Source organism: Belnapia sp. AC561, from assembly GCF_979252845.1.
The window spans coordinates 221,099-264,034 of the sequence record NZ_CEEDBP010000003.1 but is presented as its reverse complement, the minus strand read 5'-3'; the positions used below and the strand labels follow the sequence as shown (position 1 = coordinate 264,034).

Sequence of the window (42,936 nt, the reverse complement as noted above, 5' to 3'; positions counted from 1 at the left end):
CCCGCACCCCCATCACCCTGCGCCACCTGCTCACCCACACCTCCGGCTCCAGCTACAACACCTGGAACGCCGATATCCTCCGCTACATGCAGCAGGCCGGCACCCCCGCCATCGCCACCTGCCGCCGCGCCGCCCTCGCCACACCCCTCATCGCCGAGCCCGGCACCGCCTGGAACTACGGCATCGGCATCGACTGGGCTGGCCTGGCGGTGGAGGCCGTGACCGGCCAGACCCTCGCCCAGGTGATCGAGCAGAACATCACCGCCCCCCTCGGCATGGCCGATACCGGCTTCCGCCTCACGCCCGGCCAGCGCAGCCGCCTCGCCGCCATGCATGTCCGCACCGCGGAGGGCGGCCTGAAGCCCATCCCCTTCGAGATCCCCCAGGACCCCGAATTCCACATGGGCGGCGGCGGGTTGTACTCCACCGCGCCGGACTACCTCCGCTTCTGCCGGATGATTCTGGCCGGCGGCACCCTGGACGGCGCCCGCATCCTCTCGCCCGAAACCACCGCCGCCCTGGCCCGCCCCCAGATGGGCGCCCTCAAGGTCAAGCCGCTCCGCACCGTCCTCCCCAACGCCTCGCACGACGCCGAATTCTTCCCCGGCCAGCCCAAATCCTGGTCCTGCGCCTTCATGCTGAACCAGGAAGCCCATCCGGGGGGAGGCCGCAGCCCCGGCAGCATGGCCTGGGCCGGCCTCGGCAATACCTATTTCTGGATCGACCCGGTGCGGGACCTCGCCGGCGTGCTGGTGACGCAGAACCTGCCCTTTGCCGACCCGCGGATCCTCGAGGTCTTCGCCGCCTTCGAACGTGCCGCCTACGCGACTTAACCAGCCCCGCAGCGTTGTCGCCCCGAAGCCGGCCCGCCCCGGGCCGCCGGGAGACGCAAGTCACATGAGCAAGCCCACCAATACCTGGTATGTTGTCGCCGATGGCCGCCAGGCCCGCATCCTGACCAAGACCGACGACGGCATGCGGACGCTGCGCAGCTTCGACGCCTCCGGCAAGGGCAACGACGTCGAGAATGCCGATAGCGGCACCAGCCAGCTCAAGGCCCCCAAGGCCGATCCCAAGGACCAGGCCGAGGCCCATTTCGCCAAGGCCATCGCCGAGCACCTGAACGAGGCCATCCGCCGCCACCAGACCGACAGCCTGGTGGTCGCCGCCTCGCCCCAGGTCCTGCACGGCATCCGCGAGGGCCTGAGCAAGGAAGCCACCGCCAAGCTCGAGACGACGATGAGCAAGGACTACACCAACCTGCCCGACGCCGAGCTCGCCGCCCACTTCGCCTGAGCCTTGCGGTGACGGGCTGAAAGGACTATAAACCTACCGCCGGCCGGCGCGATTCGCCCGGCTGGCGGTACGGCCCGAAACCCCCGTGGCTACCGACCAGAATGCAGCAAAATCAATGCTTTGACCGACAAAATTTTTACCAGTTTGAGCCGAATTTCACGGAATTGAGCCGAATTGAGCCAATTTTAGCAGGATTGAGCAGGCTTTATTTCCGCTCGCTCCGCGGGTCCAGCGCATCCCGCAGCCCATCCCCCATCAGGTTGAAGGCCAGCACCACCAGGAAGATCGCCAGCCCCGGAAACACCGCCAGCCACGGCGCCTGGGTCAGGAAGCGCTGCGCCGAGTTCAGCATGGACCCCCAGCTCGGCGCCGGCGGCTGCTGCCCGAGACCGAGGAAGCTCAGCGACGCCTCCGCGATGATCGCCTCCGCGATGCTCAAGGTCGCCTGCACCAGCAACGGCGGGACGATGTTCGGCAGCACATGCAGCAGCCCCAGCCGCCAGGGCGGATTGCCGAGCGCCCGCGCCGCCTCCACCCAATCCGTCGCCTTGACCTCCAGCGTCATCCCCCGCGCCAGCCTGACGAACACCGGCGACGCGGTGATGGCGATCGCCAGCATCGCATTCTCCAGCGCCGGCCCGAGGAAGGCCGCCAAGGCAATGGCCAGAATCAGGAAGGGCACCGACAGCATCGCATCCGCAATGCGCGAAATGAGCGTATCGACCCATCCCCCCGCCAGCCCTGCCAGCAGCCCGATCGGCACTCCGATCAGCAGCGCCACGGTGACCGAGATCACCCCCGCCGCCATCGAGGCCCGCGCCCCCCACAGCACACGGGAGAGCACGTCCCGCCCGTTCTCATCCGTCCCGAACCAATGCGCTGCGGAGGGCGCCTTGCGGATGGCCGACCACGATGTCTGCAACGGATCCGCCGGTGCGATCCAGGGCGCCAGCAGCGCGGCCAGGATGAACGCCACCACCACCACCAGCCCAAACACCGCCAGCCGATGCCGCAGGAAGCGCCGCAGCGCCCGCCGCGCCGGGCTCTCCGCGTCCCTCATGCCGTCCGCAGCCGCGGATTGACCGCCATGTAGAGCACGTCCGCGACGAGGGAGAGCGTCACGAAGATCAGCGCCGTCGCCATCACCACGCCCTGCACCACCGGATAGTCCCGGTTGAATACCGCATCCACGATCAGCTTGCCGAAGCCCGGGATGGTGAAGATCTGCTCCGTCAGCACCGCCCCCGCCAGCAACCGCCCGAACTCGATGGTCCCGAGCGTCACCACCGGGATCAGCGCATTGCGCAGCGCATGCTTCACCACCACCGCCCGCTCGCCCAACCCCTTGGCCCGCGCCGTCCGCACGTAATCCTGCCCCAGCGCGCCGAGCATCGCCGCCCGCGTATGCCGCATCAGCACCCCCGCGATGCCGGATCCCAGCACGAAGGCCGGCATGATCGTCGTCGCCAGGGACTGCCACGGATCCTCGCTCAACGGCACATAGCCCGAGGGCGGCAGCCAGCCGAGCTCCACGCTGAACAGCAGGATCATCATGATCCCCAGCCAGAAATTCGGCGTGGAGATGCCGAACAGCGCCACGCCATTGGTCGCCCAATCCACCGGCGTGTCCCGCTTCACCGCGGAGAGGATGCCCGCCGGCACGCCGATGACGACCGCAATGAGGAAGGCCATCACCGCGAGCTGGAAGGTCACCGGCAGCTTGGTCAGGATCAGCGATGCCACCGGCTCCCGGATGCGCCAGGAGAAGCCGAAGTCGCCCTGCACGACGCGGCTGATCCAGCGGAGATACTGTTCCGGCAGCGGCCGGTCGAGGAACAGCTCGGCCCGGATCTGCGCCAGCACCACCGGGTCGCCGCGCTCCTCCCCGGCCAGGATCAGCGCCGGGTCGCCCGGCATCAGCTGCTGCAGCCCGAAGATCAGCACCGAAAGGATGAGCAGGGTCGGGATGATCTGCCCGAGCCGCCGCAGGAACCAGAGTGCCATGCTAGTTGAGCCTGAGGTCCTGCGGCCGGATCAGCCCATCGGCCACCGGGACGAAGCCGCTCAGCCGCGCGCTATGCGCCACGATGTTCTTGCGGTGCCACAGGTACATGCGGTGCCGGTCCTGCCGCAGCGCGATCTCCCAGACCTTGGCATAGATCTCCCGCCGCGCCGCGACATCGGTCACCGCCCGCGCCTCGTCCAGCAGCCGGTCCACCTCGGGGTTGCTGTACTTGCCGTCGTTCTGCCCGCCGCCGCTATGGCTGAAGGTCCAGATGTTGCCATCGGGGTCCACCCGCCCCGACCAAGCCACCAGATAGGTCTCGAAATCCCCGCGGTTCGCCGCCTGCAGGCTGCTGGCGAATTCCATCGCGTTCAGCCGCAGGTCGAAGCCGGCCTCCTTCACCATGGCCTGGATCACCTCGCCGACCTGGCGCAGGTCCGGGTTGTTCGGGATGGTCATCTCGACCTGCACCGGCCCGGTCACCCCCGCCTCCCGCAGCAGCGCGCGGGCGCGCGCCACGTCGCGCCCCTCCGGCCGGAAGCCGGGAACATGGAAGGGATTGCCCGGCGGCACCGGCTGCGCCGTCGGCACGTAGAAGCCCTCGTAGACCACCTGGTTCACCGCCTGGCGGTCGATCGCCAGCTCGAAGGCGGCGCGGATGCGCGGGTCCCGCCCGAAGGGCGTGTTCGCGCGGGGACCGTTGCCGAGGTTGTAGCTGATGCTCTGGTAGCCGAGCTCGTCGTAGCTGACGACCTTCAGGCGGCGGTTGCGCTCCACCGTCTTGACGTCGTCCGGCTCGATGGTCTGCACCATCTCCAGCGCGCCGGACTGCAGGTTGGCGAGCCGCACCGTGTTGTCCGGGATCGGCTGGAAGACGATGCGCGGGATATGGATGCGCGCCGCATCCCAGTAGCCGGCGAAGCGCTCGACCACGATGCGGTCCTGCGCCACCCGCTCGACGAAGCGATAGGGCCCGGCGCAGACTGGCGCATTGCCGAAGTTGCGCCCCGCCGCCTCGGCCGCCTTGGGGCTGACGATCATGCCCGCACGGTCGGTGAGTTGCGACAGGAAGGGGGAGGAGGCCGACTTCAGCCGGATGCGGATGGTCCGGGGATCGACCACCTCCACCGCTTCGGCGATGCCGATCTCGCCGCGGCGGAAGCTGCCGGACAGCGTCAGGTGGCGGTTCAGCGAATAGCGCACGGCTTCCGCATCCATCGGCTCCCCGTCATGGAAGCGTACGCCCTCCCGCAGGGTGATCCGCAAGGTCTTCGGATCCTCCCAGGCATAGCCGGTGGCGAGCTGCGGGACGATCTCCAGCTTGTCGTTGATGTCGAAAAGCTTGTCGCAGAGCGAGGCGAAGACGATCCGCCCGACGAAGGTCCGCGCCAGGGTCGGGTCGAGGATGTCGGGATCCTCGCGCAGGCCGATGCGAAGCGTCTGGTTCGGCGCCTGGGCTTGTGCCGCCGCCGTCAGCGAAAGCGCGGCGAGCGCGGCGAAGACTGTCCTGCGGATCATGCGGGGGCCCCGGTCGGTGTGAAGAAGGCTTGCAGCCGTCGCAGCCGCTCGCCGCCCGCATCGGTCTCGTGCAGGGCAGGGGCGGGGGGCAGGCGGTCCTGCAGGTGGCAGGCGGCGCGATGCGCGAAGCCCGCCAGCAGCGGCACCTGCTCCCGGCAGATCGCCTCGGCATGCGGGCAGCGGGTATGGAAGCGGCAGCCCGGCGGCGGGGCGATCGGGCTCGGCACGTCGCCCTCGATCGGCGGCGTCTTGGACCCGGTGCCAGGCACCGCGGCGAGCAGGGCGCGGGTATAGAGATGCCGCGGCGTGGCGAAGACCCGCTCCGCCGGCCCTTCCTCGACGATCTGCCCGAGGTACATCACCGCCACCCGGTCGGCGATGTGCCGCACCACGCCGAGGTCGTGGCTGATCAGCACGAAGGTCAGGCCGAGGTCGCGGATCAGGTCGCCCAGCAGGTTCACCACCTGCGCCTGCACCGAGACGTCGAGGGCGCTCACCGGCTCGTCGCCGATGATCAGCTTCGGCCCGCTGGCCAGCGCCCGGGCGATGGCGATGCGCTGCCGCTGCCCGCCGGAGAATTCATGCGGCCAGCGCCGCGCGCTCTCGGGCCGCAGCCCGACGCGCTCCAGCAGTTCGGCGACCCGCGCCCGTTCCCCGGCGCGCGGCACGATGCGATGCAGCCGCAGCGGCTCGGCGATCGCCGCCTCCACCGTCATGCGCGGATCGAGGCTGGCGAAGGGGTCCTGGAAGATGAGTTGCATCTCCCGCCGCCGTGCCCGCAGCGCGGCAGCCGACAGCGCCCGCAGGTCCTCGCCCTCGAAGCGGATGCTGCCCGCATCCGGCTCGATCAGCCGCAGCGCCAGCCGGCCGAGCGTCGACTTGCCGCAGCCGCTCTCGCCGACGATGGCGAGCACGCTGCCGCGCGCCACGCTGAGCGAGACGCCATCCACCGCCCGCACCGCACCGCGCGCGCGCCCCAGCATGTCCCGCACCGGGAAGTGCTTGCGCAGCCCTTCCAGCTCCAGCAGCGCCTCGCTCACGCCGCCAGCACCTGGTCGAGCGGCGCGCGCCAGCAGGCGCTGGCATGGCCCGGCGCCACCGTCGCCAGCGGCGGCTGCCGGGCGCAGTCGGCGGCGCGGAAGGGGCAGCGCGGGGCGAAGCGGCAGCCCTCGGGCGGATGCAGCAGGTCGGGCACCGTGCCTTCGATGCTCGCCAGCCGTCCGGCGCCACCCTCGATCCGCGGCGCCGCGCCGAGCAGGCCGACGGTATAGGGATGCTCCGGCCGGGCAAACAGGGTCGCCGCCTTCGCGCTTTCGGCGACCCGCCCGGCATACATCACCACCACGTCGTCGGCATGGTCGGCGACCACGCCGAGGTCGTGGGTGATCAGCACGATCGCCGTCCCGGTCTCCCGCTTCAGCTCATCGAGCAGGGCCAGGATCTGGGCCTGCACCGTCACGTCGAGCGCCGTCGTCGGCTCGTCGGCGATCAGCAGCTTCGGCTTGCAGGCCAGCGCCATGGCGATCATCACCCGTTGCCGCATGCCGCCCGAGAGCTGGTGCGGATACTGCCGGGCGCGCCGTGCCGCCTCCGGGATGCGGACGCGGTCGAGCAGGGCGACGGCGGCATCGAAGGCGGCGCGCTCGCCCATCCCCTCGTGCAGCCGCAGCACCTCGGCCACCTGCTCGCCGGCGGTGAAGGCGGGGTTGAGGCTGGTCATCGGTTCCTGGAAGACCATCGCCAGCTCGCGCCCGCGGCGGCCGCGCCATTCCTCCGGCGCCAGGGTCGACATCTCCCGCCCGCGCAGGCGGATGGAGCCGGAGAGCCGCGCCGCGGTGGGCAGCAGCCCCATGATGGCCAGCGCCGTCACCGACTTGCCGCAGCCGCTCTCGCCCACCACCGCGAGGGTCTTGCCCGCCTCGACCGAGAAGGAGATGCCATCCACCGCGCGCAGCGGCCCGCGGTCCGTGGCGAAGGTCACCGCGAGGTCGCGGACATCGAGCACCATCAGGAGGTCGGTCCCGCCAATGCCGTCTCGATCACCACCCGGTCGAAGACGCCGGGATGGTCGCGCCCGGCAAGGAAGCGGCGGAAGCCGGCATAGCGCTGGCGGGAGACCGCGTGCAGCCGGCGCAGCTCGGCCAAGGGGTCCGGGTGGTCGTCGACGCGGATGTCGAGGTCGGGGTAGGGGTCCCGGCTGGCGACCTGCAGCGCCGCCGATTGCTTGCCGCGCTTGTCGCCGCCGGCGGCCTCGCCGGCCTCGAGCGCGGTCAGCAGGCGCTCGGCCATGGGCTGTCCCGCCGCGGCCAGCCAGGCATCCCGCGTCGCCTCCACCACCTGCGGCCCGGCCAGCATGTTGCCGGCGACCGAGACATCCGGCCCGGCCACATGGCCGCACCAGTCGACGCAGGCGGTGCCGGTGTGCTGGACGATGGTGCCGTCGGCGGCGAGGAGATGGAACTGGCGTTGGTCCCGCCCGGCATCGGCGGCGAGCAGCGCCTCCAGCAGCGCGGCCGGGGCCTCGCCGGCGCGCAGCCGGTCCATGCCGAGGATGCCGAGCATCGGATTGACCAGGGCCTGGGTGGCCAGGGCGCCGAGCCCGCCCTCGATACGGGGGCAGACGGCGCCGACGGCGAAGAACCGCGTGGCGACCGCCACGCCCAACTCACCGGTCTCGGGATCTCGCGCCAGGATCGACCATGTCATCCCGCAGTACTGCCATGCCGGCAGCGCGGCGCAAATCCCCTTGGCGGGTCAGCGTTGGCGGGGCTGGTAGCTCACTGCCCGCGCCGTGGTCATCGGCGACACGCCCTGCAGCGAATAGCCGCGCGGGGAGGCAGCCTCCGGCGCATCGGCCACCTGCTCGTAGCGGGCGCTGCGGCGCAGCGGCAGGCCGGCGAAGGCGGTGCCGCTGGTCGCGGCGTCATCCGGGCGGTTGTAGATGAAGCCATAGGTCGGATAGGTGCGGCCGAAGGCCTCCGCATTGTAGCCCGACTGGACCTTCACCGCGGACCAGTCGTTGCGGTCGGAAACATCGACCACGCTGATATTCTGCATGACGCTGCCGCGGCGGATGCCGGGGCCGCCCCAATTGGCATGGTCGATCCGCACTTCGCGGGAATTCAGCACCTGCCGCACCACGGCGACATGGCCGCGGGACATGCCGGGATTGGCGCGGAAGGCCATGACCGCGCCGGGCTCCGGCCGCTGGCCACGGTCATAGAGGCCGGCGGCATTGCCCCACCAGTCGCCGCCATTGCCGGTGACCTGCATGCCGGTGACGGCACGGGCATAGGGAACGCAGGAGATGCCGCCCTCGCCGCCGGTGCTGGCATAGGGTCGGCTGCGGCGATGGCTGCCGCCGATGCGGCCACGGCCGGTCGCGGCGACTTGGCGGATGCCGTGGTTGCGGGCCTGAAGACGCCCCGAGGCCTGGGCCGTTGCGCCCGGCAGGCGGACCGCATTCTGACCGGGCCGGGCGGCATTCGACTGATCCCGCTGCGCCGCCTCTGCGTCACCAGACGCCGCGAAAGCACCGAGCAGTGCAGCCACCATCCAACCCGTCCGATGCATCCGCATACCAATCCCCCTGTACGCGCCGACCGCATGTTCGCGAGGCCGTGTAACCCAACGACACGGTTTGGTTATCCGGGGGATGCCGGCGGGGGCAACCGCTGGCGGTGTAACACGCCGAAATCTGCGGTGATTCGTTTGTTGACGGAGGTGTTACCCGTCTCTGAACGGAGAATTGTCCTAAGGTTTGTCGAAAAAATGATCCGTGCCACAGTGTGGTGGCAAGATTGCAACAGATACGGAAAAGGCGGCGCCCGGAAGCGCCGCCTTCAGAATCGATTCACTTTCGCCTAAATTCAGGGCAAAGCGCTGCCGTCTAGGGCGATTCCGTCAACTGAATCGCCGATCTGCCTCAACGGCAGGCGTTGACCATGATTTCGACGAGGTGGCGCGGGTCGGCCATGTTGGCCTCGACGCAGGCGCGGGCCGGGCGGCCGGCATCGCCGAGCCATTCCACCCAGACCTTGTTCATGGCGTCGCGGTCGCGGATGTCCTTCAGCCAGATCTGGGCATTCAGCAGCCGGGTATTGTCGGTGCCATTGGCCTCGAGCGCGGCGGTGATCTTGGCCACGACCTGCTTGGTCTGCCCGGTGATGTCGAGCGAAAGGTCGTCGGCGGTCATGCCGGCGAGGAAGACGAAGTTGTGGTACTCGACGGCGGACGACAGGATGGCATTGCTGCCCTGGCGGGTGATCTTGGACATGGGCGGGACCCCTCCGTTGCGGATGAGGGGTTCTAGCCCGCCGGCACCCCGGGTGGAAACCCGGGGCTTCGTTCGTCAGGGCACCGAATAGGTGCTGCCGGAGGCCGCGGCGCCGATCATCGTCTCGAAGACCGAAACGCCATGGATGGCCTGGTCCAGCGGCAGCGGATAGGCCGGACCGCCGGCGACCGCCGCGGCGAAGGCTTCCAGCTCCGCCGCCTCGATATCGAATTTCGGGAAATCGCGGGTCCAGCCCTCGCCCTGGACCGGGGTATAGACGAGTTGCTGCTGCCCGCGCATCTCGAGCGAAGCCTTGGTGCCGAACAGCGCCACCCGCCAGGCCTGCGGCGCCAGGGACAGGGTGGCGAAGGTGCAGGTGGCGCCCGAGGCGAAGCGGGCCAGCATCGCCGTGGTGTCGTCCACATGCGGCGAGACGCGGGGGAAGGACTGCACCGTCACGGAGGCGAAGGGCCCCATCAGGTTCACCAGCATGTCGACCATGTGGATGCCCATGCCGCCCATGCCGCCGAGCGGGCTCTCCTCCCGGTCGGCCCGCCACATGCCATCCTTCCAGTTGGCCGCGGCGGGGCCGCTGATATGGCCCTCGGCGTGGAGGATTGTGCCGAGCGCACCCTCGGCCAGCATCTGCTTCATGACAGCCGTCGCCGGCAGGAAGCGGCGGTTGTGGCCGAGGGCGAGCACCACCCCGGCCTTGGCGCAGGCGGCGACCGCGGCCTCGGCGCTGGCCTTCGACAGGGTGAAGGGCTTCTCGCAGAAGACATGCTTGCCGACCGCGGCGGCGGCGATGACCTGCGCGGCATGCTGCTTGTGCGGGGTGGCCAGCGCCACCGCCTGCACCTCGGGGTCGGCCAGCACCGCCTCGTAGCTCGGGTGCAGGCGGATGCCCTGCTCGGCGGCCCAGTCGGCGGCCTTGGCCGGGGTGCCGGTGCTGCCGGCGACGAAGCGGAGGCCCGCATCGTTCTTCCGCTGCACGCTCTCGACCAGCACGCGGCCCCAGCGGCCCATGCCCACGACGGCTGTCTTCAACATGTCTCGGAGTCCTGAAGGGGATCGGCGGGCAGCCTATCCGCCGCTCCGTCCTTCAGGAAGCCCAGGGCCAAAGGCCTCAGAGGATGAAGTCGCTCGCCACCAGCGCCTCGACGTTCTTCACGGTGATCATCAGGTCGGCCCGGCCATCGCCATCCACGTCGCCATGCACCCGGATGTCGCCATCGACCTGCAGCAGCAGCAATTCGCCGGCCTTGCCGCTGAAGGCCTCGACGATCCGGAAGGCCTGGTTGCCGGTCGCCGGGCCGGCGTCGATCTGGCTGAGGTCGATCAGGTCGCCCTCGGCATGGCTGAAGTCGAGGATGCGATCGATCCCGCCGGCCCGCGACGACTCCGCGACGCTGTTGTAGATGAAGCGATCCGCGCCGGCGCCGCCGAGCAGGGCATCCGCCCCGAGGCCGCCGACCAGGTCGTCATTGCCGGCATCGCCGTAGAGCCGGTCGTTGCCCAGGCCGCCGCTGACGTAGTCGTCGTCGCCGCGGCCATGCAGCGTATCGGCCTCCGCCCCGCCGCGCAGCGCATCGCGGTAGTCGCCGCCTTCCAGCCTATCTGCCGCATCGGTGCCGACGACGACATCCTGCTCGACGGTCGAGGTGCGGGAATAGGGGATGGCGGTATAGGGATGCACCGTCAGGCTGATGGAAAGATCATCGACCATCTCGCCCAGCCGGTAGTCGCTGCCATAGGGCGTCGGGATCGCCTCGGCCAGCAGGGCGCCGACCAGCTTGCGGTTCAGGATTTCCCAGAAATCGGTCTCGTTGGGATAGGAGACAATGAAATCATTGATGAAATTCGCGATGGGAACGAAATTCGGATACTCGAAGGGATTGGTCAGGCCGAGGCCGGGCCGGTAGTCGTAGGAAATATCCAGGTCGATGACATGGATGCCCTGGTGTTGGACCGCGTAGTCATCCAGCGAAAAATTCCAGCTTTCCCTCGGAACCGTCGACATCCCGCTCTCCCGCGCCATCGGCATTAGTCCAGGCGCGGCCCCCGGAGGGGAGGCCGAAACCTGCGCGGGATTATCCTCTCGCATACTTCGTAATTTTGTATACGAGATTCTGAAGACGTTGCCGATCCGGTGTATTCTTCAGGCGGATAGGAATTCCAGCAGCAGCCGGCTGACCTCGGCCGGCTGTTCCTGCTGCACCCAGTGCCCGGCGCCGGGGATCAGGTGGCAGGCGGTCATCCGCGTGCAGGTCTCCTCCCGCATCCGCTCCAGCGCGCCCGGGGTCTGGTAGACGCCCCAGTCGCTGGCGCCCGAGATGAAGGCGGCGGGGACACCGATGCTGCGGCCGGCGAAGACCTGCTGCTCGGCCTCGAACCGCCCGGAGGTGCGGCAGCGGTACCATTGCAGCCCGCCCTGGAAGCCGGTGCGGGCATATTCGCCGGCATAGACCGCCATCTCGGCCTCCGGCAGCCAGGCATTGGCGGCGATCTCGGCCGGGGACGGCATGTCGGGCGCGACCTGCTCGCCCATGCCCTTCGCCAGGTCCATGATGTAGTAGCCCGGCAGCTCGGCGAGCGATTCCGCGTCCCAGCCCGGCAGGCGGTGCGGCCGGTTCACCGCCCAGTCGGCGCTCTTCACGTGGTAGTAGGCGCGGAGGAAGGCATGCAGCCCCTGCGGCGCATGCTGCATCTCCGCATTGGCCGGGCGGGTGCTGTAGTACCACTGGTAGTGCTTGCGCGGCCGCGGCAGCGCCGCCAGCGCGGCATGGATATCGGGGCGCGGCGCCGGCCTTGCCTCGCCGAGCGGCAGGGCGGGGACGCCGGTGAAGGGCGCGCTCATCAGCGCCAGCCGAGGGAAGATGTCGGGCCGCAGCAGCGCCGCCCAGCCGGCGACCGAGGCGCCGAAATCATGCCCGACCACCGCATGCACCCGGCGCAGCCCGAGCGCCGCCAGCAGCCCCATCGCGTCCCGCACCAGGTTCTGCATGCGGAAGGGGGCGAGGTCGCCGTCGTAGTCGTCGCTCCAGCCGGTGGTGCGGCCATAGCCGCGCTGGTCGGGGGCGATGACATGGTAGCCGGCGGCGGCCAGCACCGGCATCACCTTGCGCCAGGAATAGGCCAGCTCCGGGAAGCCGTGCAGCAGCAGCAGGCAGGGCCGGCCCGGGGTGCCGGCTTCCAGCAGATGCATCCGCAAGCCGTTGATGCCTTCGACATGGCGGGCACGGATGCCGGGCGGCAGCAGGGCCTGATCGATTGGGGCCAATTCGGCCATGGGGTTTCCTCCTTGGATGGTCAGCAGGGCCGCGGATGGCGGCCGGCAGGCGTCGCCATCAGCGGCGTTCCTCCAGCACCGCGACCATGACCGGCAGCTTCTTCAGCCCCCAGGCCACGACCAGCAGCGACAGCAGCATGGCGAGGATGGTCGGCAGCCTGAGGCCGAAGAATTCGCCGGCGGTGCCGAGCGCCAGCGCGCCGCTGGCCGGGCAGGCGCGGGTGATCATGCCCCAGAGGCTCAGCACCCGGCCGCGCATCGCCGGGTCGGCGGCATTCTGCACCAGGGTCTGGGTCGAGATGCCATGCACCGAGCCGGCGGCGCCCATCAGCATGGCGCAGGCCAGCGCCAGCGGGAAATACGGCGTGGCGACGAAGCCGATGGTGAAGAGCGCCTGCGCCCCCACCGCGCCGACCGCCAGCGCCACCGCCCCGGTCAGCCGGCCGCGGCTGGCGACCCAGAGCCCGGAAAACAGCGCGCCGATGCCGATGCTGGCGGTCAGCAGCGCCAGCCCATCGGGGCCGCGCAGGAACAGCCGCTCGACGAAAGGCGGCAGGATCTCCTGCACCCCGCGCATGAGGATGGAGGCGACGGCGGCGAAGCCGAGCAGCGGCCCGATCCCCGGATGGGTGCCGGCATAGCGGAAGCCTGCCGCGGCATCGGCCCAGAGGCTGCGGTCCGGCGCATGGCCGCGCCGCGCCTCGGCCGCCACCCGCAGCATGGGCATGGTGAAGGTGGCGATGAGGTAGGCGGCGCTGTTGAGGAAGACCGCCGGCGCCACCCCGGCGAAGGCGATCAGCGGGCCGGCGATGGCCGGGCCGATGAAGCGGGCGACGTTGAAGCAGAGCGAATTGGCAGCGACCGCCGCCGGCAGGTCGGTGCGCGGCACCAGCCCCGGCATCAGCGACTGCCGCGCCGGCTGGGCGAAGGAGGAGGCGATGCCGCTGCACATCTCGAGCGTCAGCAGCAGGCCGATGGTGAGGTGGCCGGTGGCGATCAGCAGCCCGACCGTCGCCGCCTCCGTGGCGATCACCGCCTGGGAAGCCATGGTGAGCTTCACCCGGTCCATCCGGTCCGCGACGGCGCCGGCGATGGGGCTGAAGATGACCGCGGGGGCGAGGTCGCAGAAGGCGACCATGCCGACCCAGAAGGCGCTTTTCGTCATCTCCCAGGCCAGCCAGGTCACCGCGATGCGGTGGACCCAGAGCCCGGTCCAGGAGGTGAGGGAGGCGGTGAAGAAGAGCCGCGCATCCCGGTGCGACAGCGCCCGCCCCAGCGCGCCGAAGGCGGCCGGGCCGCGAAACGCCATCGCCGGGCAGCCCGCTCAGCGCTGGCGCGGCGGCAGCTGGGTATTCTGCTGGACGCAGTCGGCGGCGATCCGGTCGCGCTCGAAGATCCGGCCGAGCCGGTCGGTCTCGCTGCGCTGGGCATAGATGCTGGCCTCGGTGCCGACCCGGGCGTCGCGCTCGTCCTCCCGCATCAGCTGGCCGCGGTCGCGCATGGTGACGATGCGGTCGGCGTCGCTGCGGCAGCCGGCGGCGATGGCGGCCTGCTCGCGCACCACCGGGCTCGGCGGCGGCGCGGTGATGACCTGGCCGGGGGCGGGGCCACGATAGGGGGTGGAGGCCACGGGCAGCGGCTCCGGCCGCGTGGTGCAGCCGACGAGGCCGGTGGCCAGCAGACCGAGCAGGATCAGGCGGTTCATGGGGGGTCTCGTCATGCGGTGCGGCCCAAACTGGCGCGGTGGGGAAGGCCACCCGAGGGCAGCGGACGGGACAATAGCCTGTGCAGCCCGGATTCGTCGAACCGCGCCGCGCCATCGAGCGGCATGGCCGCCGCAGCCTGCAGCAGGCTGGGATGCAGCTCGATCCCCATGGGCGTCACGCTGAACAATTCGGCCAGCCAGCGGGCCCGGCCCAGCACCTCGACCAGGGCCAGCAGGCGGAGGCAGAGGCTGAGGCCGCCGAGGGTATCGAGGCCGACCGCTTCGTCGATCGCCTCGGCCCAGGCGCCGGCATCGCGGTCGGCGATGGCGAGCTGGGTGGGCGCGGAGTCCGGGCCCCCATTCGGCCGGGGAAACAGCAGGACCCGCGGCGGGCCCCAGGCGCGCCGGTCGGCGGCGGCACGGGCCAGGTCCCAGGCGGCCAGCAATTGCCGCGGCAGGACCGCGGGCAGATCTTCGGGGGGGAGGGGGACGGCGTAGGTCAGGGCGCCATCGGGCGCCCGGGCCACGCGGATGGGTTCAGGCATCGGGACAATGTGGGGCCGGCGGAGGGCTGGCGCCAGCGCCGCGCGCGGGTAAGCTTCGGTGGATGACCGATCCCAGCAGCATGACCGCCACCGAGGCCGCCCGCCGCATCCGTGCCGGCAGCCTTTCCGCCGCCTCCCTGTGCGAGGCGATGCTCTCCCGCATCGCCGCGCGGGAGGGGGTGGTGCGCGCCTTCGTCCACCTCGACCCCGCGCTGGCGATGCGGGCGGCCGAGGCGGCGGATGCCGCGGCCAAGGCCGGCCGGGCCGGGCCGCTGCAGGGGCTGACCTTCGGGGTGAAGGACGTGCTGGATACCGCCGACCAGCCCTCCCAATACGGCTCGCCGATCTGGGCGGGGCACCGGCCGCGGTCGGACGCCGCCTGCGTCGCCCTGGCGCGGCGGGCGGGGGCCGTCATCCTCGGCAAGACCGTCACGACGGAATTCGCCACGCGCCACCCGGGCGCCACCAGCAACCCGCACAACCCGCGCCATACGCCGGGCGGCTCCTCCTCCGGCTCGGCGGCCGGCGCCGGGGCCGGCTTCTTCCACGCCGGCTTCGGCACCCAGACCGCGGGCAGCGTCATCCGCCCCGCGGCCTATTGCGGGGCGGTCGGCTTCAAGCCGAGCTTCGGCACGCTGCACCGGGCGGGGATGAAGGTGATGTCGGAGTCGCTCGACACCATCGGCGTCATCACCCAAACCGTCGGCGATGCGGCGCTGGTCATGGCCGGGCTGACCGAGGGCGACTACGGCGACCCGGAGGCGAAGCCGGGCCGGGCACCGCGGCTAGGGCTGTGCTGGGGCCCGACCGCCGGGCAGGCGGCGCCGGAGACGCGGGCGGCGATCGAGCGCGTCGCCGCCGCCGCGGCGCGGGCCGGGGCGGAGGTGGTGCCGCTGGAGATGCCGGACGCCGTGGTCGCCGGGCTTACGGCGCATGCCGCGGTGATGAACGGCGAATCCGCGGAGGCGCTGGCCTGGGAGCTGGACCATGCGGCGGCGCAGCTCTCGGCCGGGCTGCGGGAGCGGATGGCATGGGGCCGCGACCTGCCGCGCGCGGAGAAGGAGGCCGGGCGCGCCGCCTTCGCCACGGCGCGGGCGGCCTTCGCCGATGTGGTGGCCGGGGTCGACGCCATCCTGACGCCGAGCGCGCCGGGCGAGGCGCCGGAAGGGCTGGGCGCGACCGGCGACCCGGCCTTCAACTCGCTCTGGACGCTGTTGCACGTGCCCTGCGTAACGGTGCCGGTCGGGATGGGGCCGCTCGGGCTGCCGCTGGGGGCGCAGATCGTGACGGGCTTCGGCCAGGACAGGGCGGCGCTGGCCTGGGCGGAGTGGGTGCGGCAGGCGCTTTAGAAAGGAAGATTGGGGAGAAGGTATTCTCCCCAGGCCCCTCATCTATTTTTCTGAGTCGGGTACGCGTCGCTTCGGCTACCTGACCCCGGCAAACCCCGGCGCCTTGCGCAGCGCATCCGTCGTGTCGAAGTCCCGCAGCACGGCGTCGTCGGCCATCTCGACCTCCGCCACCTTTTCCGCATGCTTGCCCGCCAGGTGCCGGGCGCCGACGTCGCCGCTGATGCTCATCATCTCCGGCAGATACTCCATCGCCCAGAGCATCGGGTTGCCCTGCTTGCCGCGGAAGGTCGGCATGACGATGCTGCGGCCCTCCTCCGGGTCGAAGGCGGCCATCAGCCGGTCGATCATCGGCCCGGCCACCAGCGGCATGTCGCCGAGGCAGATGACGACTGCGTCCAGGTCCTTCGGCAGCGCCGCCAGCCCGGCCTTCAGGCTGGCCGAGAGGCCTTCGGCGTAATCCTCCGCATGGGCGAAGATGACGGAGCGGCCGGAGAGCGCCTGCTCCACCCGCTCATGCTCGTAGCCGGTCACCACCACGACGGGCCGGGCGCGGGAGGCGAGGGCATTCTCCACCACGCGCGCCACCATCGGCACGCCCTGGTCGTCCTGCACCAGCAGCTTGTTCAGCGGCGCCATCCGCCGGCTGCGGCCGGCCGCCAGCACCAGGGCGGCGATCTTGCGGCCGCGCCGCGGCGCCTGGGCCGGGCCGCCGAGCGCCGCCTGGGCGCGCGGCAGCGGCCGCGCCTCGATCTCCTTCAGCAGCCCGCCGACACCCATGGCCATTACGTCGCGCGGCTTCACCGCGAGGCCGGCGAACAGCCGCTGCAGCACCCAGTCGATACCGTTCAGCTTGGGCGACTTGGCGCAGCCCGGCAGGACCAGCGCCGGGATGTCGTCGATATGGCCGAGGCAGATCAGGTTGCCGGGATCGACCGGCATGCCGAAATGGTCGATGGCACCGCCGGCCCGGACGATCGCCGCCGGTCCGACGTCGCGCCGGTCCACCACGGCGGAGGCGCCGGCGATCAGCAGCACCTGCGCCCCGGCCCGCTTCAGCCGGTTCAGCGCATCGGAGACGGCCGGGGTCTCGTGCCGCACCCGCTCATGCGGCAGCAGCGTGCCGCAGAGCGCCTCGACCCGGTCGCGCGTCACCTCGACGGCGCCCTCCATGACGCTTTCCTTCACCCCCGGCAGCTCGGTCAGCACGAGGCCGACCTTCAAGGGCCGGAAGGGGTGGAGCGACAGCGCCGGCACCCCGGCGATGGCGCCCTGCTTCGCCTGCAATTCCGCCACCTGCAGCACCGGGCCGGGGACCGAGAAGGGGATGACCTTGATGGTCGCCACCATCTCCTTGGCCGAGACCGGGACATAGGAGGCGAGGGTCGCGACCGTCAGCGATTCGTCCAGCGCATTCAGCCGGTTCACCGTGGTCGGGTTGACCACCAGCAGCCCCGCCGCATCGGCAAAGAGATTCACGCGCCCGGTGGAGGCGCGCGAGCGGGCCAGCAGCGGCCCCATCAGCGCATTGGCGAGGCGATCCGCCGCCTCGTCCTCCGGCACGTCGCCGGGTTCCAGCCGGGCGGCGATGACGCTGCCGACACCGCCGGCCTGCAGCGAGGCGACCGCCGCCTGGTCCAGCACCGTGCCCTTCTTCAGGACCTTTCCGGTGAGGCGGATGGTATGGGCGAGGATGGCGCCGCGGGCTTCCTCGAGCGGCGTGGGGCCGAAGATCATGCGGCGGCAGCGGCAGGGGCGGCAGCGGGCGCGGCGCGCTGCGCCAGGGCCGCGCCGCGACGGGCGGCGACGACCTCGGCCAGGATCGAGAGCGCGATCTCGGGCGCCGTCACCGCCTCGATGTTGAGGCCGACCGGGGCATGGATGCGGCCGATGGTCGCCTCGGCATGGCCCATGTCCACCAGCCGCGCCACCCGCTTGGCATGGGTGCGGCGGCTGCCCAGCGCGCCGATGTAGAAGCAGTCCGACTTCAGCGCGATGTCGAGGCCGGGATCGTCCAGCTTCGGGTCATGCGTGAGGGTCACGACGGCGGTGCGGCTGTCGGGCGCCAGCGCGGCGACGGCGTCGTCCGACCATTCATGGACCAGGGTGATGCCGGGGAAGCGCTCGGCCGTTGCCCAGGCGCGGCGGGGATCGACCACCGTCACCGCGAAGCCGACCTCCTGCGCCATCGGCACCAGCGCCTGGGCGATATGCACCGCGCCGACGACGATGAGCCGCAGCGGCGGGTTGTGCGGGTGGATGAACCAGGCGGCGCCATCGACGGTGAGATTGGCCGCTGCATCTTCCCGCAATGCCTTGGCCGCGGCCTCGGCCAGCGGCGCCGGCACAGCGGCGCCGGGAAAGAGGAACTGCGTGCCATCGGTCAGCCGCGTCAGCAGCGCGACCGGGCGCTTCGCGTCCTTGGCCGCGCCGAGCGCCGCCAGCACATCCGGCGTCATGCCAGCTTCTCCACGAAGACCTTCAGCTTGCCGCCGCAGGCCAGGCCGACTTCCCAGGCCCGCTCGTCGGAGATGCCGAAATCGAGCAGCTGCGGCGACCCGCTCGCCATGGTCTGCTTCGCCGCATCGGCGACGGCACCCTCGATGCAGCCGCCGGAGACGCTGCCGGCCAGCTTGCCGGAGAGGCTGACGGCCAGCCGCGAGCCGGCCGGGCGGGGCGAGCTGCCCCAGGTCTCGACCACGGTCGCCAGCGCCACGGTCTCACCGGCCGCGCGCCAATTCGCGGCGGTCGCCAGGATGTCTTCCGAATCGCTCATGCCACCAGTCTCCTTACGGGCTGCGGCCCGCTCAGCGTCGCCACCAGGGCGCGCAGGCTTTGCAGATTGTGCACCGGGCGGAACTCATCCACATGGGGCAGCATCGCCCGGATCCCCTGGGATCTGGGCTGGAACCCCTCCCAGCGCAACAGGGGGTTCAGCCAGATCAGGCGGCGGCAGGAGTGTCGCAGCCGTTCCGTCGCCTCCGCAAGGCCCTTGGCGCCCTCCCGGTCGAGCCCGTCGGTGATCAGCAGCACCACCGCGCCCTGGCCAAGCACGCGCCGCGCCCAGTCCCGGTTGAAGAGCTCCAGGCTCTCACCGATGCGGGTGCCGCCGGACCAGTCGGGCACGACGTGCGAGACCATCTCGAAGGCCACCTCGGCATCGCGGCTTTTGAGCTGGCGGGTGACGTTGGTCAGCCGGGTGCCGAACAGGAAGGAGCTGACCCGGTCGCGGTCGTTGGTGACGGCATGCAGGAAATGCAGCAGCACCTGGGCATAGCGGGACATGCTGCCGGAGATGTCGCACAGCGCCACCAGCGGCGGCGGCCGTTCCACCCGGCGGCGGCGCTCCAGGCTCAGCACCTCGCCCCCCGTGCGCAGGCTTTCCCGCAGGGTGGCACGCAGGTCGGTGGCGGGGCCGGAGGGATCGGGGCGGAAGCGCCGCGTCGGCTTCGCATCCAGCGGCAGCACCAGCTTGCGGATCTCCTGTTTCGCGGCGGCGATCTCGGCGGCCGACATGGCCTCGAAATCCATGGCCTGCAGGCGTTCGCGCTCGCTGACCGTCATCGCCACCTCCACGGGCGGCCTCTCCTCCGGCGGCTGCGGCGGGGTCGGCGATTGCTTGGGCTGGTTCAGCGCCTCGGCCAGGCGGCGGCTGGTGGGCGGGGCCTTCTCGCGTTCCTTGAAGCCGTCCAGCATGGCCATGGCGGCGGCATTGCGCCCGGCCTCCGGGTCGCGCCAGAACAGCAGGAAGGCCTGGTCGAAGATCTCGAATTGGTCGCGGCGATGGACCATCACCCCACGCAGCGCGGCATGGACCTGGCGGCGGTCGCCGATCTCGACGAAGCGCAGCGCTTCCATCGCCGCCATGGTCTCGCTCGGCCCGACCGGCACGCCGGTGCGGCGCAGCAGCCGGCCGAAGGCCAGGATGTTGCCGGCCAGCGCGCCGCCGCCGGCGCCTTCCCCGGCGGTGGCGAGGGCCATCGCCTCGCCGAGGTCGGCCGGCATGTCGCTCAAGCGGGCTTCGTCTCCGCCACCAGCCGGGCGGCCTCGGCGCCACGCAGCTTGGCGATGTCGTCCTGGTACTTCAGCAGCACGCCCAGCGTCTCGTCCACCGCGGCCGGCTCCAGCTCGCGCGCATCGAGCGCCGCCAGCGCCGCGGCCCAGTCGATGGTCTCGGCGACGCCGGGCAGCTTGAAGTAGTCGCCGGTGCGCAGCTTCTGCACGAAGGCGACGACCTGGGCCGAAAGCGCCTCCGGCACCTGCGGCGCGCGCAGGGTCAGGATGGCGCGTTCCCGCACCGCATCCGGGTAGTCCACCCAGTGGTACAGGCAGCGGCGGCGGATGGCGTCATGCACCTCCCGCGTGCGGTTGCTGGTGATGATCACCACCGGGGGCGTCGCCGCCTTGATGGTGCCGAGCTCCGGGATGGTGAGCTGGAAATCGGCCAGGATCTCCAACAGGAAGGCCTCGAAGGGCTCGTCTGCGCGATCGAGCTCGTCGATCAGCAGCACGGCCGGGCCGCCTTCTGGGGACAGCGCCCGCAGCAGCGGGCGTTCCTGCAGGAAGCGGCGGTCGTAGATGCCGCGCTCTAGGCTTTCCCGGTCGGCGCCGCCTTCGGAAACCTCGGCCAGGCGGATCGCCATGAGCTGCTTGGCGTGGTTCCACTCATAGGCCGCGGCCGAGAGGTCCATCCCGTCGTAGCACTGCAGCCGCACCAGCCGGCGCGGCAGGCCGGCGGCGAGCACCTTGGCGATCTCGGTCTTGCCGGTGCCCGGCTCGCCCTCGAGAAACAGCGGCCGGCCCATCTTGAGCGCGAGATGGACCGTGGTCGCCAGCGCCCGGTCGGCGACGTAGCCGCCGGCCGCCAGCAGGCGCTGCGTCGCCTCGACCGTCCCGGGCAGGTCGGTCGCGCCGTGGTCGGTCCCGCTCACAGGAACAACAGCACCAGGATCACCAGCATGATGGCGGCGCCGCCCCAGAATTGCAGCGGCAGGCCGAAGGGCTCGAAGGCGGTCAGCAGCCGCAGCGGCTGCACCGCCACCGGGTCCACCGCACGCGGGTTCGGCCGGGAGACCGGCTTGCCGGAAGCGCTGGGGCCATCCGCGCCATGCATGGTCAGCGGCCCGGGGCCGCCGGCATCGGCGAGGTATTCGGTATCGGTGCCGGGCACGGCATCAGCGGTCGGCTGCCCGGACCCGGCCATGGCGGGCGCGGGGGTGGCGATCACCCGGCGGGGCGCGCCCTCGGTCATGCCGGTGGCGACCGGCACCTCATCCGTCACGGGCGCTTCCGCCACCGCTTCCTCCGCCGGCGCCGGCGTCAGCCCGGCGGCGAAGCGGTTGAAGAACTGGTCGGCCATCTGCTTCGCGGTGCTGTCGATCAGCCGGCCGCCGAGCTGGGCCATCTTGCCGCCGACCTGCGCCTTGACGCTGTAGGTCAGCAGGGTCTCGGACGGACCGATCTCCTCCAGCGCGACATCGGCGCCGCCCTTGGCGAAGCCCATGGCGCCGCCGTTGCCCTCACCGGTGATGGTGTAGCTGGCGGGCGGGTTGAGGTTCTCGAGCTTCACCTTGCCGCCGAATTTCGCCGACATCGGCCCGAGCTTCAGCGCGACCTTGGCCTGGAACTGGTCGTCGCCGATACGCTCGACCGATTCGCAGCCAGGAATCGCGGCCTGCAACGACTGCGGGTCGTTCAGGGCTTCCCAGACTTGCTGGCGCGGCGCGGGGATGCGCCGCTCGCCGGTCATTTCCATGCTTGGCTCCTGAGTTTGGGGGGGACCTTAGAGCAGATCGCCGAAGGCTCAAATCGGCCCGCGGCGGGTTTCTGCCCCTGGGGATGGGCTCTGGCGGCGGCACCGGGCCGGGGAGACCCCGATCCGGTACCGGCCCGGGTTGCGGCGGCGGCGGAAATGCGGCTGGTTGGGTCCATGTCCGAGACCCTTGCCCGCCGCGCCGTGCCGCCGGCCTCCGGCGCGATCGCCACGACCGGATCCCGGGTGCGGGACCGGGGTCCCGGCTTCGCGCCGGTCGGCACGCTGCCCACGTCGGGTGGCGGCACCATCGTCCAGGGCGGGCCCTGGGGAATGCCCGCCGGCACACTGCTGCTTCTCGCCATCGGTACCCTGCTTGCCAGCCGCATGGGCACCACGGGCGCCGCCCCGGTGCTGATCCATCCCTCGCTGCGCGCCAACGCGCCTCGGAGGCGGAAGGTTCACCGGGCCGGCCGCATCATCGCCTCGCTGGCCCTGGACGACCGCCGGTGACCCCGCATCCCGCCGCGGTCGACCCCGCCGCCCTCTCGCTCGCCTGGGGGCTGCCCTTCGCCGGGATGCTGCTCTCGATCGCCCTCATGCCGCTGCTGGCCGGGCGGATCTGGCACCACCACTACGGGAAGATCGCCGCCGGCTGGGCGCTGCTGCTGGTGCTGCCCTTCGCCGCCACCTTCGGCCCGGCGGCGGCGGCGGCCGAGGTCTGGCACGTGCTGCTGCTGGACTACATCCCCTTCATCGCCCTGCTGCTGGCGCTCTATGCGACGGGTGGCGGCGTGCTGCTGAGCGGACGGCTGGTAGGCACGCCGGCGACCAATACCGCGCTGCTGGCGGTGGGGACCCTGATCGCCAGCATCATGGGTACCACCGGCGCCTCCATGGTGCTGATCCGCCCGGTGCTGCGGGCCAACCAGCACCGGTCGCGCAAGACCCATACCTTCGTCTTCTTCATCTTCCTGGTCAGCAACATCGGCGGATCCCTGACCCCGCTGGGCGACCCGCCGCTCTACCTCGGCTTCCTCAAGGGGGTGAGCTTCTTCTGGACCACCACGCATCTCTTCGGCGAGTTCCTGTTCTGCGCGGTGCTGCTGCTCGGCATCTACTGGCTGCTCGACAGCTGGATGTGGGCGCGGGAACGCCCGGCCGCCGTCGCCGCGGAGGTGGCGGCGCATACCCCGCTGCGGATCGAGGGCTGGTGGAACCTGGCGCTGCTCGGCGGCGTCGTCGCCGTGGTGCTGGCCCAGGGCGTCTGGCAGCCGGGCGAGCTGGACCTGTTCGGTGCCCCGATCGGGCTGGAACGGCTGCTGGCCATCTTCGCCTTCCTGGCGCTGACCTATGCCTCCATGCGGCTGACGACACCGGCCCTGCGGGAGGCGAATGGCTTCGCCTGGGGCGCCATGGCGGAGGTCGCCAAGCTGTTTGCCGCCATCTTCGTCTGCATGGCCCCGGTGCTGTCCATCCTGAAGGCGGGCGAGGCCGGGGCGGCCGGGGGGCTGGTCGCGCTGACCACCGATGCCGCCGGCCAGCCGATCCCCTGGGTCTATTTCTGGCTGGCCGGGGCGCTGTCCAGCTTCCTCGACAATGCGCCGACCTACCTGGTCTTCTTCAACCTGGCCGGCGGCGACCCGGCGGCGCTGATGGGGGAGGGGGCGGCGACCCTCGCGGCGCTGTCCTGCGGCGCGGTCTTCATGGGGGCCAATAGCTACATCGGCAATGCGCCGAACTTCATGGTGAAGGCCATCGTCGAGGAGCAGGGGGTGCGCATGCCCAGCTTCTTCGGCTATTGCGCCTGGGCGGTTGTCTTCCTGATCCCATTGTTCATCCTGGCGACCTTCGTCTTCTTCCGCTGAGGAAATACCCCATGCCCTATGTCATCGGCGCCGATGTCCCCGAGGAACCCGCCGGCCATCGCTTCGCCCGGCTGCTGGAACGCCCGGGGATCCTGCAGATGCCCGGCGCGCACAACGGCATGGCCGGGCTGCTGGCGAAGAAGGCGGGGTTCGAGGCGCTGTACCTCTCCGGCGCCGCCATGACGCTGTCGATGGGCATCCCCGACCTCGGCATGATCACGGTGGACGAGGTCGCCTTCCACATCCGCCAGATCGCCCGCGCCACCGCCCTGCCGCTGCTGGTCGATGGCGATACCGGCTATGGCGAGGCGCTGAACGTCATGCACATGGTCCGCACCTTCGAGGATGCCGGCGCCGCCGCCGTGCATCTGGAAGACCAGCTGCTGCCGAAGAAGTGCGGCCATCTGAACGACAAGAAGATCGCCGACGCCCACGACATGGCGGCCAAGGTCGCCGCGGCGCGCAAGGCCCGCCGGCACCTGTACATCATCGCCCGTACCGATGCCGCCGCCAGCGAGGGCATGGACGGCGCCGTGGCGCGCGCCAAACTCTTCCTCGACAGCGGCGCCGACGCGATCTTCCCCGAGGCGCTCAACAACCGCGAGATGTTCTCCGAATTCTCCCGCCGGATGCGGTCGGAGGGCTATCCGGACGTGAAGCTGCTGGCGAACATGACCGAATTCGGCCGCACGCCCTTCTATACGGCGGAGGAATTCCAGGCGATGGGCTACCAGATGGTGATCTGGCCGGTCTCCGCCGCCCGCGTCGCCAACAAGGCGATGGAGGAGCTCTTCGTCTCCATCCGGCAGAATGGCGGGACGCACAAATTGGTCGACCGGATGCAGACCCGGGCCGAGCTCTACGACACCATCAACCTGCATGCCTATGAGGCGCTGGACAGCAGCCTGATCCAGACCATCGTCCCGACGGCGATGCCGCAGCGGGGCTGATCATCGTGACGCCGTAGGGGCGGGCAGGGCGCCGCCCCTACGGTGGGGCGGTTCAGTCGCCCGCGGCGGCGGCCGCCACCGGCTGATGCGGGATGCTGTCCGCCGGCAGGTCCTCGAAGTCATCCGCCCAAAGGTTCAGCATCGCGCCTTCCGCATGGAAGCGGGTGCGCAGCTTGTGCCGCACCGCGGCCTCGATCCGGTCCTGGGCCTTGGTGAAGCACTGCAGCACCTCGGCGGTCTTGAAGTGGCGCTTGGCGCTGATGTCCTGCAGGGCGCCGAGGGAGATGGAGCAGGGCACGAGCACGCCCGCCTCCTCGACCTCGAACAGCACGCGGCGGCCGTCGAGCCGCGCGGCGCGCACGCCATCGGTGTACGTCGTCTCTTTCGGCATGGCCGGGGTCCCTAGGATGTTGGACGCCCCATTGCGCCGTCCTGCCGAAATGGTCCCGCTTTCGCCGTAATTCAATCCCGGCGATGCTTCGGGAAGTCCTCCGGCGCCAAGGCTCCAAGCTCTGTGAGCAGCAACGGCCAGGATCGCAACCCCTCGTCGAGCGAGCTCAGGCGAAAGAACTCATTGGGTGCATGCGCATCCTCGTCCGGCATAGCGAGGCCGAACATCAGGCTGTCGATGCCGAGGCTTTCGTGGAACAGCGTGGTGATGGGCACGGTGCCGCCGGCCCGGGTCCGCACCGGGCGGCGGCCATGGATCCACTCGGTCACCCGCTCCGCCGCCAGCAGCAGCGGATGCTGCGCGCCGAGGACGAAGGCGCGGGTGCCGCCGGGGCGGTAGTGGAATTCGAGGGCGACGCCCGACGGGCAATGCGCCTCCAGGTGCCGCTTCACCGCCTCCTGCGCCGCCGCCGGCTCCTGCCCCGGAACCAGGCGCATGGTCATCTTGGCATGGGCCTCGCAGGGCAGCACGGTCTTGCCGCCGGCACCGGTATAGCCGCCCCACATCCCGTTCACCTCGACGGTGGGGCGGACGGTGGTGCGTTCCCGCACGCTGTAGTCGGGGTCGCCGAAGGGCGTGGCGCCGAGCTCGGCGTACCAGGCGGCCTCGTCGAAGGGCAGGGCGGCGGCCTCGGCGCGGATGTCCTGGGTCACGTCCATGGCGCCGTCGAGGAAGCCCTCGACCCGGATGCGCCCCTGCTCGTCGTGCAGGGAGGCGACGAGCTTCGCCATCTCGTGCAGGGCGTTGCGCACCGCGCCGCCGACCCGGCCGGAATGGGCGTCCTTCGCCGCGGTGCGGAGGCTGAAGGCCAGGGCGGTGATGCCGCGGCAGCCGACGCTGACGCTGGGGAAGCTGGTGCTGGCGCGGCCGCCATCGGCCGAGAGCATGGCGTCGGCGGCCAGCAGATCCCGGTACCGGTCGATGATGACGGGGAGGGAGGGCGAGCCGACCTCCTCCTCGCCCTCCAGGAACAGCTTGATGTTGACCGGGCAGCCGCCCTCCACCGCGAGGAAGGCGCCGATGGTCTCGACCGCGATCAGGGTCGAGCCCTTCACGTCCGAGGCGCCGCGGGCATAGATTCGGCCGTCGCGGATGGTGGGCTCGAAGGGCGGGGATCGCCAGAGCTCCAGCGGGTCCGGCGGCTGCACGTCGTAATGGCCGTAGATGATGATGGTGGGCCGGCCCGGCGCGCCGAGCCAGCTCGCGTAGATCGCCGGCTGGCCGCCGCCGTCGAGCAGCCGCACGTCACCCAGGCCGAGCGCCCGCAGCCGGTCGCAGAGGAAGTCCCGCGCCGCCGCCATGCCGCCGGCATAGGCCGGGTCGGTGCTGACCGAGGGCAGCCGCAGCAGCGCCAGCAGCCGGTCGAGGATCGCCTCCCGCTGGCCCGCGAGGTGGTGGCCGACCTGCTCGCTCATCCTGTCCGCTCCTCATCCGGGGCCCGCCGCGCGACCAGGGCGGTATAGCCCAGCAGCACCAGCCCGGCGCTGGCCATCGCCGGAATGGCGACGCCCGGCCCCCAGTGATCCGCCAGGGCGCCGATCGTCAAGGCCCCGGCCGGGCCGAGGCCGATGCAGGTGGTGACCAGTCCGAGCACGCGGGAGCGCGCCTCGGCCGGCGCCTGGGTGACCGGCAGCGCGGTCTGCAGCGCGGCAAACAGCGCGGTGCCGATCCCGCCGACCATCAGCACCGCGACCGCGACCGGCAGCGACCCGGCCGAGGCGACCACCAGCAGGCAGAGCATGAAGAAGGCGCATCCCGCCACCATCAGCGGCGCCGAGAGCGGGATGCCCCGCCGTGTCGACAGGGCGAGGCCGGTCAGCAGCGCCCCGGCCGGCTCCGCCGCGGTCAGCAGCCCGATCTGGACGGGGGAGGCGTCGAAGGCCTGGGCGCCCAGCGCCGGCAGCACCGCGGTGAAGCTGAAGCCAAACAGGTTCATCGCCAGCGTCACCAGGATCACCGCCTGCAGCGCCGGGAAGCGGCCGACGACCCGCACCGCATCGACCACGTCGGCGGCGAGCTGTCGCGGCCGCAGCCGCCGCGGCACCTGGGCATGCCGCACCCCGCCGAGCAGGCTGGCGGTCACCAGGTAGCAGCCGGCGGCAACGCCATAGGCCGCCGCGAGGCCCAGCCCCTGGTACAGCGCCCCGCCGATCAGCGGCCCGAGCATGCGGGTGGTGTTGTTGGTCAGGCTATCCGTCGCCAGGGCCGGGACCACGTCGCCCTCGCCGGCGACCTCGGTCACCATGCGGCGGCGGGAGGCCATCTCCCCGGTCCAGACCAGCCCGCCGAGGAAGCTGGAGACGCCGAGGTGCCAGGGGTGCAGCGCGCCGGCCAGGGCCAGGGCGAGGATGCCGCAGGTGCTGGCGCAGCTCAGCGCCTGGCCAGCCATCAGCAGGCGGCGGCGGTCCAGCGTCTCCGCCAGCGCGCCCGCGACCGCGCCGAAGACCAGCATCGGCAGCGCCCGCACCAGGGCGAGGAGGGAGACCGCCAGGGCCGAGCCGGTGACCTCGAAGATGTAGACGCCGGCGACCAGGATCTCGACCCAGCGCATCGCATTGGCGAGGCCGCCGACCGCCCAGAGGCGGACGAAGTCGGGCTGCGCGAAAAGGCGCTTCAACGGGTGGGACCTTGGGTCCCGGGCCATCCTTGGGCCCATCATCGGCGTGCCGGCATCGCCGCCAGCCTCCCCCGCCGGGGCCGGAATGTCGAGGGGGTGGCAAGCGCCCGGATCGGGTGCAGGATCGCGCCAAGCCATCCGGAGGAAACGACCCATGCCCCATGCCCAGGCGAGCGGCGCGCGCATCTGGTACGAGGAGGCCGGCACCGGCCACCCCATCCTGTTCATCCACGAATTCGGTGCCGACCACCGGGAATGGGAGGACCAGGTGCGGTTCTTCTCCCGCGAATACCGCTGCATCACCTACGCGGCCCGCGGCTATCCGCCCTCGGATGTCCCGACCGACCCCAAGCTCTATGGCCAGGACTACGCCGTCGGCGATGCCGTCGCGGTGCTGAAGCACCTCGGCATCGCCAAGGCGCATATCGTCGGCCTCAGCATGGGCGGCTTCGCCAGCATCCTCTTCGGCATCCGCCACCCGGAGATGGCGAGCTGCCTGGTCCCGGCCGGCGCCGGCAGCGGCTCCCCCAAATCGGACCAGGCCGCCTTCCGCGCCGCCTGCGCGGCCCGCGGCGAGCAGCTCATCGCCCAGGGCTGGCCGGGCGAGCTGGCCGAGGAGACCGGACATTCCCCGACCCGCATCCAGCTCAAGAAGAAGGACCCGCGCGGCTGGGCCGCCTACATGGACCGGCTCGCGCAGCATTCCGGCCTCGGCACCGGGCTGACCATGAAGCATTTCCAGGGCGAGCGGGATTCGATCTTCGACTGGGAGGCGGAGCTGCGGCGCATGACCGTGCCGACCCTGCTGGCCGTTGGCGACGAGGACTGGCCCTGCATCGAGACCAATATCTTCCTGAAGAAGGTGCTGCCGAATGCCGGGCTCTGGATGGCGCCGCGCACCGGCCATGCCATCAACCTGGAGGAACCGGCCGCCTTCAACCGCGCGGTGGCGGAGTTCTTCTCGACGGTCGAGCGGGGGCGCTGGATGCTGGGCTAGCGGCGCGGCTAGGGAGGCAGGGCTTCAGCCCGCCTCCATCTCCTCGCGCAGCATCTCCAGCTCCAGCCATTCCTCCTCGGCCTTGGCCAGTTCCGCCTCCTTCGCCGCCAGGGCCGCGTTGAAGCGCTCGAACCGCGCCTTGTCCCGGCTGTAGAGGCCCGGCGCGGCGAGCGCGGTGCGGATGGTGGCGATCTCGCCGGTCAGGGCCTCCATCCGCGCGGGCAGGCTCTGCAGCGCGTGCTGCTGCTTGAAATTCAGCTTGCGCTTCGCCGGTGCCGGCCCGGCGACCGGGGAGCCCGGCCGTGCCGCCGCCGTCCGGGGCTCGGCGCCGGCCACCGCCTTCGCCTCCACCCCGCGGCCGCGCTGGGCCACCATGTCGGAATAGCCGCCGGCATATTCCTGCCAGCGCCCTTCGCCCTCGGCCACGATGACGCTGGTGCAGACCCGGTCGATGAAGTCGCGGTCGTGGCTCACCACCAGCGCGGTGCCCTGGTAATCGGAGAGCAATTCCTCCAGCAGGTCCAGCGTCTCGAGGTCGAGGTCGTTGGTCGGCTCGTCCAGCACCAGCAGGTTGGAGGGCTTGGCGAAGGCGCGGGCCAGCATCAGCCGCCCCCGCTCGCCGCCCGAGAGCACGCCGACCGCGGTCCGCGCCTGGTCGGGCACGAAGAGGAAATCCTTCATGTAGCCGACCACATGCCGCGCCTGGCCGCCGACATGCACCTGTTCCGACTTGTCGCCGGTCAGCGCCTCCGCCAGCGAGATCGCGGGGTCGAGGCTCTCGCGGCTCTGGTCCAGCGTCACCATGGACAGCCCGGTGCCGAGCCGGATGGTGCCGCTGTCCGGCTGCAGCCCGCCGGTCAGCAGGTTCAGCAGGGTGGTCTTGCCGGCGCCGTTCGGGCCGATGATCCCGACCCGGTCGCGCCGCAGCACCCGGGTCGAGAAGTCGCGCACCACCGGCGGCGCATCGCCATAGGCCTTGGTGACATCCTCCATCTGCGCCACCAGGGTGCCGGAGCCCTCGCCCTCGCTGGCGACCATCCGCACCGTCCCCGCCGAGCGCAGCGCCTCCCGCCGGCGGGTACGCAGGTCGGCCAGCTCGCCGACGCGGCGCATGTTGCGCTTGCGCCGGGCGGTGACGCCGTAGCGCATCCAGTGCTCCTCCCGGACGATCTGCCGGTCGAGCTTGTGCCGGGCGCTTTCCTCCTCCTCCAGCACCTGGTCGCGCCAGGCCTCGAAGCTGGCGAAGCCCTGGTCGATGCGGCGGGTGGTGCCGCGATCCAGCCAGACCATCGCGCGGGACAGGGCGGTCAGGAAGCGCCGGTCATGGCTGATGAGCACGAGCGCGCCGCGGAAGCCGGAGAGCTCCTTCTCCAGCCAGGCGATGGCCGGCAGGTCCAGGTGGTTGGTCGGCTCGTCCAGTAGCAGGATGTCGGGGTTGGGCGCCAGGGCCCGGGCCAGGGCGCAGCGCCGCGCCTCGCCGCCCGAAAGCGTCGCCGGGCTTTCCTCGCCGCTCAGCCCCAGCTCGCTCAGCAGCCAGCGGGCGCGGTAGGGGTCGTCGTTGGGGCCGAGCCCGGCCTCGACATAGTCCCAGGTGGTGGCGGCATCGCCGAATTCCGGCTCCTGCGGCAGGCTGCGCATGGTCGCGCCGGGCTGCAGGAAGCGGCTGCCGCGCTCCGGCTCCAGCGTGCCGGCGGCGATCCGCAGCAGGGTGGACTTGCCGGAGCCGTTGCGGCCGACCAGCGCCAGCCGCTCCCCCTGGCCGACCGACAGCGTCGCGCCGGTCAGCAGGGGGGTGGTCCCCATGTGGAGGTGGATGTCCTGGAGGATCAGAAGGGGGGGTGCCATGGCGGGTGGTTCCGCCACGCCGCTGCCCGCGTCAAGCCTCGGCGTCGCGCTGCGTCTCGGGCGCTACCCCTTGGACGGGGGCCGCCGGCGGGTCCGGCGGGGTTCGCGCGGCGGCCCGGCATCGATCACCGGTGGGCGCGGGGCGGAGGCCCAGAGCCGGCGATAGACATCCAGCGGCAGCATCACGAAGGCTTCCTGGCCATTGCGGGTCAGCACCAGCGGGCCGCGAATCGCCTGGTCGACCAGCTCCGGCACCGCGCTCTCGACCGCGGCGAGGTCGACCCGGGCCAGGCCTTCCAGCCCGGGCGCGGGATCGCCGGGGAAGAGGGTCTGGATCGGCTCATCCGGGTCGTCCTGCCATCCGGCCATGCTGCGCCGCCACTCCTCGCGCCGCCCCTGGGGCAGCCGCGGGATGCGGCGATGCGGCGTTGCCAGGATGCACGGCCGGGGCAGGCCCCCGCCAGGGGCTGGTTGGTCGCGTAACGTCGCCGCCGGGGCGGGTCCCGACCAGGGGATGGCCGATCATGGCGCGACGACAATCCAGGTTCGTCATGAAATTATGGACCAATCCCATTTCAGGATACGAACCGCACCGAATGGACGAAAAATCCAGGGGAAATCTGCACGCCAGGGTTATCAAAGTTCCGTTATCGGCCTAGAATAAAATCGGCTGACAAGGGGGCCGTTGTCGATGCGTCTGTTCCGGCTTGCCTTCGGTGCGGCGACGGCCCTGGTCGCGATCGCTCCGGCGGCATTCGATGCCGCCAAGGCCCAGTCGCCCGCGCTGGAAGGCCCGCCGCTGCAGCAGCAGACCGGGCCGGGCGCCGCGGCCGAGATCGCGATCGGCACGGTCCAGGTGACCGGCGCCCTGGCGGTGCCGGCGGCCGCGCTGGCCCCGGCCACGGCCGGCCTGGCCGGCGCCACCATCCCGCTGGCCCGGATCGAGGAAGCCCGGCTGGCCATCCTCCGCGCCTATCGGGAGGCCGGCTTCCCCTTCGCCGCGGTCAATGCCGGCGTGACCCGGCGCCCCGGCCCGCCGCCGGTGGCCGACCTCAGTTTCGCGGTGATCGAAGGCTTCGTCGCCGAGGTGAAGCTGGAGGGCGACATCGGCCCGGCCGGCACCCAGGTGCTGCGCTTCCTCAACCGCCTGATCGGCCAGCGCCCGGTCAGCGCCGCGGCGATCGAGCGGGCGCTGCTGCTGGCCCAGGACATCCCCGGCCTGACCGTGCGCGGCACGCTGCGGCCGCTGGCGAACGAGCCCGGCGCGCTGCAGCTGGTCGCCCAGGTCGAGCGCAAGAGCATCAGCGGCTACGTCAATGTCGACAACCGCGGCTACCGGCTGGTCGGCCCCTGGCAGGGGCTGCTGGTCGCCGGGCTGAATTCCTTCACCGAATTCGGCGAGCGGACCGAATTCTCGCTGTTCGGGGCGCAGGACAGCACCCAGTGGTTCGCGCAGAGCTCGGTCGATGCCTTCGTCGGCGGCAGCGGCCTCAAGGTGCGGCTCTATGCCGGCACCGGCGAGACCCGGCCCTCCGGCAGCCTGCGGCAGATCGGCTATTACGGCGCCACCCAGGTCGGCGGCGTCTCGGCCAATTATCCCATCATCCGCAGCCGGCCCATCAACCTCTATGCCGTCGGCAGCTTCGATGCCTTCGACGGCGTGGTCGAGACCGGCACCAGCGGCCGGATCCGCGCCAGCCGCGACGCCATCCGCACCGCCCGCTTCGGCTTCGACGGGCAATTGCTCGAAAGCTGGGTCCGCTGGCTGCCGGCGGCGACCAACATCGGCACCATCCGCGTCGCCCGCGGCATCGATGCGCTGGGCGCGACCCGCAACGGCTACGCGCTTTCCGGCCGCAGCGGGGCGGAGAACTTCGGCTTCGTGAAGGTCAGCGGCGAGGTCCAGCGCACCCAGCCGCTGTGGTCGCCGGGCGAGGGCCAGCTCGTCAGCATCCAGGGTCTCTTCGCCGGGCAATGGACCGACGACATCCTGCCGCAGGCGGAGAAATTCTACCTCGGCGGCAACCGGCTGATGCGCGGCTACTACGCCGGGCAGGTCACCGGCGACCGCGCCTGGGGCCTGGCGCTGGAGCTGCAATACGACATCGGGCTCGACCTGCCCTGGAACCTCGGCTTCGGCTCCAACCGCCTCGCCGCGCAATTCTACGCCTTCCGGGACATCTCCCGCGCGGTCGAGAACCGGCCGAACGATGCCAATCGCCGGCTGTCCTCCTGGGGCGGCGGCTTGCGGACGGTGCTGAGCGAGCGGGTGCAATTCGACCTGGAGGCGGTGAAGCGGGAGGTGCGGCGGCCGGATGGCGCCGCGGCCGATGCGCTGCACGAGACCGCGCTGCTGTTCCGCACCCTGGTCCGGTTCTGAGACCCGCCATGAATGCGACGACGATTGGGGACATGAACTGATGGCCGCACCAGCCTGGACGCGCCCGGGTCTTCTTCGGGCCTGGCTGCTCGGGACCACGGCGCTGCTGCCGGCGGCGACGGGCGCATCGGCCCAGGGCATCGCGCCGAATACCCTGCCGACCGGCGGCCAGGTCAGCGCCGGCACGGCCAGCATCAGCCAGTCCGGCAATGCCATGCAGGTGACGCAGGGCAGCAACCGCGCCGCGATCAACTGGCAGGGCTTCAGCGTCGGCGCCAATGCCAGCGTGAATTTCCAGCAGCCCGGTGCCGGGTCCTGGACCCTGAACCGCGTCACCGGCGCCGACCCTTCGGTCATCGCCGGGCGGGTCACCGCCAATGGCGGCGTCGCCATCGTCAACCAATCCGGCGTGGTCTTCGCCGCCGGCGCCCAGGTGAACGTCGGCAGCCTGATCGCCAGCGCGGCGAATATCACCAACGAGAATTTCATGGCCGGGAAGATGGTCTTCGACGGCCCGCCGCGGCCCGGCGCGACGGTCGAGAACCACGGCAGCATCACCATCGCCGACCGCGGCCTGGCCGCGCTGGTCGGGCCGCGCGTGGCCAATTCCGGCACCATCCGCGCCCGGCTCGGCCGCGTGGCGCTCGCCGGGGCGGAGACCTTCAGCCTCGACCTCGCCGGCGACGGCCTGCTCTCGATCGACGTGACCCAGGCGGTGCGGACGGCGGCCGGCGGCGGCGCCGCGCTGGTGACGAACAGCGGCGTCATCGAGGCCCAGGGCGGCTCCGTGCTGCTCAGCGCCCATGCCGCCTCGGGCCTGGTCGAGGACCTCGTCCGCCATACCGGCAGCATCGCCGCCAATGGTGCTGCCGGGCGCGGCGGCCAGGTGGCGCTGCGGGCCGAAGGCGGCGGCGTGCGCGTCGAGGGCAGCATCAGTGCGACCGGCCGCGGCCGGCAGGCCGGCGGCAGCATCGCGGTGCGCGGCAGCACCGCCACCACCATCGCCGGCACCGCGCGGCTCGATGCCTCCGGCGGGGCCGGCGGCGGCACCGTGCTGGTCGGCACCACCGGCGTCGGCCGCAACCAGGCGATGAGCGCGGCCACCACGGTGGAACGCGGCGCCCGGATCAGCGCCGATGCGCGCCGGCGCGGCGACGGCGGCACCATCGCGGTGAACTCCACCACCAGCACCAGTGCTCAGGGCAGTTTCTCCGCCCGCGGCGGGCGGCAGGGCGGCAATGGCGGGCTGGTCGAGCTCTCCGGCCAAAGGGCGCTGTCGATCGCGGCGCAGGTCGATGTCAAGGCGCCGGCCGGGCGCAACGGCACCATCCTGCTCGACCCGACCAGCATCGAGGTCGTGGCCGATGCCGATGCGCCGGCCGATGCCGGCGCGCCGCTGGCCACCGTCACCGCCAATACGGGTGCCAGCGGCACGGTGCTGAAGATACGGGCCTCGGATCTCGATGCCGCCGCCGCCAGCGTCACCCTGCAGGCGGCCGAGACCATCACCATCGGCGCCGCGGTCAATCTCGGCGCCAATACGCTGAACCTCTTCGCCGACGGCGCCATCACCCAGACCGGCGCCGGCACCATCACCGCCGGCACGCTGGTCATCCGCGGCTTCGGCGGCGGCAGCAGCGCGGCGGGCAGCGCCACGCTGAACCTGGCGAATTCCATCGCGACGCTGGATGCCGTCGTCACCGGCACGCTTCTCCTCAACAACGGCGGCACCCCGCTGGCGGTGACCCGGGCCCAGGGCAGCACCGTCACCCTGGCGACCACCGGCACCATCGACCTGAACGGCGCGGTCGGCGGCAGCGGCGCGGCCGTCTTCCTCCACGCCGACGGCACCATCAACCAGAATGGCGGCAGCATCACCGCGGCCAGCCTGACGGTGCGGAACAGCAGCGGTGCCGCCGCGACCGCCGGGGATGTCAACCTCGGCCAGACCAATTCCCTGAACGCGATCGACATCGCCTCGACCAGCAGCCTCACCCTGGTCAACGACGGCAGCGCGCTCTCCGTCGCCGGGCTGGCGGCGCCTGTGGCGACCCTGGCGACCGGCGGCGACATCGCCTTCACCGGCCCCACCCAGGTCGGCAGCACGCTGACCCTGCAGACCAATGGCAGCGTCAGCCAGTCCGGCGCGGGCAGCATCGGCACCGGGCTGCTGAACGTCACGGACCGGGCCAATTCCGGCGCGACGCCGGGCGCCGTCGCCCTCGGCACGCTGACGAACGCCATCAACGCGATCGATATCCGCGCCACGGGCGCCGTCGCCGTCAACAACGGTGGCAATCCGCTGCTGCTCACCCGGGCGACCGGCAGCAGCATCGCCATCATCGCCGGCGCCCTGACGGTGCCCGGCACGGCAGTGGTGCAGGCAGCGGCCGGCGGCACCATCGCGCTGCGCGTCGACAGCCTCGCCTGGGGCGGGCTGCTCGATGCCGGCACCACCGGCACGCTCGAGATCGGCCCGCGCAGCACTGCGAGCACCGTCAGCCTCGGCGCCGGCGGCGCCGCGGCGCTGCAGGTCGATCCCGGCAGCTTCGATGCCAGCCGGCTGATCGCCGGCATCGTCACCGTGGGCGAGACGACCATCGGCGCCAGCACGGTGCGCGGCAATGGCCTTGTCGTCTCCGGCCCGGTGGCGCCCGATGCCGCGGCGGTCGCCACCGCCCTCCGGCTGGTCGCCGATGCCGGCACCGCCATCTCGGTCGAGGCGCCGCTCACCCTGGCGGACCGCGCCGTCTCGCTGCTCGGCAGCGGCAGCATCGGCCAGACGGCGGCCGGCAGGATCACCGCGGCGGCGCTGACCGTCGGTGCGCCGGGCGGCGGCAATGCCGGGGCGGTGACCCTGAATGCGGTCGCCAATGCGCTCGGCCGCGCCGGCATCGCCTCCTCCGGCACCGTGCTGCTGGCCAATGACGCGACCCCGCTGACCCTCGGCGGGCTGAGCGGCACCGGCGCCACCATCACCACCGCCGGCACGCTGGCCATCGACGGCGCCATCGGCCTCGGCGCCGGGGTGCTGACCCTGTTCAGCGATGGCGCCATCAGCCAGACCGGCGGCGTGGTGACGGCCGGCAGTCTCGTGGTGCGCAATGCGGCCGGCGCCGCGGCGACGCCACAATCCGTGGCGCTGGATGGCGCCGACAATGCCATCGCCGCCATCGACATCGCCGCCACCGGCAGCGTCGCGGTGAGGAACGGCGCGACGGATCTGGCGGTGACGGCACTGTCCGGCAGCGGCGCGACCCTGACCACCGGCGGCGCCCTGAGCTTCAACGGCGCCACCGATCTCGGCGCCGGGACCCTGACCCTTCGCGCCGGCGGCGCCGTCACCCAGGCGAATACTGCGGCGATCACCGCCGGTACGCTGAACACCCGCGATGCCTCGGGCAACACCGCCGCCGCCGCCGTCACGCTCGATGCCGCGGACAATGCCATCGGCAGCCTGGATGGCGCGACCATCGCCGCCTATGCGCTGAGGACCAGCGCGGCGCTGACGGTCACCGGGCTGCGCGCGCAATCGGCGATGCTGACCTCGGCCACCGGCATCGGCATCTCCGGTGCGGTCACCGTGACCGATGGGCTGGCGCTGAATGCCCCGGCCATGAGTTCCACCGCCGTCATCACCGCCGCCACCCTGACCCTGCGCGGCGCGGATGGCAGCGCCGCCGCCAGCGGTGCCCTCGACTTCAGCACTGTGGAAAACGCGGTCGGCGCGCTGGACGCGAAGAGCGCCACCTCCATCCAGCTTCGGAACGGCACGACCGCCCTGCTGGTCACCCAGGCGGCGGCACCCCTGGTGCTGCTCCAGGGACGCGGCGCCCTGACGCTGAGCGGCGCCATCGGCGGCCCCGGCGCCACGGTCACCCTCGCGGCCCTGGGCGACCTGGTCCAGACCGGCGGCATCATCACCGCGGCGACCCTGTCGGCGAGCGCGACGAATGCCGGGCTCGACCTGCAGCGGGCCAATGCGGTGGCCAGCGCCAGCCTCGCCGCCGGCACCACGCTCGATTTCGCATCGGCCAGCACGCTGACGGTTACCGGCGCCTCGGGCACCGCCGTCACCCTCGCCGCGCCCAGCATCGCACTCGCCGGCGCGGTCGATGCCACCACCAGCCTGGCGCTGACCACCACGGCGGGCGCCATCACCCAGACGGCGGCCGGGGCCATCACCACGCCGCGGCTGGCCGCCGTCGCCGTCGGCGGCGGCATATCGCTCGATGCCGCCAGCGATGCAGCCGCGGGCAATGCCATCGCCCGGCTCGGCGCTTCCGCCAGCGGCGGCGGCATCAGCGTCTTCTCCCGCACCGCGATGGAAGTCCATGCGGCGGGCATCGGCGTCACCGCCTCGGCCGGCAGCACCATCGCGCTCGCGGCGCCGAGCCTGGCGGTCAACCAGGCGCTCGGCTTCGCCGCGCCCGATGCCGGCAACCGCATCACCCTGACGGCGGATGCGCTGACGGCGACGGCGGCCATTGATGCCGGGCCGACCGGGCAGGTCGCCATCCAGCCGCGCGCCGCGAGCCGCGGCATCGATATCGGCGGTGCCGCCGGCAATACGCTGCAACTCGGCGCGGCGACGCTCGGCCATGTCACCGCCGGGCGGCTGCTGATCAGCGCCGCCGGCACGACCGCCATCGGCCTCAATGCCGATCTGGTCCTGGCCGGGGTGGGGACGCTGGAGCTGATCGCCGGCACCGGCATCACCCAGAACGATGCCACGGGCATCACCGTCGCCCGGCTCTCGGCGACCGCCACGGCGGGCAGCATCGATCTCGGCGGGGCGAACCAGATCGGCGCCATCGCCGGCAGCACGCTCGATTCGACCATCGGCCTCTCGGCGACCGGCGGCATCACCCTGGTCAATGCCGCGGCGCTCGCGGTGGATGCCAGGGTGGTCGCCGGCAATGCCCGGACCATCGCCATCACCGCGACCGACCTGACCACCAGCGCCGGCATCGCCACCACCGGCAGCAGCGCCGGCAACCGCATCGACCTGCGGGCGGATACCGTGGTGCTCGGCGCCGATGTCAGCGCGACCGACGGCGTGATCAACATCCTGCCGCGGACCAGCGGCCGCGCCGTGCGGCTCGGCGGGGCGGATGGCGTCATCGCCAATACGCTCACCCTGCCGACCTCGCAGTTCCGCTTCATCCAGGCCGGCAGCGGCATGCTGCGCATCGGCGGCACGGATGCGACGACCACCGCCGGCCGCATCACCCTGGGCGGGGAGGTGCCGCTGCGCGCCTCCGTCAGCGGCGGCGCGGTCGTCGGCGGCAGCGCCGCGACGCTCGACCTGCGCGCGGCCGAGGTCGCCACCGATCCGGGCGTGGTCTTCGGGCTCAACGTCGGCAATCTCACCGGCACCACCAGCGCCGGCTTCCGGCTGAACGGTCCGGGCAATGCGATCGACACGCTCGGCGCGATCAGCGGCAACACCGTCGCCGTCTCGAGCGACCTGGCGCTGACGGCGAATGGGCCGATCGACGGCGGCCCCGGCCGCGTCGTCCTCGGCAGCGCCGGGCAGCTCACCCTGGCCGGGGATCTCCTGGCCGCGACCGGCGTCGTCCTCGCCGCCGATGCGGCGATCCTGCAGACCGGCGGCAGGATCGCCGCCCCGGTCGTGGAGGCCGGCGGCTTCAATGCCGGCGCGTCGGCGGTGAGCCTGCTGCGTGCCGCGAACGACTTCGGCGCCGTCGCCGCCGAGGCCAGCGGCGCGGTCCGGATCTTCTCCACCGCGGCAACGGCCGGCACGCTGTCCCTGGCCGGGCCGGTGACCGGCGCCAGCGTCGGCATCACCAGCGGCGGGAGTCTCGACAGCAGCGGCGGCGGCATCACCGCGACGGGCGGCGCCATCGCCCTGACCGCGACCGGGACCATCACGCTGGGCAATAGCCTCCTCGCCAGCGGCGACGTCACCCTGCTGGCCAATGCCGCCGCCGGCGTCAGCGCCATCACCCAGATTGCCGGCAGCATCCAGTCCGGCGCGGCCAATACCATCAGCCTGACCGCCGACGGCATCAGCCTGCTGGCGGCGGCGGAGTCCATCCGCACCGGCGCCGCCGGCACGGGCGGCCTCGTGCTGCTGCGGCCGCTGACCGATGGCCGCGCCATCACCCTGGGCGGCCTGCTGGCGAATACCCTCTCCATCGCCTCCGGCGCCGGGATCTCGGCCGGGCGGGTGCTGATCGGCCGGACCGAGGCCGGGCCCATCACCGTGGCGGGCAGTTTCGGCGTCGGCGCCGCGACGCTCGAGCTGATCACCGGCGGCGCCATCACCCAGGCCGGCGGCACGGTGCTGACGGCGGCCGGGCTCAGCGCCACGGCGGGCGGTGCCATGACCCTGGATGGGCAGAACCAGATCGAGGCGGTGGTCGGCAGCACCGCCGATCCCGCCAGGGGCCTGACCAGCGGCGGCAGCATCGCCCTCACCACGGCCAGGGCCGGCGGGCTGACGACCAGCGCCGCCATCGCCGCCGCCGATGGCGCCAGCGTCACCCTGCGGGCGGATGCGCTGGCGCTCGGCGCCACGGTCGGCGCCGGCAGCGGCAACCGCGCCGCGCTCAACATCCTGCCGAATACCATGGGCACCGCCGTCACCCTCGGCGCCGATGCCGCCGGGCTGGCGCTGGATGCTGCCGAGATCGGCTTCCTCCGCGCCGGCACCGGGCTGCTGCGCATCGGCGGCGACGGCAGCGGCGTCACCGCCGGGGCCATCACCATCGCCGGCGACCTGCGGCTGCGCGGCGGCAGCGCCTCGGCCGCGGTGCTGGACCTGCGCGGCGACAGCGTGGCGCAGACCGGCGGCGTCGTCGCGGTGGCGACGCTGACCGGCGCCAGCGCGGCGGGCGGCTTCGTGCTGGACGGCACGAACCGGATCGACAGCCTCGGCCTGGCCGGCGCGGGGAATACCCTCGCGGTCAGTGCGACCGGTGGCGCCGTCGCCATCGCCAGCGTCAATGCGCTGACGATGCGCGGCAATGTCACCGCGGCGGCGGCAGCGGGCAGCGGCACCGCGGGGGTCAGCCTGCGCGGCAATGGGCTGACCATCGGCGACGATGCGGCGCCGGCGAAGCCGGTGCTGGTGCAGGCCGGGCGCGGCGACCTCGTGCTCGATGCCGGCGGCGGCGCGCTGGTCACCACGGCCACCACCACCCTGCGGGCGCAGGACCCGGCCTCCCTCGCGGCGGAAAGCACCCTTGGCGACACCTTCGGGACGATCCGGCTCGGCGGCGGGACCGTGACCCTGGCGGGCATGCTGGATGCCGGTCGGGCCAGCGGCGGGCGCGACATCAGCATCAGCAGCAGCGGTGCCCTGGATGTCGGCACGGCGTCGCTCACCGCGCGGCGCGACATCGGCCTCACCAGCACCGCGGGCGGCGTCACCGTGCAATCCGGCGCCACCCTGGCGGCCGGGCGCGACATCGGGCTGACGGGCTTCGGCACGGTGCGGACCGATGGGACGCTGACGGCCGGCCGCAGCATCGGCGTCGGCAGCACCGGCGGCACCGTCACCATGGCCGGCACCGCCACCGCCGCCACCCTCGGCCCGGTGCTGGCCGATCCGGGCGCCGGCATCACCGTCAGCGGCCTCGGCGACGTCACCCTGGATGGCAGCCTCATCGCCACCGGCCGCAGCATCCTCGCCACCGCGACGACCGGGACCCTGACCGTCAACGGCGCGCTGGATGCGGCGACGGGCGGCGGCATCACCCTGAATGCCACCGGCGCCGATGGCCGCGTCGTCATCGCCGCGACCGGCACCCTCGACGGCGGCACGGTCACCATCAACGCCGGGCGCCAGCTTCGGCATTCCGGCCGCATCGGCGGCAGCGACATCACCCTGACGGTCGGGCCGAACGGCGCCCCGCTCTCGCCCGCCTTCGAGGCCACCAGCGGCAGCAGCATCATCGCCGGCGGCGCCCTGGCCATCGCCGCGCAGAGCGGCAACATCGGCCTGACCGGGGCCACCCTCCAGGCCGGGACGGCCCTGGGCCTCACCGCCCTGGCCGGCAGCATCACCCAGACCGGGGGCAGCACCACGGCGGCCGGCGCCGTCACCTTCCAGGCGGCGACCGGCATCGGCGTCACCAATGGCGGCGGCACCGCGCCGCAGGTCGGCTCGACCGGCGGCAGCCTGGCCTTCACCACCGGCACCGGCGACCTGGTCCTGACCGAGGCCGGCATCACCGCCGGCGGCACGCTGGGCCTGACCGCCACGGCGGGCGCCATCCGCCAGACCGGCGGCACCACCAGCGGCGCCGGGGATGTCACCCTGCGGGCGGGGACGGATATCGTCATCGCCCAGGGCAGCGCGCTCAGCCCGGCGGTGGTGACGGGGCTCGATACCCTGCCGGTGCTGCGCTCGACCGGCGCCGCGCTCGGCGTCTCGGCCGTGGCGGGCGATATCGCGCTGACCCATGCGACCGTCGGCGCCGGCACCACCCTCGGCCTCACGGCGAGCCTGGGCGGCCTGACCCAGACCGGCGGCAGCATCACCGCCGGCAGCACGCTCAGCCTGACCAGCGGCGGCGACACGGTGCAGCGCGACGGCGGCCGGATCATCGCCCCGGTGCTCACCGGCGCGGCCGGCGGCAGCGTGAGCCTGATCAACGGCATCACCCTGCCGGGGGCGCTGGCCGCCAAGGCCTCGGGCAACAGCATCGCCGCCATCGCCGGCTATACGGCGGGCGGCGACCTCACCCTGGCGAGCAATGCCACGCCGCTGCGGATCACCGGCCTGGTCAGCGCCGGGGCCGGCCACGCGCTGCGGCTGTTCGCCGACGACTACGCGCTGACCACCGGCCTCGCCGCGCCGAGCGGCAGCGTCACCCTCTCCCCCTATACCCGGGACGGCAGCATCGCCCTGGTCCTCGGCGGACCCACCGGCGCCAGCGCCGCCAATACCCTCACCCTCGACAGTGCGGAGCTGGACCTGCTGCCGCCGGGCGGCATCGGCACCCTGCGCTTCGGCAGCCGCGACAACCCCGCCGGGCTGACCGATATCGCCAGCGTCACCATCGCCGGCGCGGCCGACCTCGGCACCGGCGCCGGCACCAGGGTCGGTCGGCTCGAGCTCGAGACCCGCGGCGCCATCTCCCAGGATGCCGGCACCAGCCTGATCGTGCCGCTGCTGACGGCGACGGCGGGCGGCAACATCAGCCTCGACCCCGGCAGCTCGGCCAATCGGATCGGCGGCCTCGCCGGCCTCCGCACCCCGGGCAGCGTCAGCCTGCGGACCGCGCTGGTCGCCGGCGCGCCGCTGGCCATCGGCGCCGGCAGCTTCGCCGAGGGCATCCGGGTCGGCAGCGGCCAGGCCATCACCCTCCGCGCCGACGATATCGACATCGCCGCGGCGGTGCGGGCGCCCGGCGGCAGCATCACCCTGATGGCGGATACCGGCGGCCGGGGGATCACCCTCGGCGGCGCCGCGGCCGGCACCCTTTCGCTCTCGGCGGCCGAGCTGCTGCTGCTCGGCGGCGAGGGCGGCGGCGCCCTCGCCAGCGGCGCGGCGACCCTGCTGCGGATCGATGCCACCACCGTCCCGGGCGACGTCACCATCGCCGGCTCGGTCGACCTGCAGGGCCCGACGGCGCGGTTCCAGGCGCTGGAGCTGCTCGCGGCCGGCACCGTCGCCGGCAGCGGCGGCGCCATCACCGTGCCGGTGCTGCGCGCGACGGTCGCCGGCAATCTGGTGCTGGACAATGCCGGAAACAGCTTCCTGCTGAACCGCATCACCGCCGCCAATGCCACCATCCGCCAGGCGGGCGACCTGCGGCTGGCCAATGCGGTGGCCGCGATCGGCGGGGTGGATGCCCCGGGCGGCATCGCCGCCGCCGGCACCCTTCGGCTGATCGCCGGCGGCGGCATTACCCAGGATGGCGGCGCGATCATCGAGGCCGGGACCCTGGCGCTCGCGGCCGGCAATACGGTGACGCTGACCGAGGCGAATGCCTTCGGCACCCTGGCCGATGTCGGCATCCTCGGCGGCGGGACCAGCCGCATCCGCGCGGCGAATGCCACCGTCGCCGGGCCGGTGAGCGTGACCGATGGGCTCAGCCTGCTCGGCGATGCCGGGCTCGGC

General features: G+C 72.1%; 34 protein-coding genes (1 of these 34 running past the window's edge). 9 read left to right on the top strand and 25 right to left on the bottom strand.

The features are described 5' to 3' along the window. On the top strand, positions 1 to 833 hold an 833-nt coding region (locus AC0IW9_RS04265; protein WP_471646964.1), incomplete at its 5' end, for a serine hydrolase domain-containing protein. A gap of 64 nt (positions 834 to 897) precedes the next feature. Beyond that, positions 898 to 1,296 (top strand): host attachment protein, encoded by a 399-nt coding sequence (locus AC0IW9_RS04260; RefSeq protein ID WP_471646963.1) that lies wholly within the window; start codon positions 898 to 900, stop codon positions 1,294 to 1,296. A gap of 205 nt (positions 1,297 to 1,501) precedes the next feature. On the opposite strand, the gene AC0IW9_RS04255 is transcribed toward AC0IW9_RS04260, so the two are convergent. From AC0IW9_RS04255 to AC0IW9_RS04190, 14 genes are all read right to left on the bottom strand, one after another. After that, complete coding sequence (locus tag AC0IW9_RS04255; protein ID WP_471646962.1) at positions 1,502 to 2,356, bottom strand: ABC transporter permease; 855 nt, start codon at positions 2,354 to 2,356, stop codon at positions 1,502 to 1,504. Beyond that, positions 2,353 to 3,300, bottom strand: coding sequence for an ABC transporter permease (locus AC0IW9_RS04250; RefSeq protein ID WP_471646961.1), 948 nt, complete (start codon positions 3,298 to 3,300; stop codon positions 2,353 to 2,355). The genes AC0IW9_RS04255 and AC0IW9_RS04250 overlap by 4 nt, the downstream gene beginning before the upstream one ends. A 1-nt stretch (position 3,301) precedes the next feature. Further along, positions 3,302 to 4,819, bottom strand: coding sequence for an ABC transporter substrate-binding protein (locus AC0IW9_RS04245; RefSeq protein WP_471646960.1), 1,518 nt, complete (start codon positions 4,817 to 4,819; stop codon positions 3,302 to 3,304). Further along, entirely contained in the window at positions 4,816 to 5,859 is a 1,044-nt protein-coding gene (locus tag AC0IW9_RS04240) for an ABC transporter ATP-binding protein (RefSeq protein ID WP_471646959.1), read from the bottom strand. The genes AC0IW9_RS04245 and AC0IW9_RS04240 overlap by 4 nt, the downstream gene beginning before the upstream one ends. Beyond that, positions 5,856 to 6,827, bottom strand: a complete 972-nt coding sequence (locus tag AC0IW9_RS04235; protein ID WP_471646958.1) for an ABC transporter ATP-binding protein — start codon at positions 6,825 to 6,827, stop codon at positions 5,856 to 5,858. Before AC0IW9_RS04235 ends, AC0IW9_RS04240 begins: the two co-directional genes overlap by 4 nt. Beyond that, positions 6,827 to 7,525 (bottom strand): DUF1028 domain-containing protein, encoded by a 699-nt coding sequence (locus AC0IW9_RS04230; RefSeq protein WP_471646957.1) that lies wholly within the window; start codon positions 7,523 to 7,525, stop codon positions 6,827 to 6,829. The genes AC0IW9_RS04235 and AC0IW9_RS04230 overlap by 1 nt, the downstream gene beginning before the upstream one ends. Before the next feature lie 48 nt (positions 7,526 to 7,573). Continuing rightward, a complete protein-coding gene (locus tag AC0IW9_RS04225; RefSeq protein WP_471646956.1) occupies positions 7,574 to 8,374 on the bottom strand; it encodes a CHAP domain-containing protein in 801 nt (266 codons plus the stop codon). A 370-nt stretch (positions 8,375 to 8,744) separates the two neighbouring features. After that, a complete protein-coding gene (locus tag AC0IW9_RS04220) occupies positions 8,745 to 9,095 on the bottom strand; it encodes a RidA family protein (RefSeq protein ID WP_290315533.1) in 351 nt (116 codons plus the stop codon). Between the two features lie 75 nt (positions 9,096 to 9,170). Then, positions 9,171 to 10,145: a Gfo/Idh/MocA family protein gene (locus tag AC0IW9_RS04215; RefSeq protein ID WP_471646955.1), complete on the bottom strand. Its 975-nt coding sequence runs from the start codon at positions 10,143 to 10,145 to the stop codon at positions 9,171 to 9,173. A 76-nt stretch (positions 10,146 to 10,221) separates the two neighbouring features. Beyond that, a complete protein-coding gene (locus tag AC0IW9_RS04210) occupies positions 10,222 to 11,115 on the bottom strand; it encodes a calcium-binding protein (protein WP_471646954.1) in 894 nt (297 codons plus the stop codon). Between the two features lie 138 nt (positions 11,116 to 11,253). Next, entirely contained in the window at positions 11,254 to 12,384 is a 1,131-nt protein-coding gene (locus AC0IW9_RS04205; protein WP_471646953.1) for an alpha/beta hydrolase, read from the bottom strand. Positions 12,385 to 12,442: 58 nt separating this feature from the next. Continuing rightward, on the bottom strand, positions 12,443 to 13,693 hold the full coding sequence (locus AC0IW9_RS04200) for an MFS transporter (RefSeq protein WP_471646952.1): 1,251 nt from the start codon (positions 13,691 to 13,693) through the stop codon (positions 12,443 to 12,445). Positions 13,694 to 13,708: 15 nt separating this feature from the next. Next, positions 13,709 to 14,089 carry a hypothetical protein gene (locus AC0IW9_RS04195; protein WP_471646951.1) on the bottom strand — a complete coding sequence of 127 codons (381 nt, stop codon included), beginning with the start codon at positions 14,087 to 14,089 and terminating at the stop codon, positions 13,709 to 13,711. An 11-nt stretch (positions 14,090 to 14,100) separates the two neighbouring features. Further along, positions 14,101 to 14,634 (bottom strand): hypothetical protein, encoded by a 534-nt coding sequence (locus tag AC0IW9_RS04190; protein ID WP_471646950.1) that lies wholly within the window; start codon positions 14,632 to 14,634, stop codon positions 14,101 to 14,103. A 62-nt stretch (positions 14,635 to 14,696) separates the two neighbouring features. Between AC0IW9_RS04190 and AC0IW9_RS04185 the strand changes: the two genes are divergently transcribed. Next, positions 14,697 to 15,983, top strand: coding sequence for an amidase (locus tag AC0IW9_RS04185; RefSeq protein WP_471646949.1), 1,287 nt, complete (start codon positions 14,697 to 14,699; stop codon positions 15,981 to 15,983). A gap of 75 nt (positions 15,984 to 16,058) precedes the next feature. Here AC0IW9_RS04185 and AC0IW9_RS04180 read toward each other — a convergent pair whose 3' ends face one another. Genes AC0IW9_RS04180 through AC0IW9_RS04155 form a run of 6 tightly spaced genes read right to left on the bottom strand, consistent with a single transcriptional unit; the run spans position 16,059 to position 21,735 of the window. After that, positions 16,059 to 17,717, bottom strand: a complete 1,659-nt coding sequence (locus tag AC0IW9_RS04180; protein ID WP_471646948.1) for an NTP transferase domain-containing protein — start codon at positions 17,715 to 17,717, stop codon at positions 16,059 to 16,061. Beyond that, positions 17,714 to 18,439, bottom strand: coding sequence for an XdhC family protein (locus AC0IW9_RS04175; protein WP_471646947.1), 726 nt, complete (start codon positions 18,437 to 18,439; stop codon positions 17,714 to 17,716). Before AC0IW9_RS04175 ends, AC0IW9_RS04180 begins: the two co-directional genes overlap by 4 nt. Further along, positions 18,436 to 18,756, bottom strand: coding sequence for an XdhC family protein (locus AC0IW9_RS04170; protein WP_471646946.1), 321 nt, complete (start codon positions 18,754 to 18,756; stop codon positions 18,436 to 18,438). Before AC0IW9_RS04170 ends, AC0IW9_RS04175 begins: the two co-directional genes overlap by 4 nt. Then, a complete protein-coding gene (locus AC0IW9_RS04165) occupies positions 18,753 to 19,985 on the bottom strand; it encodes a vWA domain-containing protein (protein ID WP_471646966.1) in 1,233 nt (410 codons plus the stop codon). Before AC0IW9_RS04165 ends, AC0IW9_RS04170 begins: the two co-directional genes overlap by 4 nt. Positions 19,986 to 19,990: 5 nt before the next feature. Next, entirely contained in the window at positions 19,991 to 20,911 is a 921-nt protein-coding gene (locus tag AC0IW9_RS04160; RefSeq protein WP_471646945.1) for an AAA family ATPase, read from the bottom strand. Then, positions 20,908 to 21,735 carry an SRPBCC family protein gene (locus tag AC0IW9_RS04155; RefSeq protein WP_471646944.1) on the bottom strand — a complete coding sequence of 276 codons (828 nt, stop codon included), beginning with the start codon at positions 21,733 to 21,735 and terminating at the stop codon, positions 20,908 to 20,910. The genes AC0IW9_RS04160 and AC0IW9_RS04155 overlap by 4 nt, the downstream gene beginning before the upstream one ends. A gap of 174 nt (positions 21,736 to 21,909) precedes the next feature. Between AC0IW9_RS04155 and AC0IW9_RS04150 the strand changes: the two genes are divergently transcribed. Genes AC0IW9_RS04150 through prpB form a run of 3 tightly spaced genes read left to right on the top strand, consistent with a single transcriptional unit; the run spans position 21,910 to position 24,550 of the window. Beyond that, positions 21,910 to 22,245 carry a sodium:proton antiporter gene (locus tag AC0IW9_RS04150; RefSeq protein WP_471646943.1) on the top strand — a complete coding sequence of 112 codons (336 nt, stop codon included), beginning with the start codon at positions 21,910 to 21,912 and terminating at the stop codon, positions 22,243 to 22,245. Next, a complete protein-coding gene (locus AC0IW9_RS04145; RefSeq protein ID WP_471646942.1) occupies positions 22,242 to 23,600 on the top strand; it encodes a sodium:proton antiporter in 1,359 nt (452 codons plus the stop codon). The genes AC0IW9_RS04150 and AC0IW9_RS04145 overlap by 4 nt, the downstream gene beginning before the upstream one ends. Positions 23,601 to 23,611: 11 nt before the next feature. Further along, positions 23,612 to 24,550 carry a methylisocitrate lyase gene (prpB, locus tag AC0IW9_RS04140; protein ID WP_471646941.1) on the top strand — a complete coding sequence of 313 codons (939 nt, stop codon included), beginning with the start codon at positions 23,612 to 23,614 and terminating at the stop codon, positions 24,548 to 24,550. 52 nt (positions 24,551 to 24,602) lie between these two features. Here the strand turns inward: prpB and AC0IW9_RS04135 are convergent, their stop codons facing one another. The 3 genes from AC0IW9_RS04135 to AC0IW9_RS04125 form a co-directional block, all read right to left on the bottom strand. Next, the gene (locus AC0IW9_RS04135; protein ID WP_471646940.1) at positions 24,603 to 24,941 is read right to left on the bottom strand and encodes a DUF1488 family protein; all 339 of its coding nucleotides are present in this window, start codon (positions 24,939 to 24,941) and stop codon (positions 24,603 to 24,605) included. Between the two features lie 71 nt (positions 24,942 to 25,012). Next, on the bottom strand, positions 25,013 to 26,416 hold the full coding sequence (locus AC0IW9_RS04130) for a dipeptidase (protein ID WP_471646939.1): 1,404 nt from the start codon (positions 26,414 to 26,416) through the stop codon (positions 25,013 to 25,015). After that, a complete protein-coding gene (locus AC0IW9_RS04125) occupies positions 26,413 to 27,618 on the bottom strand; it encodes an MFS transporter (protein WP_471646938.1) in 1,206 nt (401 codons plus the stop codon). The genes AC0IW9_RS04130 and AC0IW9_RS04125 overlap by 4 nt, the downstream gene beginning before the upstream one ends. Positions 27,619 to 27,772: 154 nt before the next feature. Here AC0IW9_RS04125 and AC0IW9_RS04120 point away from each other — a divergent pair, with 154 nt between their 5' ends. Beyond that, positions 27,773 to 28,615 carry an alpha/beta fold hydrolase gene (locus AC0IW9_RS04120; protein WP_471646937.1) on the top strand — a complete coding sequence of 281 codons (843 nt, stop codon included), beginning with the start codon at positions 27,773 to 27,775 and terminating at the stop codon, positions 28,613 to 28,615. A gap of 24 nt (positions 28,616 to 28,639) precedes the next feature. Here AC0IW9_RS04120 and AC0IW9_RS04115 read toward each other — a convergent pair whose 3' ends face one another. Together AC0IW9_RS04115 and AC0IW9_RS04110 are read right to left on the bottom strand one after the other, a co-directional pair. After that, positions 28,640 to 30,460, bottom strand: a complete 1,821-nt coding sequence (locus AC0IW9_RS04115) for an ABC-F family ATP-binding cassette domain-containing protein (RefSeq protein WP_471646936.1) — start codon at positions 30,458 to 30,460, stop codon at positions 28,640 to 28,642. A gap of 63 nt (positions 30,461 to 30,523) precedes the next feature. After that, positions 30,524 to 30,829 (bottom strand): hypothetical protein, encoded by a 306-nt coding sequence (locus tag AC0IW9_RS04110; protein WP_471646935.1) that lies wholly within the window; start codon positions 30,827 to 30,829, stop codon positions 30,524 to 30,526. Between the two features lie 322 nt (positions 30,830 to 31,151). On the opposite strand from AC0IW9_RS04110, the gene AC0IW9_RS04105 reads away from it, so the two are divergent. Both AC0IW9_RS04105 and AC0IW9_RS04100 read left to right on the top strand, forming a co-directional pair. After that, the gene (locus tag AC0IW9_RS04105) at positions 31,152 to 32,840 is read left to right on the top strand and encodes a ShlB/FhaC/HecB family hemolysin secretion/activation protein (RefSeq protein WP_471646934.1); all 1,689 of its coding nucleotides are present in this window, start codon (positions 31,152 to 31,154) and stop codon (positions 32,838 to 32,840) included. Positions 32,841 to 32,880: 40 nt separating this feature from the next. Further along, positions 32,881 to 42,936: the 5' portion of a two-partner secretion domain-containing protein gene (locus AC0IW9_RS04100; protein ID WP_471646933.1), read on the top strand. 2,409 nt of this gene lie beyond the right edge of the window; 10,056 of the gene's 12,465 nt are visible here — the first part of the coding sequence; its start codon is at positions 32,881 to 32,883; the stop codon falls past the right edge of the window.

Bases quoted from the DNA above. Each gene is read 5' to 3' on its own strand.
- AC0IW9_RS04155 (WP_471646944.1), bottom strand. From the start codon at position 21,735: ATGGAAATGACCGGCGAGCGGCGCATCCCCGCGCCGCGCCAGCAAGTC.
- AC0IW9_RS04250 (WP_471646961.1), bottom strand. From the start codon at position 3,300: ATGGCACTCTGGTTCCTGCGGCGGCTCGGGCAGATCATCCCGACCCTG.
- AC0IW9_RS04235 (WP_471646958.1), bottom strand. From the start codon at position 6,827: ATGGTGCTCGATGTCCGCGACCTCGCGGTGACCTTCGCCACGGACCGC.
- AC0IW9_RS04105 (WP_471646934.1), top strand. From the start codon at position 31,152: ATGCGTCTGTTCCGGCTTGCCTTCGGTGCGGCGACGGCCCTGGTCGCG.
- AC0IW9_RS04190 (WP_471646950.1), bottom strand. From the start codon at position 14,634: ATGCCTGAACCCATCCGCGTGGCCCGGGCGCCCGATGGCGCCCTGACC.
- AC0IW9_RS04215 (WP_471646955.1), bottom strand. From the start codon at position 10,145: ATGTTGAAGACAGCCGTCGTGGGCATGGGCCGCTGGGGCCGCGTGCTG.
- AC0IW9_RS04150 (WP_471646943.1), top strand. From the start codon at position 21,910: ATGTCCGAGACCCTTGCCCGCCGCGCCGTGCCGCCGGCCTCCGGCGCG.
- AC0IW9_RS04225 (WP_471646956.1), bottom strand. From the start codon at position 8,374: ATGGTGGCTGCACTGCTCGGTGCTTTCGCGGCGTCTGGTGACGCAGAG.
- AC0IW9_RS04135 (WP_471646940.1), bottom strand. From the start codon at position 24,941: ATGCCGAAAGAGACGACGTACACCGATGGCGTGCGCGCCGCGCGGCTC.
- AC0IW9_RS04200 (WP_471646952.1), bottom strand. From the start codon at position 13,693: ATGGCGTTTCGCGGCCCGGCCGCCTTCGGCGCGCTGGGGCGGGCGCTG.
- AC0IW9_RS04115 (WP_471646936.1), bottom strand. From the start codon at position 30,460: ATGGCACCCCCCCTTCTGATCCTCCAGGACATCCACCTCCACATGGGG.
- AC0IW9_RS04110 (WP_471646935.1), bottom strand. From the start codon at position 30,829: ATGGCCGGATGGCAGGACGACCCGGATGAGCCGATCCAGACCCTCTTC.
- AC0IW9_RS04195 (WP_471646951.1), bottom strand. From the start codon at position 14,089: ATGAACCGCCTGATCCTGCTCGGTCTGCTGGCCACCGGCCTCGTCGGC.
- AC0IW9_RS04260 (WP_471646963.1), top strand. From the start codon at position 898: ATGAGCAAGCCCACCAATACCTGGTATGTTGTCGCCGATGGCCGCCAG.
- AC0IW9_RS04170 (WP_471646946.1), bottom strand. From the start codon at position 18,756: ATGAGCGATTCGGAAGACATCCTGGCGACCGCCGCGAATTGGCGCGCG.
- AC0IW9_RS04230 (WP_471646957.1), bottom strand. From the start codon at position 7,525: ATGACATGGTCGATCCTGGCGCGAGATCCCGAGACCGGTGAGTTGGGC.
- AC0IW9_RS04205 (WP_471646953.1), bottom strand. From the start codon at position 12,384: ATGGCCGAATTGGCCCCAATCGATCAGGCCCTGCTGCCGCCCGGCATC.
- AC0IW9_RS04210 (WP_471646954.1), bottom strand. From the start codon at position 11,115: ATGTCGACGGTTCCGAGGGAAAGCTGGAATTTTTCGCTGGATGACTAC.
- prpB (WP_471646941.1), top strand. From the start codon at position 23,612: ATGCCCTATGTCATCGGCGCCGATGTCCCCGAGGAACCCGCCGGCCAT.
- AC0IW9_RS04120 (WP_471646937.1), top strand. From the start codon at position 27,773: ATGCCCCATGCCCAGGCGAGCGGCGCGCGCATCTGGTACGAGGAGGCC.
- AC0IW9_RS04255 (WP_471646962.1), bottom strand. From the start codon at position 2,356: ATGAGGGACGCGGAGAGCCCGGCGCGGCGGGCGCTGCGGCGCTTCCTG.
- AC0IW9_RS04130 (WP_471646939.1), bottom strand. From the start codon at position 26,416: ATGAGCGAGCAGGTCGGCCACCACCTCGCGGGCCAGCGGGAGGCGATC.
- AC0IW9_RS04175 (WP_471646947.1), bottom strand. From the start codon at position 18,439: ATGACGCCGGATGTGCTGGCGGCGCTCGGCGCGGCCAAGGACGCGAAG.
- AC0IW9_RS04245 (WP_471646960.1), bottom strand. From the start codon at position 4,819: ATGATCCGCAGGACAGTCTTCGCCGCGCTCGCCGCGCTTTCGCTGACG.
- AC0IW9_RS04185 (WP_471646949.1), top strand. From the start codon at position 14,697: ATGACCGATCCCAGCAGCATGACCGCCACCGAGGCCGCCCGCCGCATC.
- AC0IW9_RS04165 (WP_471646966.1), bottom strand. From the start codon at position 19,985: ATGCCGGCCGACCTCGGCGAGGCGATGGCCCTCGCCACCGCCGGGGAA.
- AC0IW9_RS04180 (WP_471646948.1), bottom strand. From the start codon at position 17,717: ATGATCTTCGGCCCCACGCCGCTCGAGGAAGCCCGCGGCGCCATCCTC.
- AC0IW9_RS04220 (WP_290315533.1), bottom strand. From the start codon at position 9,095: ATGTCCAAGATCACCCGCCAGGGCAGCAATGCCATCCTGTCGTCCGCC.